Below are 46256 nucleotides of genomic sequence, written 5' to 3' on the forward strand. Positions count from 1 at the left end.
CGGCGGCCCCCCCCCCCCGCCGCGCCCCGCCCCCCCCCCGCCCCCCCCCCCCGGGGGGGGCCCTCCCCCCCCCCCCCCCCCCCCCCCCCCCCCCCGCCCCGGGTACTCCTCCGGCCTCCTCGCACGCCCCGAATCCCTTGCGGATCCGGGGCGTTCGCGCATATCGGTCCCGGAGGGCCCCGGAGGGTCCGGGAGGGTGAACCTTCGAACGCGCTGCCGTGCCGAATCGTTTCGTCACGCCGTTCCGCTCCTACGCTGCCCGCGGATGCCGACCGGACCTGGCATCCGAGGAAACCCGAGGAACGGACTTCCCATGCGTCTTCGCACCACCGCCATCGCGCTCACGGGCGCCCTTGCGCTCGTCCTGCCGACCGCCGGCCTGTCGTACGCCAACGACCACGACGACCGCGAGCGCCTCGGAACCTTGTACTACCGGTACACGGACGACGACGGCGACCGCCGCCACGGGCAGATCCGCCCGGCGGACAACGACACCTGCTACCGGCTGACGCACACCACCGCGAACCGGCCGGCCTTCGAGGTGACGAACGAGACGGATTCCCTCGCGGTGGTCTACAGCAACCGCAGCTGCGGCGGGGTCCCGGAGGCGGAGCTGGAGCCGGGCGAGCGGCTGCGCGACACGGCCGTCGCCTCGGTGTACTTCAAGCCGGTCGACGAGGACCACCACCACGGCGGCCGCCACGACTGGCGCGACGAGGACGGCCGCGAGGGCCGCGACGACGGCCGCGACGACGGCCGCGGCGACGGCCGCGACGACTGGCGCGACGACGAGGACCGCAGCATCGGCGGGCGTGCCGCCGGAGCGGACGCCTCGACCCCCGCCATCCTCGACCGGATCTTCCGCTCCATCGGCTGATCCGCTCCCCCCGGCCGGTCCACGGCCGCCGAGCCGGAAGGGCCCGGCATCCCGCTCGGGGATGCCGGGCCCTTCTCGCGCCGTGTTCCTCAGCCGTCGGCAGGCCGGTCCGCGCCCGCCGCGAGCCAGTGCACCACGTCCGCGGCCGTGTAGGGCTCGGCGTTCGGGGCGAGCTCCGGGAGGAAGGACAGGTCCTTGCCGATCGTCACCAGCGGGGGCTCCACCCGGCCGTGCGGCCGCCGCTGGGCCAGCCCGATCGTGGCCAGCAGGCCGTTGCACAGGCACTGGCGGCCCTTGGTGTCGGAGGCCTCGCCGCCCTTGCGGACGTAGGCGGCCACCGGTTCGGCCGCGCACCGGTAGACCAGACCGCGCGGACCCCGTACGGGGGTGCGCAGGAACCCGAGGTCGCAGACCCGGCGCCGGGCTTCGGACACCTCCGGCTCGGAGACCGTCCCCGGCAGGTCCGCCACCTTGAACGGGAAGGAAGTCGGCGAGGCCTCGGGGTCGTTGCGGACCGAGAGGGTGCCGTTGTGGGCCCGCTCCAGCAGCTCCTCGCGCAGGTGGCGGGCCATGCCCGATTCCTCGCACAGGGCGAACGCGCTGCCGATCTGGACCCCGGCCGCGCCCCGGGCGAGCGCCTCGGCCACGGCCCCGGGGCCGGCCTGGCCGCCGGCGAGCCAGAACGGCAGCCCGAGCGCCGCCATCTTGGCGAGGTCGGGGCTGTCGCGCGGGCCGTAGACCGGCTCGCCGTCCTCGTCGAGCTTCATCGGCCCGCGGGGCGGGGCGCTGTGGCCGCCGGCCTGGCTGGTCTCGATCACGAAGCCGTCGGGGCGGGTGATCTCGTCCCGGGCCAGGTAGGCGGCCAGGACCGGGAGCGAGACGATGGCCAGCACGTGGGGGCGGCGCAGCGGGCCGGGCAGGTGCCCGGCGAGCAGGGCCGCGGGGTCGAAGAGGTGCTCCAGGGGCTCCTCGTCGCCTTCCACGTGGATCTTGCTCACGCAGCGTTCGTAGCGCGCCAGCCTTGAGGCGAGGGCCGGGATGTGACCGGGGACTCCCGCGCCCACGAGCACGTAGTCGACGCCTGCCAGGATCGCGCCGAACATCGCGGGGGCCGTGGCGAGCTGGATCTTCTCCAGGTAGTTGATGCCGATGACACCGTCATGTCCCTCCTTGGCGAGCCAGACCTCGGCGAAGTTGCCGAGGACGGTGAGGATCTCGGCCTGCGATCCGCCCGTCGCCCGCAGTCGCGGGGTGGTGCGCATCGCCGCGCCGTCCGCGAGGCCCTCCTCGCGGAAGTAGAGGTCGAGGGCGGACTGGGCGAGCTCCGGCAGAGGGAAGGCCGCCAGGGCCCGGCGGGCATGGCCGCCGGGGTCTCCGGTCTGCAGTACGCGGGCCAGTACGACGTCCAGGGCCGTACCGGATACCACGCCGAGCTGGCCCTCGCCGGAGACGGCCCTGGCCAGCCGCCAGCCGGAGACGCCGACGCCCATGCCGCCCTGGATCAGCCAGGGGTGCTGCACGGCGGGGGCGGTCGTGGGGGTCTGCGGCATGGGTCACGTCCTCGGAATCACCCGAACCTACGGTTCCGTAGGTTCGCTGAAATCCACTATGACCCGGGAGCCGCCCGCCGGATGGCGCCGAAGGTCCCGGCCCTCAGGGGCGCTGGACCCGGTCCGGCGGGGCTTATGGAACGGGGGGCCGCGGGGGCGGGGCGGGTGGGAGGAGGGAGTGGGGGATGGGAGTGGGGGATTGGAACAGGGCCGCCCGGGGAGGTCTTCTCCCGGGCGGCCCCGTGGTCTAGCGGTTCAGCTCTGGTTCACGGACGGCCCCGGTGGGGGTCAGAAGGTGAGCTTCCAGCTGTCGATCTTTCCGGTGTCGAGGTTCGCGTTGTCGTTGACCCGGAGCTTCCACACGCCCTGGGCGACCTCGGAGGAGGCGTTGACCGTGACGGACTTGATGATGTTGTCCGCGCTGCCACCGGTGCGGTTGTGCAGGTTGTACAGGGTGCCGTCGGGGGCGACGAGGTCGACCTTCAGGTCACCGATGTACGTGTGGAGGATGTTCACGTCCACCTTGAGCGTGCTCGGGGCGTTGCCCGTACGGTTCACGGTGAGCGGGGAGTCGACCGTCGCGTTGTCGGCGATGGCGTAGTCGGTCGTGTTCTCGAAGACCGTCTGCTGCGAGGTCCCGACGGTCCAGGCGAAGGACGCCGTACCGGTCTGGCTCGCGGAGTCCGTCACCGTGACCGTCGTGTTGTACGTACCGGCGGTGGAGGCGGTGCCGGTGATCAGACCGGTGGAGGAGTTGATCGACAGGCCGGTCGGCAGACCGGTCGCCGCGTAGCTCAGGGCACCGGCGTTGGTGCTGGTGGCCTGGATCTGGAGGCTGACGGCGCTGCCCGTGATGGTGTTCTGGCTACCGGGGTTGGTGACCGAGACGCCGGCGACGATGCGCGGGCCGACGTTGATGGCCGCCCAGGCGTTGGCCGCGTTGTTGTAGGTGGTCGAGCCCAGGCCGTAGAGGTCCGCGGCGGCCTTGAGCGTCTGGACGCGGGCGTCGGCGTAGTTGGTGGTCGACTTGAAGTAGCCGACCGTCAGCGCGCGGAACCAGATCTTCGAGGCGGCGTCGCGGCCGATCGCGGTGACCGGGAGCCCGTCGGAGGTCGGCGAGTCGTAGCTCACGCCGTTGACGACCTTGGCACCGGAGCCCTCGGAGGCCAGGTAGTACCAGTGGTTGGCCGGGCCCGAGGAGTAGTGGACGTCGATGGAGCCGATGCCCGAGTACCACGCGTCCTTGGACGAGCCGTCCTTGCTCGGCTTGTCCATGTAGCGCAGCGGGGTGCCGTTGCCGCGGATGTCGATCTTCTCGCCGACCAGGTAGTCGCCGACGTCCTGCGGGTTGTTGGCGTTGAACTCGACGGCCGCCGCCATGATGTCGGAGGTCGCCTCGTTCAGGCCGCCGGACTCGCCCGAGTAGGTCATGTTGCCCGTGACCGAGGTCAGACCGTGGGTCATCTCGTGCGCGGCCACGTCGATCGAGGTCAGCGGCTTGGTGTTGCCCGTGCCGTCGCCGTAGGTCATGCAGAAGCAGGAGTCGCTCCAGAACGCGTTGACGTACGCGTTGCCGTAGTGGACCCGGCTGTACGGGGCCACGCCGTCGTTGCGCAGGCCGTTGCGGCCGTGCACGTTCTTGTAGTAGTCCCACGTCAGCTGGGCGCCGTAGTGCGCGTCCGCGCCCGCGGTCTCCCGGCTGGAGGCGGCGCCGGTGCCCCAGATGTCGTCCGGGCCGGAGAAGAGGGTGCCCGTACCGCTGCCGGTGCCACCATTGAGGTCGTAGGTCTTGTGGCTGCCGCGCCCGGCGTCGGTCAGCGTGAAGTTGCTGCCCGAGGGGGAGGTGCCCAGGGTGACCTGACCGCTGTACATGGTGTTGCCGGTGCCGGTCTCGATGGCCTGCCACTGGCTGATCTTCGCGCCGGTCTTGGCGTTGGTGATCACGTGCAGTTCGCTCGGCGTGCCGTCGTGCTGGACTCCGCCGACGACCGTCTCGAAGGCGAGGACCGGGGTGCCGTTGGCGGCCCAGATCACCTTGCGGGCGCCCTTGGAGGCCTTGGCGTCCTTGGAGCCCGCCGACTTGGCGGAGGAGACCGCCGCGGCGTCGGCCGAGGCCGGGGTGACGGTGGCGGTGGTGTCCGCGACCTTGATGTCGGCGTTGGTGGCCTTGGTGACGCTCTTGGTGACCCCGCCCTTGGCGTGGACGGTCAGGTCACCGCCGAGCACCGGTATGCCGTTGTAGGTGCGCTCGTACGTGGTGTGCGTGGTGCCGTCCGCGTCCTTGACCACGTCGCGGACGATGAGCTTCTCCGTGCCGGCGAGGCCGAGGGCCTTGGCCGCCTGCACGGTGGTGGAGTTGGCCTCGGCCAGGAGCGTCGCACGCTCCGAAGCGCTGAGTGCGCGGTTCTCCGCGCCGGGGTTGACCTGGGCGACCGAAGAAGCCCGCGACGCGGTGGCGTCGGCGCTGGCGGATCCGGTCTGGATGCCTACGGCGAGGAGAGCGGCCGCGGCAACAAGCGCGCCGGCCGTGGTGGCACGCCGCTGGGGGGTGGGACTCAACGCAGACTCCTTCTGCAAGGGGGGTTCCGGATGGCTGGGTGGGCCTCCGGGCAGATCGGGCTGGTGCGAAGAACGGTCGAAGAGTGCCATCTGAGCGCTGTGATGTCAGGGCCGCGTCAAAAGGTTGGCCGGAAATCGTTCGTTGTCCGAAGAGACGTATCCGGTATGCGGAACATTCACTTTGGAATGAGAAAGAGGGGTCCCGTAGCCGGAACGAGGGCCACCGGCCGCTAACGCTTGGGCAACAAGACGCCCGGATCCCGGAAACGGCATTTACCGTACGGGTGTTTGTCGTACTGTTTCCCGGTGCGTCTGATGTCCACTGCCCGGGGAAGCCGCGGACTGGCGCAACCGTCATAGACCACGTGCCAGGGGGGCCCATGAGGCATGTCCATATACCTGTGCAAAGAGTGGCCGAAGCGGCCCGGGCGTCGGCCATGCCGACCCGGGGCCTCGGCGACAAAGCCCGTTGGTACCTGCCCGCCGCGGTCTCCGCGGACCTGATCGGCGCGGGAGTCCCCGTCGGCCTGGTCTTCGAGGCCGCCCAGCAGGCTCGGCCGCTCTACTGCGCCCTCGGCGCGGCCCTGGCCTGGACCGGCGTGCAGCTGATGCGCCGGCGCTATGCCGGCCGCGCGCTCGGGGAATCCCGGGGAGTTCTGCCGGTCGTACACGACTGGCTGATTCTGATCGGCGTACTCGCCGTGGCCCGCGTGATCACCGGGGAGAACACCCCCCGGCTGGCCGCCCTCGGCGCCCTCGTGCCCGCTCTGCTCGTCACCGTCGCCTGCCACAAGCTGACCTACCGCCACCTCTCCGCCGCCCGGCGCGAGGCCCAGGCCGTGAGCCGGGTGCTGGTCGTCGGCGAGCCCGACTCCGCCGAGTCCGTCATAGGGCACCTCGCCGCGCGCACCGACCACCCGTACGTCGTGGTCGGCGTGGTCCCGGTGGGCCCCGGCACGATGGACAACGGCGTGCCCGTGGCCGCACGGCTCGGCTCCGCGGCGGCGCAGTCCCCGGACGGGGACTCCACCGCCGTGCTCGGCGCCGTCGCCGCCCACCGCGCCGACCTGGTGCTCGTCGCACCGGGGGCCCGGCTCGCCGGGGAGCGGCTGCGCCGGATCTCCTGGGCCCTGCACGACGCCGGGCTCGAACTGGCGGTCTTCCCCGGCCTGGTGGAAGTTTCCGTCAAGCGGCTCGAAACCCTGTCCGCGGGCGGCCTGGCCATGCTGCGGGTGGCGCCGCCGGTGAGCCGGGGCGTGCAGCCGCTGCTGAAGTCGGTACTGGACCGGGCGGGCGCGGCGATCGGACTGGTCCTGCTGTCGCCGGCCTTCCTCGCGATGGTCCTGGCGATCCGCTTCGGCTCGCGCGGTCCCGCCTTCTACCGGCAGCGGCGCATCGGCCGCGACGGCGTCCCCTTCGTCATGTGGAAGTTCCGCACGATGGTCGTGGACGCCGACGCGCGCAAGGCCGAGCTGTCGGGGGCCAACGAGAACGACGGCCTGATGTTCAAGATGCGCCGCGACCCCCGGGTGACCCGCGTGGGCCGGCTGCTGCGCCGCACGTCCATGGACGAACTGCCCCAGCTGATCAACGTGGTGGCGGGCAACATGTCACTGGTCGGCCCGCGCCCGCCGCTGCCGGAGGAGGTGGCGGAGTACGACGAGGTCGAACTGCGCCGGCTCGCCGTGCGGCCCGGGATGACCGGGCTGTGGCAGATCAGCGGGCGGTCCGACCTCTCGTGGGACGAAACCATCCAGCTCGACCTGCAGTACGTGGACAACTGGTCGTTCACCAGTGACGTCGACGTGATGGGCCGCACGCTCCGCGCCGTCGTCGACGGTCGCGGAGCGTACTGAGGCACCGGGGGACCCGCGCCAGGGGTCAGCTCTGCCCGCGGGTCTGCCCGTGTCCGGGCGCGCCGCCCTGCTCGCGCCACCAGGCGTACGTGGCGGCGATGCCCTCGCGCAGCGGGACCGCGGGCTTCCACCCGAGGGCGCGCAGCCGGGTCACGTCCAGCAGCTTGCGCGGCGTGCCGTCGGGCTTGGAGGTGTCCCAGGCGAGCCTGCCGCGGAAGCCGGTCACCTCGGCGACGGTCTCCGCGAGGGTCCGGATGGTCAGGTCCTCCCCGCAGCCGATGTTCACCGGCTCGGCGCCGTCGTACTCGCGCAGCAGCACGGCGCAGGCCGCGGCCAGGTCGTCCACGTGCAGGAACTCCCGGCGGGGCGTCCCCGATCCCCACAGCGTGACCTCCTCGCGCCCCTCGGCCGCGGCCTCGTGGAAGCGGCGGATGAGGGCGGGCAGGACGTGCGAGGACTCCAGGTCGAAGTTGTCGCCCGGGCCGTAGAGGTTCGTGGGCATGGCGGAGATGTACGAGGCCCCGTACTGCTTGCGGTACGACTGGACCTGGACGATGCCGGCGATCTTCGCGAGGGCGTACGCCTCGTTCGTCGGCTCCAGCGGGCCGGTCAGCAGGGCGTCCTCGCTGATGGGCTGCGGGGCCAGCTTGGGGTAGATGCAGGAGGAGCCGAGGAACAGCAGCCGGCCGACCTCCGCGGCGTGCGCCCCGGCGACGACGCTCAGCTGGATCTTGAGGTTGTCCTCGAGGAACTGCACCGGGAACGTGCTGTTGGCCATGATCCCGCCGACCTTGGCGGCGGCCAGGACGACGGCGTCGGGCCGGACGTCCCGCAGGTACGCCGCGGTCGCGGCGGCATCGCGCAGATCGAGGTCGGCGCGGCCGCGGGTGAGCACCTCGTACCCGTCGGCGGTGAGCCGGCGGACGACCGCGGACCCCACGAGGCCGCGGTGGCCGGCGACGAAGACGCGGGCGCTCGGGGGCAGGAACGGCGAACTTGTCATACCGCCGATGATGCCAGTCCGCTGGCCGCGGTCTTACGGGGGAGCCCCGCCCCCGACCCGAAGCCGAACGCCCCGGGGTCCCACCCCGTGCCCGCTCCCGGGCCCCGCCCTGGGTCGCACCCCGTGCCCGGTCCTGGGCCCCGCCCCGTGCCCGCTCCCGGGCCCCGCCCGGGGTCGCACCCCGTGCCCGGTCCCGGGCCTCGCCCCGTGCCCGGTCCCGGGCCACGCCCCGGGGCCAACCAAGGGTCCCGCCCCGAGCCGCGTTCGGGACTGTCTCCTTCGGGGACCTGTCCGGGCCCCGGCCCGGACAGCCCTTCCGGGGCCGGGTCGCCCTCCGGGGCCCGGCGCGGAAGGCTTGGTGGGCAGGCCGATTTCGGGTGGCGCGGGCCAGTCCGGTACATACCGACCCGCAAGGGGGCGAGGGGGCCCGATCCGGCGGGAGCGGCTTCGGGCGGAACGTGTACGGTACCCATCCGGTACCGTCTCCAGCCCCCTGGCGGCGGACCGCGCAGCATCCCGGGCCCGGCCCCACTCCGCATCCGGCGGCCGGCCCGAAACACCGGGGGCGCGGCCCCGGACCCGCACTCCGGTGCCGGGTTCCGACCCGCACTCCGGGCCGGGTCCCGATCCGGCGCCGCACCCGGTGCCAAGCACCGACCCGCACCCGGTGCCCGGCACCGACCCGCACGACGAGGCGTGACCCCGAGCCACACACGGGGCCGCGTCCCGAGCCACACCCGGGGCTCCGCCCCGAACCGAACAGCTCCGGCCCGTACCCCGGGGCGCAGCCACGACCGCACCGCAACGATCCCCAGGGGGACCCAATGGGCAAGACCGCGCTGATCACCGGCGTCACCGGGCAGGACGGCTCGTACCTCGCAGAGCTCCTGCTCTCCAAGGGCTACACGGTGCACGGGCTCGTGCGGCGGTCCTCCAGCTTCAACACGGAGCGGATCGACCACATCTACCAGGACCCGCAGACGGCGAACCGTTCCTTCGTGCTGCATCACGCCGACCTCTCCGACGGCGTCGCCCTGGTGAACCTGCTCCGCGAGATACGCCCCGACGAGGTCTACAACCTCGGCGCCCAGTCGCACGTCCGCGTCTCCTTCGACGCCCCGCTCTACACCGGCGACGTGACCGGCCTCGGCGCCCTGCGCCTGCTGGAGGCGATCCGGGCCAGCGGCGTGGACACCCGCATCTACCAGGCCTCCTCCTCGGAGATGTTCGGCGCCACCCCGCCCCCGCAGAACGAGGCCACCCCGTTCCACCCGCGCAGCCCGTACGGCGCCGCGAAGGTGTTCGCGTACTGGACGACGGTGAACTACCGCGAGGCCTACGGGATGTTCGCCGTCAACGGCATCCTCTTCAACCACGAGTCCCCGCGCCGCGGCGAGACCTTCGTGACCCGCAAGATCACCCGCGCGGTCGCCCGGATCAAGGCGGGCCTCCAGGAGAAGCTCTACCTCGGCAACCTCGACGCCGTTCGTGACTGGGGCTACGCCCCGGAGTACGTGGACGCCATGTGGCGGATGCTCCAGCAGGACGAGCCCACCGACTACGTCGTGGCCACCGGCGTCGCCGCCACCGTCCGCGAGTTCGTCGAGGCCTCCTTCACGCACGCCGGTCTCGACTGGAACGAGCACGTGCGCTACGACCCCAAGTACGAGCGCCCCAGCGAGGTCGACGCCCTGATCGGCGACGCCTCCAAGGCCCATGACCTGCTCGGCTGGAAGCCGACGGTCCTGGTGGCCGAACTGGCCAGGATCATGGTGGATGCCGATATCCGGCAGGTCGAGGACCAACTGGCGGGCGCCGGCGTCCGTATCGACCGCTGAGGCCATATATTTCGCCTACGATTTGCCCTGCCCCGGTCGTTCGCGCAGCTGTCGGCGGGCTCGGCCGGGTCAAATCTGCCGTATGTCCGAAGTGCTCCATCCGTGCCGGACTCTTTGATTCCAAGTTGGTAGCAATGGGTCGGGCGTGGTGACCGGGCCCTCGCGCAAGCCCTAGTCTGCGCCAGTACATATGGCTGTTCTGATACTTGCCGAACCAGCCATCAAGCCGGGCGATTGCCCTGGGGGGCTCATGCGTAGATCCAGAGGGCTGACTGCTGCCCTCGCCCTGTCACTGGCCGGCGCCGGCACCGCGATAGGCCTGGTGCTGATACCCGAGGCGTCGGCCATCACGCAGCCGGTGGCCTTCACCGCCGACAACCTGCCGACGTGGCAGCCCAACGGGATCGTCTGGGCGATGGCCGAGGCCAACGGCACCGTCTTCGCGGGCGGTACCTTCTCCTCCGTCCGTCCGCCCACCGGCACCGCCGGCAGCGAGCAGGAAGCCGTGAACTTCGTCGCGCTCGACGCGGCGACCGGTGCCCCCACCTCCTGCAAGCTGTCCTTCACCGTCGGCGAGGGCAGCGCGACCGTGCGCGCGCTCACCGTGTCGAAGGACAAGAAGACCCTGTACGCGGGCGGCTACTTCGGTGCCGTCAACGGAACCCCGGTCTCCAGCGTCGCCGCCATCGACATCGCGACCTGTGCCCCCAAGGCCTCGTTCGTCCCGAAGTTCCCGTCCACGGTGCGCGCGCTCGCCGCCACCGACGGCACCCTGTACGCGGCAGGAGACTTCACCACCGTCGAGGGTGCGGCCCGCGAGCGGTTCGCCGCGGTCGACGCCACCTCCGGTGCGCTCAAGCCCTTCGTCGCCAACGTCGACGAGCCCGGCCGCGCGCTCCAGCTCAGCAACGACGGCAAGAGCATCCTGCTGGGCGGTGACTTCTTCACCGTCAACGGCGCCCAGAGCCACGCGCTCGCCGTCGTGAACGCCACCACCGGCGCCGTCGCCAAGACGTACGGCACCATCCCCTCGACGTCGGTCATCAAGTCCATCACTGCCGACGCCACGGGCTACTACACCGGCGCCGAGGGCACCGGCGGCTTCGACGGCCGCGTCGCCCTCGCCACCGACTTCAGCGAGAAGTGGCGCGACCAGTGCCTGGGCGCCACCCAGGCCGTGCTGCCGTACGACGGAGTCCTCTACAGCTCCTCGCACGCGCACAACTGCAGCTCCGAGGGCCAGTACCCCGACGGCAAGCGCCACTTCCTGCTGGCGCAGCTGACCGACTGGGGCAACGGCGGCCTCGACGCCCCCGCAGCCGTGAACGGTTTCGTGCGCAGCCCGGCGAAGCTCGGCTGGCACCCCACCGCCAACGACGGCCTCGGCGAGGGCATCGGCCCGCGCGTGATGGCCGTCGCGGAGAAGAACGCCACCAAGTACATGTGGGTCGGCGGTGAGTTCACGCTCATCAACGGCAAGGAGCAGCAGGCCCTGACCCGCTTCGCCTCCACCGGCGACGTCGGCGCCCCGACCACCCCGGTCTCCAGCGTCTCCAGCGTCAAGCCCGGCGAGGTCCAGGTCCGCTGGCGCACCAGCTACGACGCGGACGACGAGAAGCTGACCTACCGCATCTACCGCAACGGCTCCGCGACCCCGATCGCCACCGTCAGCGCGAACTCCCTGGAGTGGCTGCGCAAGCAGGCCTCCTGGACGGACACCACGGTCAAGGCCGGCGCGTCCTACAGCTACCGGGTCTCCGCCACCGACGGCGCGGGCAACACCAGCGCCCTGTCGGCCACCACCTCGGTCGCGGTCCCGACCGCGGTCCTCGCGTACCCCAACCAGGTCCGCGAGGACGGCGCCTACCTGTACTGGCGCTACGACGACGTCGTCAGCCCGTACGTGGCCGACTCCTCGGTCTCCGGCAACACCAGCGGCATCCAGCTCAACGCTCCGGCGCTGCGCCAGACCCCGGGTGCGATCAGCGGTGCCAGCACGGCCATGGGCTTCAACGGCACCAGCCAGCAGGTGTACAGCGCCCACCGCCAGACGGTCGGCAGCAGCTACACGCTGGAGACCTGGTTCAAGACGAACACCACCCGCGGCGGCAAGCTGATCGGTTTCGGTGACAACCAGGACCGCACCAGCAAGCAGTACGACAAGAACATCTACATGACCAACACCGGCCGGATCTTCTTCGGAGTCAACCCGGGCTCGACGAAGACCCTCTCCACCGGCCTGTTCGACACGTTCAACGACAACAAGTGGCACCACGTCGCCGTGACCCAGGGTCCCTCCGGGATGACGCTGTACGTGGACGGCAAGGCCAAGGACTCCCTCAACGTCACCGGTTCCCAGGCGATCGAGGGCTACTGGCACGTCGGAGGCGACAACCTCGCGGGCTGGGCTTCCCGGCCGACCAGCAACTTCTTCGCCGGCCAGATCGACGAGACGGCCGTCTACCCGAAGGTGCTGACCGAGGCCCAGGTCAAGAACCACTTCAACCTGGCCAAGGCCGCCACCGACACGGTCTCCAAGGTCACCGCGACCGAGGACACCTACATCAACCAGGGTGCCCCCAGCACCGCCTACGGCGCGTCCACCTCGCTGGCCGTCCGCGGCACCTCGGCCTACGAGACGTACCTGCGCTTCGACATCCCGGCCGCTCCGGCCGGCATGGTGCTGAAGTCCGCGTCCCTCCAGGTCAAGACCACCACGGCGGCGAGTGCCGGCACCGTCGACACCGTCTCCGTGGTCCCGGTCACCGGTACCTGGAGCGGTGCGGGTACGACCTTCAAGAGCAAGCCCACCCTGGGCACCACCCCGCTCGGCTCCTTCGCGGGCGTGCCGGACGGTTCCGCGGTCCAGAGCACGCCGCTGGACACGGCCGCGCTCTCCGCGGTGCTGGGCAGCAGCTACAGCCTGGGCCTGACGAGCACGGGCACCGACCCGCTGTGGATCTGGTCCGCGGAGTCCACGGCCGTGGACGCCAAGCCGCAGCTGACCCTCACCTTCGGCGCGAAGTAACCGCTTGACGGAGTGCGGGGCCCGGCCGTTTCGACGGCCGGGCCCCGCACACCCATCTCATACGTACGGGAGCCACCTGATGTACCGACGCTCCGCAGCGGCTGCTGTCCTGCTGGCCGCCGCCCTGACGCTGACCGCCTGCAGCTCGGGCGGCGACGGCAAGGCCGAAGCCTCGGCCGCTTCGCCCAAGCCGCCGGCCGCCTCGTCGGCCCCCGACCCGGCCGACGCCACGGCCACCCCGGTGCCGCCCCCGGCGGGCGCGAAGCCGACGGGTCCCGTCCTGCCGGACACCAAGCTCGTCCCGAAGACGGGCAGCTTCACCGCGCCGCAGAAGCAGTACCTGAGCGGCAGGGTCCCGGAGAAGATGGACCCGGCGGCCGTCCTGCAGAGCGGCGAGGAGGCCTGCCAGCGGATCGAGCGCACGGCGAAGCGGGACAAGGACGCGGCGGTCGGCGCCCTCGTGGCCGGGGAGATCCCGGGTGCGAAGGATGCGATCACCTTCCTGTGTCCGGAGCAGAAGCCGCTCCTCGCCGCGGCGGCGAAGGGCTTCCCGGACGGTACGAAGGCGTCCCCGGCGGCTGGCACCTACCGCGCGCTGACCCAGAGCACGACGTGCACCTGGGAGGCCAAGGGCAAGGACGGCACCCCCCTGGCCTCGAGCCCGGCGACCCCGCCGAAGCCGGGCGACAAGATCACCGCCAAGATCCCGGCGGGCACGGCCCAGTTCGTCTCGAACGGCTGCTACGCCTGGATCCCGGCGTAGCCCGACCGCTACGGCGACCGCGAACGCCCCCGCAGCCCGGACCCGGGCCGTGGGGGCGTTTCCGTTCCCGCATCGGGGGCATCCGAGCCTTCACACGGCGGGGCCGTACCCCGTCCACGAAGCTGGAGGCGAATCCGATGAGGGGCATCAGCGGTTGCATAGGCCTGATCGTGGTGGGGGCCATCCTCACCTTCGCGAGTGACTGGCAGCTGCAGAGCGTCGACCTCGACCTGGTTGGCGTGATCATGATGGTGGCCGGCGCCCTGGGCCTCGCGGTCTACGCGAACGTCGCCAAGCGCCGCCGCACCGGCGCCCTCCCGGTCGTCGACGAAACCCGCCGCGGGCTCTGAGCCCGACGCCGGGGCCGCGGCGCACCTCACCTGCGCCGGAGGGCACCCTCGTACACGGGCAGCAGCGTGTCCAGGACGGCGTCCATGGAGAAGGACTCGGCGGCGAGCTTGCGGGCCGCGCCGGAGGCCGCCGCGTTCTCGGCCGGGTCCAGGAGGGACAGGACCGCCTCCGCGACGCCCGCCGGGCCGGGGTCGACCGCTCGGCCCGCGCCCGCGCGGGCGATGTCGCGGGCCAGGCCGTTGGAGTGGGTGACCACCGACGGGACGCCCACCGCCAGGGCTTCCAGGACCGACATCGGGAACGGTTCGTCCACCGAGGGGAGTACGTAGACGTGGGCGCGGCGGAGCTCCGTGAGGACCTCCGCGCCGGACAGGGCGCCCGGGACGGTGAAGCGGGAAGAGAGGCCGAGGGCGTGCACGCGGGCGCGGACCGCGGCGAGTTCGCCCTCGTCCGGGCCGGCCACCACGAACTCCGCGTCCGGGTGCGCCGCCAGGACGGCCGGCGCGGCGTCCACGAAGTCCACCGGGCGTTTGCGGGCCTGCAGGCGGGCCGAGTAGAGGATGCGCGCGGGCCCGGACAGGGCGGGGCGCTCCTCCTGGGCCGGGGTGCCGTTGACGAGCCGGACGGTGTTCGGCAGCGGCGTCCCCACCACCGCGTCGAGGCCCTCCCGCTCGTGCGGGGTGAGGTACAGCAGCGCGTCGGCCCCGCGCAGCAGGCGGCGTACCGCCAGCGCGTCCAGCACCTTGGCCAGCAGTTTCCCGCTCGGGTCGACCATGCCGTGGGTTTGCAGGACCAGCGGTGTGCCGGCCCGCAGCGCCGCCAGGGCGACGGGCAGGGTGACCAGGTCCCGCGCCAGGTGGACGTGGACCAGGTCCGCGCCCCGCACGAGGCGGCCCGCGGACGCGAGCAGGGCCGGCGAGGTCATCCCGCTGAAGCCGAGGGGGAGCAGGCGCCGGGCCGGGAACAGCTTCGCCGGGACCCCTTCCACCGCGGTCGGCCAGGGATCCGGGAACCCCTCGCCCAGCGCCAGCAGGTTCGCCTCGTGCCCGCGGGCCCGCAGCCCCTTGGCCAGGTTCAGCGCGACCCGCACCGGCCCGCCGAAGGCGTGCGTGGGGGAGTGCAGGGTGACGGCGTGCAGGACTCTCATTTGGGCTCCTCGACCGGGCGGCGGTGCCCGTCCTGGGTCTGCAGGGTCAGCGCGGGAAGGTCCTTGTGGACCACGGCCCCCGCGCCCGCCACCGCGCACCGGCCGATGGTCACGCCGGCCAGCACGGTGGCCCGTACGGCCACCCACGCGCCGTCCTCGACGGTGATCGGGGCGTTGCGGTAGCGGAAGTCGGCGGCCCGGTGGTCGTGGGAGCCGGTGCACAGCAGCGCCTCCTGCGAGACGCAGGCGTGCGCGCCGATCGTCACCGGCTCCAGGTTCAGCACCCAGGCACCCTCGCCGATCCACGCGTGGTCGCCCACGGTCAGCTTCCACGGCCACAGCACCCGCACCCTGTGGCGGATCAGCACCCCTTCGCCGATCCGCGCCCCGAAGGCGCGCAGCAGCGCGACCCGTAGCCGGGCGGGACACAGCCAGCTCATGAAGAGCGTGTTCATCACGGCGAACCAGAGCGCCTGCGTCAGCCGCCCGCGCCCCTTGTCGTATCCGGCCAGCGTGAAGGCAGGAAGATCACGCACGGGCACCCCCTCGTACCGCGGCCCCGGACGGCGCCTTCGAAGGCGCCTCCCCGGGCGCCGAGCGCTCAGACTAGACTGCGCCGGATCAGGCACAGGGGGTGGGGGCAAGCGTGGCGACCGACATACGTGAGACCGCCGCCAGGCCGGCGCCACCGCGCCCCGGTGAAGACAAGAGCTGGGGCCGGGTCACCACCCCGCGGACCCTGCTCTCCCGGGCGCTCTCCGTCCCGCTGGCCCTCGGATTCACCGTCTTCCTGCCCCTGTTCGTCGCCGTCCAGCCCGGCGGGGGCAAGCACGACGCCGCCTTCTGGCTCCAGCTGCTGCTCACCATGTACGCGGGCGCCCGGCTCTCGGCGATGGTCCTGACCAGCCGCCGCAAGCTGCTGCAGGGCTCCTTCTGGCTCTTCGTCTACATGGCCATGGGCGTGGCCCCCCTCGCCCAGGCCGTCCTCGGCCAGGTCCCGACCCCCGTCGTCGGCCCGCGCTCCGACCTCACGGCCGCCATCGGCCTGGTCCTGCTCGGCTGCGCCGCCTTCGACGTGGGCGTGCTGCTGGCCCGGCACCGGCCGGCCGGCCGTGCGGGCGGTTCGCAGAAGGAGCCGCGCCCGGTCATGGCGCACCGCCGGCGCCTCCACCTGCTGACCGGCGTGGCGTTCCTGGGCAGCGCGGCCCTGATCGTGAAGCTCGGCGGCCCGGCGGTGTTCTTCTCCAGCCGCCAGGAGATCATCGCGGGCATCGAGGAAGCGGGCGTCTCCCAGGACGGCCAGGCGGGGCAGGCGCTGCTGCGCGGCTTCGGCACGGTCCCCGCGCTGCTGGCCCTGCTGCTGTACACGCGCTGGCTGATCACCTCGAAGTTCGCCCGCCGCAAGGTGTCGATCATCGTCACCTGGTCGGCGCTCATGGTCCTCAACCTGATCGTCAACAACCCGATCTCGAACCCGCGCTACTGGTTCCTCACGGTCATGTTCGCGATGCTCTTCACCGTCTTCCCGGTGAGCGCCGCGATGTACCGGGTGGCGCTGTCCATGGCCGTGGTGATCGCCCTGCTCATCTTCCCGTTCGCGGACCGATTCCGCTACGACGAGAAGAACTACAAGCCCGTCGAGACGACCTCGTTCCTGGAGCCGATGGCGCTCAAGGACTACGACCAGATCGGCATGTTCGCGAACACCATCACCTTCTCGGAGTCCGGTCCCGGGCACTCCTACGGGCGCCAGCTCGCGGGATCCGTCTTCTTCGCGGTGCCGCGCTCGGTGTGGCCGGGCAAGCCGCGCGACACCGGCGTGATGGTCGGCCAGTGGATGGGCACGGTCAACACCAACCTCTCCTCCCCGATCTGGGCCGAGCTGTGGATCGACTTCGGGCCGCTGGGCATGGGCGCGGGGCTCCTGGGGATGGGGTACGCCTCCGCCCGCGTCGACCGGCGCTACGCGAAGCGGGCCCGGCGCAGCTCGCCGCCGGGCAGCCTGATCTCCACGGTGGTCCCGCTCGTCGCCGGGTACTCCTTCATCCTGCTGCGCGGGCCGCTGCTCCAGGCCTCGGGCCGGATCGCCATCGCGGGGATCTGCCTCGCGCTCGTGGCCACGTACCGGCAGGACAGGGCCACGACCCTGCGCTGACCAGGAGACGACGCCTTCTCGTAGCTGCTCCACAAGTGCACTCGCTCAACTTGTGCACCGGATAAGTACCGCCGCTACAGTGGTCCCATGACCGAGACCGTGGGGCGCCGCGAGCGCAAGAAGGCCCAGACCCGCAAGGCCCTGGCGGATGCCGCGCTGCGCCTGTTCCTGGAGCGCGGGTACGACAAGGTCGGCGTCCGCGACGTGGCGGAGGAGGCCGACGTCTCGGTGACCACCCTGTTCAAGCACTTTCCGAGCAAGGAAGCCCTGGTCTTCGACGAGGACGAGGACATCGAGGCCGCGCTCGTCTCGGCCGTACGGGACCGTGCGCCCGGGCAGTCGGTCCTGCACGCCCTGCGCGAGCACTTCGTGGAGACCCGGGCGACCCGCCGGATCGACGACCCGGCGGTGATCGCCCACATCACGCTGGTCCGCGAGACGCCGGAACTGGTGGAGTACTGGGACCGCATGTGGCGGCGCCACGAGTTCGCGCTCGCCGCCGCCATCGCGGCCGAGGCCGGAGCCCCCGAGGGCGACCTGAAGTCCGCGGCGCTGGCCCGGTTCGTGATGGACACCGCGAGCCTGATCCGCGGCCAGGAGGACCAGCGGCAGGCCATGCGGGACCTGTTCGACCTGATCGAAGCGGGCTTCGGCGACACCCCGGCCTGACCGGGACCCTGGTCCGACCGGCACCCGGCCTGACCGAGAGCCCTGCCTGACCGGGATCCCTGCCTCAGGCCGCCCGGACCTCGTCGGAGGGGGTGGCCGCGGCCGCTTCGGGGGCCGGCAGCCGGGCCACGCGCAGCCAGCCCGCCGCGGCCTTCGAGGCGGAGCCGAGGGCCAGCCCCCAGGCGGCCCCGGCCACGCCCCAGACGGCGTACCCGCCCAGCAGCAGCCCGACCGACAGCAGCGAGAAGACCACCTGGAGCGAGAGGGTGGCCTTCGGGTTCAGCACGCGCAGGGTGAGCAGCGCACAGGTGCCGAGCCCCATGACGGCGTACTGCGCGCCCGTCGCGGGCAGCAGCGCGGCCGCCGCCCGCCAGGTGTCGCCGAGCAGTTCGCGGCCGACCCGCTCCGGCAGCGCGTACAGCACGGCTCCCCAGGCGGCGCCGGTCACCGCGAGCGCGCCGCCCATCAGGGCGGTGAGCCGGACCACGCCCCGCTTCCCGGAGGCCCGGCGGACGACCGGCGGCCCGAAGGCGTTCGCGGAGTTGAACAGCACGTTCAGCGGCCCGAAGAGGGTGGTGGCACCGCGCAGCGCGCCGACGGCCAGCGGGGTCGCGAAGACGCCGAGCCCCAGAACGGCGAGCTGGCTGGAGCCGTTGCCCACGGCGAACTCGACCACGAACCGCTGTCCCAGGTACCCGCGCCGCAGGTACGGCCGCAGGTCGATCGCGCCGACCGCGCCACCCCGCACCGAGAGCCGCAGCAGCCACAGGCCCAGCGCGAGCGCGGGCAGTGCGGAGACCCCCCACACCAGCACCAGCCGCCCCGCCGGGGCGCCCTCGGGCTGGAGGAGCAGCGCGGGCACCACGCAGGCGAGACGCAGCGCGTCGGCGGCCAGGGCCCGGCCGGGAGCCCGCAGGGCGGAGAAGCAGTAGCGCAGCCCGTCCTGCAGCAGCACCAGGGGCAGTACGAGTCCCAGCGCGAGGAACGCCGAGCCGGTGGCCCCGGGCAGCAGCAGGCCCAGGAGGGCCAGGACGGCTCCCACCGCCGCCGAGGCGGCCCCGGTGAAGGCCAGGCCCGAGCGGCAGGCCGTGGCGAGGCGGGCGGTGCCGGGGTCGTCCTTCTCCAGCACCAGGGTCTGGCCGACGTAGGCCATGTTCAGGCCGAGCAGCACGGTGAAGGTCACGTAGACCATCGAGAAGTCGGCGAAGCCGGCCGTTGAGGAGAGCCGGGCGGCCAGCACCAGGACCAGGATGTTCGTGGCGCTGGACGCGGCCTGGTCCAGTACCGAGGCGACCGCCGCGAGGCCGCGGCGGCTCACCGCCGGCCCGTGCGGACCGTACGCAGGGCGACCGTGTCGGTGCCGTCGCCCGGGATGTGCTGCGAGGCGTCGGCGGCGGCCACCTCGTACGGGATCGGCTGCGGCTCCCGCGAGCGGGGCGAGGGTCCGGAAGGGGGCGCGGGCCGGGGGTCCTCTGCGGCGGGGCCGCCGCCCCGGGGGCTCCTGCCGAGGCCGCGCTTCTTCTCGCCCGGCAGCGGCGCGTGCAGGACGGCGCCGAGCACCGTGCCGCCGGCCCCGCTGATCAGCTCGCGGATGCGGGAGAGGTCGGTGCGGCGCACCGCGCCGGGGTTGCAGACCACCAGGACCCCGTCGACGCGGTCGACGAGCGCGAGGGCGTCGGCGTACGAGAGCACGGGCGGGGCGAGCACCACGACGGTGGAGTTGGGGGAGTCGGCCTCGGAGATCAGCCGGGTGGCCCGCTGCGAGGTGAGGGCGCGGGGCACGTTGCGGACCCGCTCGCCCGGGATCAGGTCGAAGCTGCCCGACTCCCCGGCGTCCACCAGGAGCTGGCGGCCGTCGGGCCACTCGGTGTCCGCGGGCTGCGCGCCCGCGCCCTTGGACTTGCTCCAGTTGGGCCGGCCGGAGGCGTCGGTGGGCAGCTGGCTGGCCAGCACCGGGGTGCGCAGGTCGGCCTCGATGAGGAGCACGTCCTTGCCGGTCTCCGCGAAGGAGGCGGCCAGGTTCACCGCCACGGCGGCGGCGATCTCGCTGCTGCCGCGCGGGGCGACCACGAGGAGGCGGCGCCGGTCCGCGAAGCGGGCGTCGTAGGCGAGCCGGAAGGCCACCGAGCGGAACTCCTCCGCCAGCCGCGGGTCTTCCTCGCCCGCCGCGAGCAGCGGCCCGCCGTCGGCCTTGCCCCGCGGCAGGGAGCCCAGTACGGGCGCGCGCAGGGCCCGGGCGACATCGCCCTCGGAGCGCGGAGCCGGGTCGAAGACGAGGCGCACCCAGGCGCCGAGCAGGCCGAGGGCCAGGCCCACGGCCGCGCCGAGCGCGAGCGACATGGGCAGGCCGGGGCCGTCGGCCCCGTGCGGCGGGACGGCGGTGCTGGTGACCCGGCCCGGGGTCATGTCCAGGGCCTTGAGCTTGGCGATGTTGCCGTTGAGCGTGTTGATCTTGCTCTGCTGGTCGGTCTTGGCGGCGTACGCGGCGTCCCGCGCCGGACCGGCCGGCATGCCGGTGGTCTGCTTGGTCAGCTCTTCGAGCTGCTTGGCCACCGGATCGCGCTGCTCCTGATAGCCCTTGACCATCTTGTCGCGGGTGACGTCGAGGGCCTCCTGCCGCTTGAGCAGGTAGGCCTCGGTCATCGCGTTGGCGCGCTTGGCGGCCTCGGCGGGGGAGGCCGCGGTGTAGGTGAAGCGCAGCACCATCGTCTGCGGGGGGTTGGTCACCTGCAGACCGGCGCGCAGGGCCGCGAAGTCGGTGGCCGAGACCCCGAGCTTCTTCGCGGCCTCGTTGGCTATGGAGCTGGAGAGCGCGACCTGGCGCTCCGAGCCGATGTTGATCGCCTTGTCGGGGGCGAGGCTCGGGTTGAACGGGTCGTCGGTGGGTGCACGCAGCACGATGTCGGCGGTGGCCACGTAGGTGTCCGCCGTGGAGACGCCGAGGTAGACCCCGCCGAGCAGGCCGATGCCCACGCCCACGCCGATGAGCCGGCGGTAGCGCAGGAGCTGGCGGAACTGGTCCCGGAGCAGGTCCGGTTCGTCCTCGGCCGGAGCCGCTGCCGGGCGGTTGGTCTCGATCACGGCCGGGGACCCCCAAGTGCTTCGTCCATCAGTGCGTCGATGCGGGCCAGGCCCGCCTCACGGCTCAGGTGCGCCGCGACGTGGCGCGGTCCTGCCGCCCCCAGCGCGTCCGCGCCCGCGGGGTCCTCGGCCAGCGCCCGTACGGCCTTCAGCAGGGCCTCCGGGTTCTCCGGCGGTACGAGCACCCCGGCGCCCGAACGTTCCACTTCCTGGGCGGTCCCGCCCAGCGCGGCGACGGAGGCCACGACGGGACGGCCGGCCTGGAAGTACGAGGTCAGCTTGGACGGCACGCTCATGTCCATCACGGCGGCGTGCTGCGTGACCGCGAGCACGTCCGCCGCGGCGAGGATATCCGGGAACTCGCCGTCGGCGGCGGGCGGGATGATGTCGAGATTGGGAACATCGGCCGCCAGGTCGGCGAGGGCGGAGCGCTGGCTGCCGTCGCCCATCAGGACGAAGCGGACGCTCGGGTCCAGCCGGGCGGCCCCGACGAGGACCTCCAGTCCCTGCTTGAGCCCCATGTTCCCGGAGTGCAGGACGACGGTCTGGTCGGGGGCCCAGCCGAGGTGGTGGCGGGTCCGGCCGCGCGGCTTGGTGGGCAACGCCACATGGGACCAGTTGGGGACGAGCCGGATCCGCTTGGGGTCCACGCCCATGCCGACGACCCGGTCGACGAATGTCTCGTGGATCACACCGACGAGGGCGGCCCGCTTCAGGGCGTGGGCCTCGGCCCGTCCGGCGAACGCCGCCGCCTTGTCCCCGCCGCTGATCCCGCTCTGCGCGGCGGCGGCGCCCATCAGGTCCTGGACGACCGGAACGAAGGGGACCTTCCAGCGCGCCGCGAGGCGCGCGGCCAGCAGGCCGCCGGCCAGGCTCGGCATCTGGGCCAGGACCGCGTCCGGCTTCGGCATCCGGGGCGGGGCCGCGGAGCCGTGCAGCAGAATCGATCCTTCAAAAAGGGCCCGGCGCAGGGCGGTCTGGCGCGGGGGCACGGTGTGCGCACGCCGGTGCACGGTCACGCCCGCGCGCTGTTCCGTGCGCCGTAGCGCCCCCTTGTACTCCGGCTCGACCGACCAGGCCGGGTAGTGGGGCATGCCCGCCAGGACGTGGGTGTCGTGACCGAGACGTGCCCAGTGCTCCGCGATCTGGGTGGCGTACGGGCCGATGCCCGTGTGCTCGGGGGCGTAATTCGTGGAAACCAGCAGTAGGCGTCGCTGACCGGATTTCGACACTCGACGTCCCCCTCTCACCTGGATGATGCGCACGTCACCCTATTCGTTCACCGGCACCAGGGGGAACGTGCACGCTATTGTCTGCTAATCCGCCACACCGGGGTGTGCGGCTTCTGGGGGATAACACGTGACGGAGCAGGACATGTCGGAATTTGCCGCGCCTGGGCGTAGACCTCACCGGGTCGGCTACGCGCCGGGTGCCTACGACCTCTTCCACATCGGACATCTCAACATCCTTAGGCACGCCCGGAGTCAGTGCGACTACCTGGTGGCCGGGGTCGTATCCGACGAGATGGCGGAACTCGCCAAGGGGCGCCGTCCGGTGATACCGCTCGTCGAGCGGCTGGAGATCGTCCGCAGCGTCCAGTACGTGGATGCCGCTTTTGTCGAGACCGTCCCGGACAAGGTCGAAACGTGGAAGCAAGTCCGTTTCGATGTCATATTCAAGGGCGACGACTGGCGCGGAACCCCCAAGGGCGACCAGCTGGAAAGGGACTTCGCCGTGCACGGGGTCGAGGTCGTCTACTTCCCGTACACGGTCCACACCTCCAGCACCCAGCTGCGCCGGGCCCTGGACGTGCTGTCGCAACCGCTCGCCACGGAACAGCGGGGCTGAGCGGCCTGTCGGCGGGCGCCGGCCCCGGTCACCGGGGTACGGCGCTGAGCTCCCGGAACCACTTCGCGAGGAACGCCACCAGGAACAGCGCGGCCATCACGCCCGCCCCGGCGTACACCCAGCGGAACAGCCCGCTGCCGCCGAGGAACAGGAACACCAGGCAGAACACCCCGTAGTCCACGGGCAGCAGCGCCACCGCACGCAGGGTCGAGGGCGCGGCGGCCGCACTTCCCGGTGCCGGCTTCGGCTTGAGCTTCTCCGTCAGCAGCCCCCCGAAGAAGGTCACGACCGCGGCGAGCTGGAAGCCCAGGGGCACCAGCAGCCAGCCGGCCGCCGCGCCGCCGTCCGCGCCGCCGCCGACCCCGTAGGCCTCGGGGAAGCGGTAGAAGGCGATCAGCACGCAGGTGTGCAGTGCGGTGAGCTTCGCGCAGTCCACGACGTGGTCCAGCCACTCGCCGGCCGCGCTGCCGCCCCCGCGCAGCCGGGCGAGCTGCCCGTCGGCGGAATCGAAGGCGAAGCCGACCGCGAGCAGGGCCCACACCGCGATGCCCAGCCCCCAGGAGGGCGAGGTCAGGGTGATGACGGCCGCGCCCGCGAAACTCAGGGCGGCGCTGATCAGCGTCACCTGGTTCGGGGTGAGCCCCAGCGCGTACGACCCGGCGGCCAGGTACCGCCCGACGGGCCGGTTGACGAACCGGGAGTAGAGCGAGACCCCCTTCGCCGACTTCTGCGCCCCGCGCAGCTCCCGCAGCGCGGTCCCGACACTCGCCATCGACACAACCCCTCGAACATCCATATATGCGTGCGTGCGTACGAAGGGCACATCATCGCAGGGTGTCCGGGGGCTCCCGCTCCGGGTCCGCCGGATGCGCGGACGCGAAGCACCGGCTTGCGGACCGGCTAGCCCTGCCCGCCCACCACCTTCAGCAGCAGCACCGCCCGCGCCGGAACGGTCACGCTCGCGCCCCCGCGGTGCACGGTGGCGGGCGCCGCCGCCTGGTCCTCGCGGGAGGTGTCCAGGACCAGTTCGTACGCCCGGCCCCACGGCGCCCCCGGCAGCACCCACGCCACCGGCCGGTCCCCGGCGTGCAGCAGCGCCAGGAAGCTGTCGTCCGTGACCTGCCGCCCGCGCTCGTCGCGGCCCGGGATGTCCTGCCCCGACAGGTAAAGGCCCACCGACCCGGCCGGGGCGTACCAGTCCCGCTCGGTCATCTCCACCCCCGCCGGGGTGAACCAGGCCAGGTCCCGCAGCCCGTCCGCCCCCTGCGAGCGCCCGGAGAAGAACGCGCGGCGCCGCAGCACCGGATGGGCCCGGCGCAGCGCCAGCAGCCGCCGGGTCAGCGCCAGCAGCGCCTGCCAGGACGGGTCCTCCAGCAGCGACCAGTCCACCCAGCTCGTCTCGTTGTCCTGGCAGTACGCGTTGTTGTTGCCGCCCTGCGTCCGGCCGAACTCGTCGCCCGCCACCAGCATCGGCACCCCGGTCGACAGCAGCAGCGTGGTCAGCAGGTTGCGCAGCTGCCGCCGGCGCAGGGCCGCGATCCGCGGCTCCGTGCCCTCCTCCGGCTCGCCCTCCACCCCGCAGTTCCAGGACCGGTTGTCGTTGGTGCCGTCCCGGCCCGCCTCGCCGTTCTCCTCGTTGTGCTTGGACTCGTACGACACCAGGTCGCGCAGGGTGAAACCGTCGTGCGCGGTGATGAAGTTGACCGAGGCGTACGGCCGCCGCCCGCCCCACGCGTACAGGTCGCTCGACCCCGACAGCCGGTACCCGAGGTCCCGTACGTCGGGCAGCGCGCCGCGCCAGAAGTCCCGTACGGCGTCCCGGTAGCGGTCGTTCCACTCCGTCCACAACGGCGGGAACGCGCCCACCTGGTACCCGCCCGAGCCCACGTCCCACGGCTCGGCGATCAGCTTGACCCGCCGCAGCACCGGGTCCTGGGCGATCACCGCGAGGAACGGCGAGAGCATGTCCACGTCGTGCATCGAGCGGGCCAGCGCCGCCGCCAGATCGAAGCGGAAGCCGTCCACCCCCATCTCCGTCACCCAGTACCGCAGCGAGTCGGTGATCAGGCGCAGCACGTGCGGCCGCCCGGCGTGCAGGGTGTTCCCGCAGCCGGTGTAGTCCGCGTACCGGCGCTGGTCCGACTGGAGCCGGTAGTACGCCCGGTTGTCGATCCCGCGCAGCGACAGCGTCGGCCCCAGCTCGCCGGCCTCCGCCGTGTGGTTGTAGACCACGTCGAGGATGACCTCGATCCCGGCGGCGTGCAGCGCCTTGACCATCCGCTTGAACTCGCCGACCTGCTGGCCGGCCGTACCGCTCGAGGAGTACGCGGCGTGCGGGGCGAAGTAGCCGACGGAGTTGTAGCCCCAGTAGTTGCGCAGGCCCCGCCGCAGCAGGTGGTCCTCGTGCGCGAACTGATGGACCGGCAGCAGCTCCACCGCCGTCACCCCGAGCCCGGTCAGGTGCTCGATCGCCGCCGGGTGCGCCAGCCCCGCGTACGTGCCCCGCAGGTGCTCGGGGATGCCCGGATGGCGCATCGTGAAGCCGCGCACGTGCAGTTCGTAGATGACCGAATCGGCCCACGGGGTCTTGGGCCGGACGTCGTCCGCCCAGTCGTCGTCATCGTGGACCACGACCCCCTTCGGGACGTGCGGGGCCGAGTCGCGGTCGTCGCGCACGGTGTCCGCGATGTACTGCTGCGGCCAGTCGCGGACGTGCCCGTACACCTCCGGCGGCAGCAGGAAGTCCCCGTCCACGGCCCGGGCGTACGGGTCCAGGAGCAGCTTCGCCGGATTGTGGCGGGCCCCGGTCCACGGGTCCCAGCGCCCGTGCACCCGGAATCCGTACCGCTGCCCGGGGCGCACGCCCGGCAGGAAGCCGTGCCAGATCTCGTGGGTCAGCTCCGTCAGCACGCACCGGCTCTCGGACCCGTCCTCCGCGAAGAGGCAGACCTCCACCGCCTCCGCGCCCTGGGCCCACAGCGCGAAGTTGGTCCCGGCCGTCCCGTCCGGTCCCTGGTGGAACCGGGCCCCCAGCGGGTGCGAGGAGCCCGGCCACACGGGCGGTCCGGGCACCCCCCGGCTCACTGCGGCGTGGCCCCTGACCTGCGGTTCCATCAGCCCCAGGGACTGGCCGGCCGGGTGCCCGCTCCCGTTGCCGGCTCCCGGCCCGCTTCCGTTCCCGTTCCCCGTCCCGTGGTCGGCCACGGCCCCGGTCCCGCCCTGAAGACCGACCCGGGTCCCGGGTCCGGTTTCGGCCCCGGGCTCGGCCCCGGCCCCGGATCCGGTCTCAACCCCGGCCAGGGGCTCCGCCTCTTGCTCGGCTGCGCTCGACACTGCCCGCCTCCACGGCTCTCGGTACCTGCGGGGGTGGGGGAACTGCGGCCCCGGCGTCCCTGCCGCGGCCCGCCCCCGTCTGGTCCTTCCCACTGTTCTGCCCGGACTGTCCTGCCTGGAACGTGGGCCGCGCCCACGTTTCCCCCGGAGGGGCCCGGTCGTTGGAGGAACGTGACTCTTCTGACGAGGCGGGCAGGGGCGGGCTTGGCCGCCGTGGCGGTATGGGCGGGCCTCCTTGGAGGCCTGGCCGGATGCACCGAGAACGGCGGCTCCCCGATCGAGATCCAGCTGCCCGGCAAACCCCGGTCACCGGACGAGGCGATCAGGATCACCCCCGACGACAACGCGAAGGGGGTGCCGGCCGAGGGTCCGCTCAGGGTCAGCGTGCCCGAGGGCCGACTGGAGCGGGTCGTGGTCACCAAGGTGGAGGACGCCCAGCAGGAGCAGGTGGCCGGCTCCATCGCCGTGGACGGGCTCAGCTGGAGCCCCGACCCGGCGTCGGGCCGGCTCGCGCTCGCGGCCAAGTACACCGTGGACGCGGTCGCGCTCGACGGGCACAACCGCCGCCAGGCCCGGCACACCACCTTCACCACCTACGTTCCCGAGGAGCGGTTCATCGGCTACTTCAAGCCCGAGAACCGCTCGACCGTCGGCACCGGCATGATCATCTCCTTCGGGTTCAGCCGGTCCATCGAACGCCGCGCCGACGTGGAGCGGGCCATCACGATCACCTCCGACCCGGCCGTGGAAGTGGTGGGCCACTGGTTCGGCGACGAGCGCCTCGACTTCCGGCCCAAGACGTACTGGAAGCCCGGCACCGAGGTCACGGTCAAACTGAACCTGCGGGACGTCGAGGGCGCCGCCGGCTCCTACGGCATCCAGGACAAGACCCTGCGCTTCACCGTCGGCCGCTCCCAGGTCTCCACCGTCGACGCCGCCGCGCACACCATGGAGGTCCGGCGCGACGGCGAGCTGGTGTCCACCGTGCCGATCACCGCCGGGGCGCCGAAGAACATGACCTACAACGGCAAGATGGTGGTGATGGAGCTCTTCGACGTCACCCGGATGAACGGGCAGACCGTCGGCTTCGGCGGCGAGTACGACATCCCCGACGTCCCGCACGCCATGCGCCTCACCCGCTCCGGGACCTTCCTGCACGGCAACTACTGGGCCAGCCCCGACACCTTCGGCTCCACCAACGTCAGCCACGGCTGCATCGGCCTGCGCGACGACAAGGGCGGCGGCTCGGACACCCCGGCCGGCTGGTTCTTCGACCGGACCCTGGTCGGCGACGTGGTGGAGGTCGTGAACTCGCAGGACAAGACGGTCGCCCCGGACAACGGGCTGGGCGGCTGGAACATGTCCTGGCCCGCCTGGGTGGCGGGCTCCGCGATCGGCTGACCCGGCCCGCCACCTGCGGTTCCCCGCGCCCCGCCACGCCAGTCGAGTGATTGTCGTACCGGAATGCCGTAGCGGGGGAGTGTCGGTCCGCCCGGCTCGCCGGAGCCCGACGCCAGCCTGTACGGGGCCCGGCACGCACGCGGCGGCGGGCAACGGACGGAGCGTCATGTCAGCAAGGAAGTGGACCCTCGGCCCCCTGGGGCTCGCCCTCGGGGCCGTACTGGCCGCCGGCGCCCCGGCGGCCCTGGCGGCGCCGGCCGCGCCGGGCCCCGGCGGACAGCAGCCGGCGCCGGCCCGGCAGACCGCCGCGGCCCTGCGGGCCCCGCTTCCGGGCGGACTGGGTCCCTGCCTCGGGGCCGGGTGCCCGCCCGTGTTCCCGCCGATCGAGGTCGGCAACGACCCCAACGGCTACGACGAGGGCATCAACATCTTCGTCGGCGCCGACTTCCTCGTCCGCGAGCGCGCCGCCGAGGCCGAGGGCAAGGTCGTCGTCCTCGGCAGCTTCGACCAGAACAAGAACCTGGCGTCGACCGGCGGCGGGTACAACATCGGAATCGTCGGCGCGGGCTCCCTCGTACGGCCCCCGGCGGGTTCGGACTTCCTCACCACCGGCCGCAACGTCACCATCGCCGCCCAGCAGCAGCTGATCTCGGACGGCGGCGTCGTCCGGCACGCGGGCACCGCCCCCGGACCCGGCACCGTCACCGGCCCGCTGATGGCCGACCCGGCCGCGATCACCCCCTACGCCGGCCTGCGCGACCAGCTCACCGCGGCCAGCCGCTGCTACGCCCGGGTCGACGGCAGCCCGCGCCCGGCGACGGGCACCGCCGTCAACCAGGACGGCACCACCGTCTTCACCGGGGACAACACCTCCAAGCTCCAGGTCTTCAACGTGGACTTCGACTTGGTCAGCACGCGCGACGGCGCCGTCGGCATCCGCTTCGACCGGATCCCGGCCGACGCCACCGTCCTGGTCAACGTCCTGGGCGCCAGCCGTACGGTCAACACCTACGCCGGCACCATCAACGACACCGGGCCGGGCGCGGACCCCTGGAACGGCTACCGCACCCGGCTCCTGTGGAACTTCCCCGACGCCACCACCGTCCAGCTGGTCGGCACCGGACAGTTCCAGGGCAGCGTGCTCGTCGGCGAGCAGGCCTCGCGCACCACCGTGACCCTGCCCGGGACCAACGGCCGCTTCTTCACCACCGGCGAGCTCGTCCACACCAGCACCGGGGGCGGCGGCCAGGAGTTCCACGCGTACCCGTTCAACGGTGACCTGCCCGACTGCGGGAACACCGCCCCGGTCACGGGCACCGTCTCCGTCACCAAGCAGGACACCGCGGACAACCCGCTGGCCGGAGCCACGTACGAGCTGTGGCGGGAGACCAACGGCACCCCCGGAGCCCAGTTCACGAGCCCCGGCGGCGACACCAAGGTCACCGACTGCGTGACCCCGGCGAGCGGCATCTGCTCCAGCACCGTCCCGCTCGGCACGTACTACTGGCGCGAGACCCAGGCACCGGACGGCTACGAGCTCGCGGAGAACCCCGTCGTCGAGCTGACGCTGACCGCGCAGAGCGCCGCGGGGGGCGTCAGCGGCAGCATGAGCAACGCGAAGGTGCCGGGCAGCGCCCAGGTGGTGCTGCGCAAGTCCGACGCGGACGGCGGGGCCCTGCTGCCCGGCGCCCGCTTCGAGCTCTGGCGCGAGGCCAACGACCGTACGGGCCTGCAGACCGACGGCACGGAACCCGACGAGCAGCTGGCCGGGTCCTGCACCACCGACGCGCAGGGAACCTGCACGGTCCAGCTCCCGGTCGGCGAGCGGTACTACTGGCGGGAGACGCAGGCACCGGCCGGCTACGACCTGCCGGCGGACCCGGTCACCCCGTTCGACCTCGACGAGAGCCACGTGACGGCGGGCCTCGTCGTCGGCGTCACCGACGAGCGGACCGAGCAGCCCGGATACGAGGGCTCGATCAACGTGCTGAAGAAGGACGCGAAGACGAAGCACCCGCTGCGCGGGGCGGTCTTCGAGGTGTGGAAGGAGACCAACAGCACCACCGGCCTCCAGACGCGCGGCATCAACCCCGACCGCAAGGTGGCGGCGGGCTGCGCCACCGACCGGGCCGGGGCGTGCTCGTTCCCGGGCCTGGAAGAGGGCTGGTACTACGTGGTCGAAACGGCCGTCCCGGAGGGCTACGTCCTTCCGCGCAACCCGGTCACCGGTCCGCTCCACCTGGACGAGAGGACCCCGGACCAGCGCCTGGTGGTCATCCTGGAGAACAAGCGGGACGACCACGGCAAGGGCGGCAAGGGCGGCAAGGACGGCAAGGACAAGGGGAAGGGCAAGGGCGGCAAGGGCAAGGGCCCGAAGCCGCGGCCGGGTGAGTAGGTAGGCCGCCCGGGTGGGCCGGTGACCCTGCCGGCCCACCCGGCGCGCCGGGGCCGGGCGGATCCGGTTGGCTCGGATCCGGTGGCCCGGCCGGCGGGCGCGAGGAGGCCCGCATGAGCCGTACGACCCCCGGGGACACGACGGGCACGATAGGCAGGGCGGCCGTCACGGCCGCGGTCCTCGCGGCGGCGGCCCTCGCCCCGCCGCTGCCGGCAGCCGGGGCGGCCCCGTCCCCGGCTCCGGCCCTGTCTTCCCCGGCCGCGTCGCCGTCCCCGGCCGTGGAGGCGTGCACCGCCGGCACCGGGCCCTACCAGCGCGAGCTGGAAGGCCACTTGCGGCGGAGGGCCGACGGGACACAGGACACCGGGGACTGCGAGGCGATCCGCGCCTTCCAGCGGGGCAACGGGATCCGGCCGGCCGACGGCTACGCCGGGCTGGTCACCTTCCGCACCATGGTCGCGGTCACCGCCCGGGCGAACCCCAACGCCGCCGGCGACTGCCCGGTCCGCCCGCACCGGGTGACCTGCGTGGACATGGAGCGCCAGCTCGTGTGGGTGCAGCGCGACCGCACGGTGGTCTTCCCGCCGGTGCCCGTCCGTACCGGTCGCGACGACGAGGAGACCCGACCCGGCTGGCACGAGGTCTACTGGCGCAGCGAGGACCACCGGTCCACGCTCTACGACGACGCCCCGATGCCCTACGCCCAGTTCTTCGACGAGGGCCAGGCCCTGCACGGCCGCCCGGGCGACCTGTACGCCCACGGCGGCTCGGCCGGCTGCGTCAACCTCTCCGTCCCCGACGCGCGGCGGCTGTGGGACCTGCTGACCGAGGGCGACGCCGTCTACGTCTGGGGCACCAAGCCCGGCACGGAGGGCTGACTCCCGGCACGCAGGGCCGACTCCCGGAGCGGCGACCACTCTTGGGACGGAACGGTGACATGACCGTACTGTCTCGTGATCCCCCATGTGATTTCCTGGCGATAAGCGCGCGACTGTCCGTGCGCGGGGGACATGGGGAGAACGATCGTGAACCTGCAGCCGATACGCGGGCGCGCCCGCACCGGCCTGCCGGCCCTCCTGTTGGGCGCGGCCTTGCTGTTCACCAGCGCGTGCAGCGGTGGCGGAAGTGGTGGCGGCGCCGGCGGGAGCGGTGGCGGCGACGGGGGTACCGCCACGACCGGTACCGAGGCGTCGAAGGCCGTCGTCAGCGTCAAGCCGGACGACGGGGCCAAGGAGGTCGCGACCAGCGGCATCCTGAAGATAACCAGCACCGGCGGCAAGCTCACCACGGTGACGGTCGCCGACACCAAGGGCAACGCGGTGGAGGGCAAGCTCGCCGCCGACGGCGCGAGCTGGGAGCCCGCCCGCAACCTCGCCTCCGCCACCGAGTACAAGGTGCACGCGGTCGCCAAGGACGAGGCCGGCCGCGAGTCCGCGAAGGACACCACCTTCACGACCCTCACGCCCGCCAACACCTTCATCGGTCAGTACACCCCCGAAGACGGATCGACGGTCGGCGTGGGCATGCCGGTCTCGATCAACTTCTCCCGGGGCATCACCAACCCCGAGGCCGTCGAGAAGGCCATCACGGTCACGGCCGATCCGGCCGTCCCGGTCGAGGGCCACTGGTTCGGCAACGACCGCCTGGACTTCCGCCCCGAGAAGTACTGGGCCGCGGGCACCAAGGTCACCCTGAAGCTCGAGCTCGACGGGGTCGAGGGCCGCCCGGGGGTCTACGGCAAGCAGACCCGTACGGTCAGCTTCAAGATCGGCCGCTCCCAGGTCACCACGGTCGACGCAGGCAGCAAGCAGATGCAGGTGGTCCGGGACGGCCAGGTGCTCAAGAACGTTCCGATCACCGCGGGCGCCCCGTCGACGACCACGTACAACGGCCAGATGGTCATCAGCGAGAAGTACAAGGTGACCCGGATGAACGGCGCCACCGTCGGCTTCGGCGGGGAGTACGACATCTCCGACGTCCCGCACGCGATGCGGCTGACCACCTCCGGCACCTTCGTCCACGGCAACTACTGGGCCTCGTCCGGCACGTTCGGCTCCGAGAACGTCAGCCACGGCTGCGTGGGCCTGAAGGACGTCCGCGGCGCCGGCGACGGCAGTCAGCCCGCCGCCTGGTTCTTCAACGAGTCGCTGATCGGCGACGTGGTCATCGTGAAGAACTCCAAGGACAAGATCGTCGCCCCCGACAACGGCCTCAACGGCTGGAACATGGACTGGGCGGACTGGATCAAGTAACGCCCTCCCGCGCGTCGTCCGGTGGCCCGGTGCTGTGACCCACAGCACCGGGCCACCCGGCGTTAACCGGCGCTAACCTTCCCGTATGACCATCTCTCTCGAAGTCTCCGAAGGCGTCGGCGTCATCCGTCTGGACCGGCCGCCCATGAACGCCCTGGACATCGCCACCCAGGACCGGCTGCGCGAGCTCGCGGTGGAAGCGACCGACCGGGCGGACGTCCGCACCGTCGTCATCTACGGCGGCGAGAAGGTGTTCGCGGCGGGCGCGGACATCAAGGAGATGCAGACGATGGACCACGCGGCCATGGTCGCCCGGTCCCGCGGACTGCAGGACGCCTTCACCGCGGTGGCCCGGATCCCCAAGCCGGTGGTCGCGGCCGTCACCGGTTACGCCCTGGGCGGCGGCTGCGAGCTGGCCCTGTGCGCCGACTACCGGATCGCCGCCGACAACGCGAAGCTCGGCCAGCCCGAGATCCTGCTCGGCCTGATCCCCGGCGCGGGCGGCACCCAGCGGCTGTCCCGCCTGATCGGCCCCTCCAAGGCCAAGGACCTCATCTTCACCGGCCGCATGGTCAAGGCCGACGAGGCGCTGACCCTGGGCCTCGTGGACCGCGTCGTCCCGGCCGCCGAGGTCTACGAGCAGGCGTACGCGTGGGCCGCGAAGCTGGCGCAGGGCCCGGCCCTCGCCCTGCGCGCCGCGAAGGAGTGCGTGGACGCCGGCCTGGAGGCCGACATCGACACCGGGCTGACCATCGAACGGGGCTGGTTCGCGGGGCTGTTCGCCACCGAGGACCGCGAGCGCGGGATGCGCAGCTTCGTCGAGGAGGGTCCCGGCAAGGCCAAGTTCCTCTAGGGGGAGCCCTGTCGGGAACCCGCCCGGATCCTTGCCGGGGTCATTCCTGTGGGTGGATTAGCCAGGCCTTAAGGCACCCTTAAGGCGAGACGGTGATCCACTCTGGGTGATCACCGCCTCGCGGTACGTCACCGCAGGTCAACGGGGCGTGGTAGCCCACGGGTTGCCGATTGCATATGCCAGGAAGACCCCTCGGAATCGGAGATCCCGGGGGGTCTTTTCCTGCGGAACGGCCCGAACGGCCTGACCGGCCCTCCATGATGGGTGCATGGCGGGTCTGGAGGGTGTGGAACAGCCGCGGCAGCGCAGTAGCGCTTCCGCCGTACGGCTCACGGCGGCCCTGGAGGACGAACTCGGCCTCAAAGCACTGGAGTTGTACGGGAACCCGGCTGAGGCGGAAGTGACGTTGCCGTCGATGCCCGAGTCGGCGAGCACCGCCCGCCGGCTCACGCAGTGCGTGGTCGTCCGCCTGTGGGGGCTCTCGCCGCAGATCGCCGAGCACGCGGTCCTGCTCGTCTCGGAGCTGGTGGGCAATGCCGTCCGCCACACGGGGGCCCGGTCCTTCGGTTTGCGGATGCTCAGGCGGCGCGGCTGGATCCGCGTGGAGGTGCGCGATCCCTCGCGCGGGCTGCCCTGCCTCATGCCGGTCCACGAGATGGACACCACCGGCCGGGGGCTGTTCCTCGTCGACAAGCTCTCGGACCGCTGGGGCGCGGACCTGCTGCCGCGCGGAAAGATCACCTGGTTCGAGATGCGGGTCGCCGACCGCTGAGGGCCACCCGACCGCTGAGGGCCACCCGACCGCTGAGCACCGCCGCCCCGCCGAGTACCCCCCCGGAACGCCAGAAACCCCCTGTCGCCGTTGTGGGGCGCTGCGGGGGTTTCATGGGTGTGCCGAGGATCGAAGGGGGTGTGATCCTCGGCAGGGACTTCGCTCGGGTCAACGGGAAGCCGTGATTCCGACTATGGCAGAAGAGGGACCAAATGCCAAAAGTCCCAAGTTGGACATAAGTGTGCATATCCTAAGACTTTCTACCTAAATCTTAGGTGAGGTGGGCCACTGGCCTCGTAATCAGTGAGTAAAGATCGGCCGCTCTGCGTGAATCGTTGATCACATAGCGGACAGGGGGTGGGTGATCCCGGTCCGGCCGAAGGTCCTGAATTGGGTCAATCAATACCTACACGGGCATCCACCCCTTAAATGGGCGGGTGCTCTGCTACCCGGACCGCCGATCCGCTCTCCGTGCCGGCGCGGCGGTCGCCGCCGGCGCCCTCGCCTCCGCCTGTGGCACGGACGCCCCCACCACCCCGGGGCCGTCCGTTTCCGGGACGGCCCCCGCAGGCCCCGCCGCCCCGGCGAAGGCCGCCCCGGACAAAGCGGCGACCCGGGCGAAGGCGGCCCCCGCCCCGCGCCGGTTCGCCGGTCAGCCCGTGGAGATCGGGCACGGTCCCCGCGGCCGGCCCGGCGTCGCGCTCACCTTCCACGGCAACGGCGACCCCGCCATCGCCAAGGCGGTGCTCGCCGAGGCGGAAAGGGCGGGCGCGCGGGTCACCGTACTGGCCATCGGCGCCTGGCTCGACGCCCACCCGGAGATGGCCCGCCGGATCCTGGACGGCGGCCACGAGCTCGGCAACCACACCCAGCGCCACCTCGCGATCAACACCATGCCCGAGGAGCAGGCGTACGCCGAGATCACCGGCTGCGCCGACCGGCTCAAACGGCTGACCGGATCCATCGGCACGTGGTTCCGCCCGTCCCAGACCCAGTACGCCACCCCCCTGGTGCGAAAGCTGGCCCAGCGGGCGGGCTACCCGCACGTCCTCTCGTACGACGTGGACTCCCTCGACTTCACCTCGCCCGGTGCCGCGGCCGTCATCCGCACCGTCATCGGCCCGATCCAAGGCGGATCGGTGGTGAGCCTGCACTTCGGCTACGCGGACACGGTCGACGCGATGCCACCCCTCCTCGAAGAACTCGCACGCCGCAAACTGCGCGCGGTGACCACCACGGAGCTGCTGACCCCATGACGACCACCCGCCTTCCCCTGAAGGCCACCGCGTTGCTGGCCGGCCTGGTCCTCGCCGCCCTGACCGGCTGCGGAGCGGCCGACAAGGGACCCGCCGAGGCCCTCGGCACGAAGGGGCCCGCCGCGCCGGTCAAGGCCGTACCGGCCGCGCCGCCGGGCCTGGCCGGAATGCCGCCGCTCCTCGATCCGAACGACGTGTACGCGGCAGACCGGCCGAACAAACTCTCCCCGGTGGTCAAGGACTTCCCGTCCCGCGTCTACGTGCCGAACACGTCCTCCAACACGGTGTCCGTCATCGACCCGGTCACGTACAAGGTCATCGACACCATCCCCGTCGGCATCCAGCCCCAGCACGTGGTCCCGTCCTGGGACATGAAGACCCTCTGGGTCAACAACAACCGGGGCCACACGCTCACCCCGATCAACCCGGCCACCGGAGAGGCCGGCAAGCCCGTCGAGGTGCACGACCCGTACAACCTGTACTTCACGCCCAACGGCAAGTACGCGGTGGTCATGGCCTCGATGGACAAGGAGCTGGTCTTCCGCGATCCGCACACGATGGACCGCGTGAAAACCGTCCCCGTGACCTGCTTCGGCGTCAATCACGCGGACTTCTCCGCGGACGGCCGCTACTTCATCGTGAGCTGCGAGTTCTCCGGTGAACTGCTCAAGGTCGACACCGAGAAGATGGAGGTCGTCGGCCAGCAGAAACTGCCCTTCGAGGGCGCGATGCCGCAGGACGTCAAGGTCTCGCCGGACGGAAAGACCTTCTACGTCGCGGACATGATGGCGCACGGCATGTGGGTGCTCGGCGGCGACAAGTTCGAGACCCCCAAGCTGCTGCCCACCGGAAAGGGCTGCCACGGCCTCTACGTCGGCCGCGACTCCAAGGAGATGTACGTCTCCAACCGGGGCGAAGGGTCCGTCTCCGTCTTCGACTTCACCCAGAACAAGCTGACCAAGAAGTGGGAACTGCCCGACGGCGGCAGCCCCGACATGGGCGGGGTCTCCGCCGACGGCAAGGTGCTGTGGCTCTCGGGCCGTTACAACTCCGAGGTCTACGCCATCGACACCACCACCGGCAAGCAGCTCGCCAGGATCCCCGTGGGCAGTGGACCGCACGGCCTCGCCGTCTACCCGCAGCCCGGCCGCTACTCCCTCGGCCACACCGGCATCTTCCGGTAGGACGCGCGCACGCAGGAAACGGGCGTGCCCCGGGAGCTCGCACAGCTCCCGGGGCACTCCTGATCGCTCACCGCCGCCTCCTCACCAGGCGACGGGGAGCCGCTCGGGAAGGCGCTTGATGAAGCCGGTCCGCCACACGAGGTTCTCCGCCGGCACCGCGAGACGCAGCTCGGGCAGCCGCTCGACCAGCACCTCCAGCGCGATCTCGGCGTGCGCCCGGCCCAGCGCGGAGGCCGGGCAGAAGTGCCGGCCGGCGCCGAAGGCGAGGTTGGCGTTGGAGCTCTCGCGCTCCAGGTCCAGCTCGTCCGGGTTCTCGAAGGCCTCCGGGTCGAAGTTGGCCCCCTCCAGCAGGACGAGGACCAGCTCGCCCTCCTTGACCAGCACGTCCCCGACCTGGATGTCCGCCATCGCGATGCGCGGCAGGCCGTCGCCCACGGACAGGTTCCAGCGCAGCAGCTCGTCCACGGCCTTGCCCATGCGCTCCGGGTGCTTGCGCAGGTAGCCGATGAGCTCGGGCTTCTGCAGCAGTGCCAGGACCGCCAGGGTCAGGAACGCGGACGTGGAGACGGCGCCGGCCCCGAAGAGCGAAACGGCGACGGTGGCGAACATGTCGTCGGTCAGGTGCGCCGACTCCGGGTCCGCCTCCTTCAGCTCGGCGAACTTGCCGAGGAGCCCCGTACGCTCCTCGGCAGGCAGCGCCAGCTGCGCCTTCAGCCGGTCCTCGAAGTAGCCGACGTCCTTGTACCAGTTGAGCGCCGAGTCGGCGAACGGCTCGCGAGCGGTCATGAACGCGACGTCCAGCCCCGACATCAGCCGCCGCCAGTCCTCGAACGGCACACCCAGCACCTGGCAGTGCATGGCCGCGGAGAAGGGATCGGCGAAGGCGGCCCGCAGATCGGCGGGCCCCCCTTCGGCGAGGAGCTGGTCGATGAGCTCCCCGGCCTTCGCGCGCAGCCAGTCCTGCAGGCCCTTCTGGCGCGGGTTGAGCGCCTTCATGACCGCGTTGCGCAGTCCGGCGCTGTTGATGTTGCCCATGTTGTTGACGACCTCGGGCGGGATCGTCAGCGCGTACTGGCGCGGGACACCGGCATTGGCCGTGTCCTTGAGGCTGAAGCGCTCGTCCTCCAGCACCTGCTTGGCCAGCGCGTAGCTGCTCACCAGCCAGGCCGGGTCCCCGGTGAGGGTGCGGACCTTCGCGACCGGCGCCTTCTCGCGGAGCCAGGTGCACTCCTCGGGGAGCACGTCACCACGCCGGGAGAGGGGGAAGTCGATGAGGGGCTCGGCGGTCGGCCCGGTGCCCTCAAGCTGCTCGACGCTCATCGACGGTCCCTTCGGTTGGTGCGGTGTGCGCGTGCGTGTTCGCGTTCAGGTGGTTCGGGTTGCCCGGGTTGCTCTGTGCCTTTTCGGCCGCTTCGGGCCGCACCACGGCGTATGCCTGGTTCCTCGTTGCGCGCAGGCCCCCACCGCGCGCGAAGAGGACGTCGGTCATCGGCATCTTGACGTGGTACGCCGCCACGGAGGACGGCACGTCGAGAATGCTCGGGGTGTCGATGAAGAACGGCAGCTCGGCCGCCATGTAATCGAAACACACCTGCAACTGTGCGTCGGTGATTGATTCACCTTCCGGCAACTTGGATCCGACAAAGTGCAGGGCCATTTCCTCGCAGCCCTTGCGGAATTCGTCGTCGGACTCCAGGAAATGGAGTACGCGTCTGTGCAGAAGTTGGTAGACGGGGTTCGTCTGGAACTCCGACAGTGCCCTCACTCGGATCTCGGCATGCAGAGGGCCTGATTCCTCGACGCCCTTGAGAATCCTTCGCCGGACTGCCTTGATTTCCTTCGTCGCACGCTTCTCGGCGTGTTCCCGGGTGTAGCCGAACGCGGCGAACATCCGGTCCACGTGGAGGTCTGCGTAGACGAAGTCGACCTGTGCGAAGCGGGTCGTGGCCCATCGGGTGAGGCTGGATATGCGCTCGGAGCTGAAGTAGCTGTTCCCAGGACTCACTCCGATGAGCACATGGTCGCCGTCTTCCCAGATGTGGTGGCAAGTGCGGGTGAAGGGCAGAACTTCGAATGATGCGTCAGCTGTGATCGTCACCTGTGTGATCGCCCTTGTTGCCGCTTGTCCCTGGGAGCCCTGCGCTCCCGGTGTGGCGGCAATGTCGCTACGTTATGCGGTGGTCCCGGAGCGTGACAAGTGGGGGCTTGAATTGTTGGCTGGAATTATCGCTTCCGCACTACGGAAGAGTAATTGAATTTCTATCTGCCGCTCGAACGGGACCCGGGGCGTGAGGGGGCCGGGCATGCCGCTACCCTGAGCCGGTCAACAAGCACCAAGAAGGGGTGGACCCAGTGGCGGACATCGAGAGCGCACGGACGACGTTCGGCAAGTTCGACGTGAACGGTGACGGCTTCGTCACGGCCGACGAGTTCCGTTCGGCGATGGCGGAGATGGGCGACCCGTTCGTCACCGGCCCGGTCGCGGAGGCCGTGATCGCCGCCAAGGACTCGAACGACGACGGCCTGCTGAGCTTCGACGAGTTCTGGGCCTCCCTGAACAAGTAAGCCCCCGCGCCGCCCCCGCCCCTGCCGGGCCGGGGGCGCGCGTCAGGCCCGCCGCGGCTCGGCGGCCATGCCCTCCACCTCGGCGAGGGCCTCCTCCAGCCAGCGCAGCCAGAACGTCTCCAGCCCGGTTCCCGCGTGCAGCACGACACGCCGCAACCGGTCCTCGTCGGAATCCCGGCCGGCCGGGAAATCCTTCTCCTCGATGCCCTCGTACACGGCCAGCTGGGCACGGTGCAGCTCCAGATGCCGCCGCAGCTCCGCGGCCAGCCCCTGCGGCCCCACCACCGCGGCCGCCCGGATCCGCAGCAGCAGGGGATCCCGCACCGGCTTGGGATCCTGGCGCTCCCCGACCCACCGCGCCAGCTCCCCGCTCCCGGCGGGCAGCACCTCGTACTCCTTCTTCTGCCCCCGCACGGGCCCCTCGCTGGGCAGCGCCCGGATCAGCCCGGCCTCCTCCAGCCGGCCGAGCTCGCGGTAGATCTGCTGGTGCGTCGCGGACCAGAAGTACCCGATCGACTTGTCGAACCGCCGGGTCAGCTCCAGCCCCGACGAGGGCTTCTCGAGCAGGGCGGTGAGGATGGCGTGCGGGAGCGACATGCGGCCATCCTAGATTTGCCCCCAGGCGGCCAGTGCCTGCGGATCGCGCGGGCCGGGGGCGCCCGCCGCCAGGTGGCCGTGGGTGCGCAGGAAGGCCGTCACCGCCGGGGACCAGGCCGGGCGCAGGCCCGCCGAGGTGAGGAGGGGCGGGTCCGAGAGCAGGGGCTCGGCGGGGCCGAAGCGGATGCCCGCCGGGGTCAGGACCGCCGCGTCGTCGGCCCAGCGCACCGCCAGGTCCACGTCGTGGGTGGCCATGACCACCGTCGTACCGGAGGCCCGCAGTCCCGCGAGGACGTCGAGGAGCCGCTCCTGGCCGTCCGGGTCCAGGCCGGCCGTCGGCTCGTCGAGGATCAGCACCCGCGGAGCCATCGCCACCGCCCCCGCGATCGCCGCGCGCTTGCGCTGCCCGTAGGAGAGCAGGTGGGTGGGGCGGTCCCGGAGGTGCGTGATGTCCAGCGCGGCGAGGGCCGAGTCCACGCGGGCGCGGACCTCCGGAGCGGGGAGCCCCTGGTTCATGGGGCCGAAGGACACGTCCTGTTCCACCGAAGCCGCGAACAGCTGGTCGTCGGGGTCCTGCACCACCAGCTGGACGGACGTGCGCAGCCGGGTCAGGCCCGCCCGGTCGTACGAGACCTCCGTGCCGTCCAGCCGCAGCGATCCCGCGCCGGGCCGCAGGCCGCCGCTCAGCAGCCGCATCAGCGTGGTCTTGCCGCTGCCGTTGCGGCCCAGCAGGGCCAGCGCCCGGCCCGGCGCGATGACGAAGTCGACGCCGGTCAGGACCGCCGGGCCGTCCTCGTAGGCGTAGCCGGCGCCGGACAGTTCCACCACCGGGCGGGGGGAGGGGGGCAGCGACGGGTTCACGGGCGGAGCCCCTTCAGGGTGAGGGTCAGGGTGATCAGGGCCGCCAGCAGGCCGGCGGTGGCCGTCAGGAAGCGCCACGACAGGGCCGCCTCCGGTACGAGGACCCGCAGCGCCCCGTCGTAGCCGCGTCCGGCCAGCCCCGCCTGGAGCTTGGCCGCGCGGTCGAAGGCCCGTACGAAGGAGGTGGCGGCGAGCCCGGCCAGGGAGCGCCACACCGCCGCCCGGCCGGTGTGCCCGAGTCGGGCCGCCTGGGCCCGGCGGACCTGGGTCATGGAATCCAGCAGCAGGAAGCCGATCCGGTACATGACCAGGGCCACGTCCACCACCGGGGCCGGCACACCGGCCCGGACCAGCCGGGGCAGTACGTCGGAGACCGGGGTGGTGAAGGCGAACAGCAGCAGTCCGAGCGAGGCCGCCGAGGTGCGCAGCAGCAGTTCGGCGGCGAGCCGGGGACCGTCGGGGGCCAGGGAGACCGGCCCCGCCGGGCCGCCGACGGCGAACAGCAGCGGCAGCGCCCCGGTGAAGCAGAAGCCGAGCGGGAGCCGGAAGGCCCGCCAGAGCTGCCGGCCGGCCACTCCGGCCGGGCCGAGCAGCACGGCGAGGGTGGCGGCGGCCACCAGCGGCCCGCCCGGCCAGGGCGGCAGGCACACGGCGGTGACCGTCAGCCCGATCCCGAGCAGGGCCTTCTCCAGCGGGTGCCGGCCGCGCCAGCGACTGCCGTGCGCGGCCACGTCGATCGGCAGCACCGCCTACGCCTCCGGGGCGGTGGCGGCAGCGGCGGCGGCCGCTCCCTGGCGGCGGCCCTTGCGGACACCGAAGTAGTAGGCGAGCACGCCCGCGCCCAGCGCCGCCTGCAAGGCGAACAGCGCGGACTCGATCTCGCCCGAGGGGGGTTCGTACAGAGGGGAGAACCAGGGCTCGTAATCCGGCTTCAGCTCGGTGATCGCCACCTCGGCCTGCGCGTCGGCGCCGGTGAAGGGCTCCTCCTTGCCCTCGCCCAGCCCCAGGGCGAGCGGCAGGACGGCCAGCGCCGCCACCAGGAGCAGCAGCAGGGTGTTGATCTTCGCGTTCTTGGACATCCCGCTCATCAGGCCGCCGCCTTCTCTTCGGTACGGGCGGAGGTCAGCTTCGCGACGCCCAGCCGGACCAGGTCCGACTTGCTCGACGCCATCAGCAGCCGCATCACCAGGACGGTCAGCAGGCCCTCGCTCACGGCCAGCGGTATCTGGGTGACCGCGAAGATCCCCCCGAACTTCGCTAGCGAGCCCGGGAAACCGGAGGCCGGGTCCGGGAAGGCCATGGCGAGCTGCACGCTGGTGACGCAGTAGGTGACCAGGTCGGCGAAGAAGGCGCCGAAGAACACGGTGACCATCAGCGGGAGGCCCGACCTCCGCATCAGCCGGTAGACGGCGTAGCCCGCCCACGGGCCGGCGATGGCCATCGAGAAGACGTTGGCGCCGAGGGTCGTGAGCCCGCCGTGCGCCAGCAGCAGGGCCTGGAACAGCAGGGTGATCGTGCCGAGCACCGCCATGATCGGCGGCCGGAACAGGATCGCCCCGAGCCCGGTGCCCGTGGGGTGCGAGCAACTGCCCGTCACCGAAGGGATCTTCAGGGCGGAAAGGACGAAAGTGAACGCTCCGGAAGCGCCGAGCAGCAGCGTGCTCTCCGGGTTGGCCTTCACCTCGCGGGTGAGCGAGCGGACGCCGTGGACGACGAAGGGGGCGGACGCGGCGCCCCAGGCGACCGCGTGCAAAGGGGGCAGGAACCCCTCGGCTATATGCATGAGTGGGGAGACCTCTCCAGCACCTCGTGGATGGACAACGCGCCCCGGCCGGTCTCCTGGCTCACGGGTTGACGTCCATGCTCCGCCTTCCCGGGCAGCGCGGAACCTCCCGCGCAGCCCAGTGGCTTTCCCGCAGGAGTGGAGCCGGACTTCCCGATCACAGTGGCGAGGGCCGCACCGGTTTCCCACCGGTTTCCCGAACACCAAGGCCCGCTGACCCTAGTCGGCCGCACGGACCGGTAACAACCCGCCCCAATCGCGCCGGGCGGTGGCCGGATTCCGCTTGTGCGTCACGCCGCGTGTCCGCCGCGCCGGCGTTTGCCTCAATGGCCCCACGTGGAAACGGAGTTCCATGGATCCGCGGCCGCCGGAGCCGGGAAGGGGCGCCCCGGCCGCGAGCTCCTCATCGCCTGCGCCGGTCGCCCGGACGGGCGCGGCCCGGTGGCGGCCGCGCCGGGCTCCGGAGAGGCTGGACGGGTGGCTACCGACACCGCGCACCCCTTCGACTACTCCGACCTCACCGCCGTCTACGTCAACTGCACGCTCAAGCGATCGCCCGAGCCCAGCAACACCGAGGGCCTGATCGGCAAGAGCCGCGCGGTGATGGAGGCGGCCGGGGTCCGGACCTCGCTCATCCGGGCCGTCGACCACGACATCGCCACCGGTGTCTGGCCCGATATGACCGACCACGGCTGGGAGAGCGATCAGTGGCCGGTGCTCTACAGCCAGATCATGGACGCCGACATCCTCGTGCTGTGCGGCCCGATCTGGCTCGGCGACAACAGCTCGGTGATGAAGCAGGTCATCGAGCGGCTCTACGCCTGCTCCTCGATCCTGAACGAGCAGGGCCAGTACGCCTATTACGGGCGCGTGGGCGGCGCGCTGATCACCGGGAACGAGGACGGCGTCAAGCACTGCGCCATGAACATCCTCTACAGCCTCCAGCACCTCGGCTACGCGATCCCCCCGCAGGCCGACGCCGGATGGATCGGCGAAGCCGGACCCGGGCCCTCGTACCTGGACCCCGGATCCGGCGGGCCCGAGAACGACTTCACCAACCGGAACACGGCCTTCATGAGCTGGAACCTCATGCACCTGGCCGCTCTGCTCAAGCGGTCCGGCGGGATGCCGGCGCACGGCAACCAGCGCTCCCTGTGGGACGCGGGCTGCCGCTTCGACTTCCCGAACCCCGAGCACCGGTAGGTCCCCGCCCCCCCGGCCCCCGCCTCCCGCCTCGCGCCGGCGTGCTCAGCAGACGTTCGGGTGCGCGACGTCCAGGACGAAGCGCTCCGGGGCGTGCAGCTTGGACGTGGTGTAGGCGGGCTTGGTGTCGAAGGCGGCGCCGAAGGTGACGTACCCCTCGTAGTCGCCGGTCAGGGCGATGCCCTTCAGCTTGGGCAGGTAGATCTTGAGGAGCTTGGGCCCGCGGTAGACGTTGCGGCCCGCGTCGTCGTGTCCGGCGGCGGGGTGCAGGCGGATCTCCAGGAAGTACCGCCCGGCCAGCGGGACGGGCTTGCCGGATCCGTCGTAGATCAGCGACGGGACGCGGGTGACGGTGACCTCGGGTACGTATCCCTGCAGGTCGATGACCACGCGGTCGTACGTGCAGTGCCCGCCCCAGCGGGCATTGACGACGAGCGGAGTGATCGTGGTGGCGGTAGTGGTGGCGGCGGTCGTGGCTGCGGCGGAGGCCGGTGCGGCGAAGGCGAGCATGGCGCAGAGCAGTGCGCCCAACCCCAGTGCGGTGGCCTGCCGGCGGCGTGGACGGTTCATTGCGTCCCCTCGATTCCGAGAGACGGGGAACGGTGTCACCCGTGAAGACGCGCCCGCTGCGGTCGTGGTTGCACCGGGTTCGGCGCGTTCGCCGGACTCACCCGGTTGATCGCGTTCACCCGGTTCAGCTGGGCAGGAGGGCGTTCAGCTCGGCGTCGAGGTCGTAGTACCGGTGCTCCTGGCCGCGCGGCACCAGCTCGGTCATCCGGCGGCACAGCTCCCGTACGTCCTTGGCCCGCGCGGACACCACGCACGACTGCTCGCCGTTGCTGAAGGCGAGGAAGACCCGCGGCTCGGTGCCCTTCCAGCGCGGCCACACCTGTATGTCGCCCTCGCCGGTGGCGCAGACCTGGCCGTCGAGCAGCAGTTCCCGGGAGAAGACCCAGCGCGCGAGGTGCATCCCGGCACCCTCGAAGTCGAGGGAGATCTCGTACGGCCGTTCGGTGCGGTACGCGAAGACGCCCCGCACCGGGACGGGCGCGGGCGCGGCCTCGAGCCGGAGCGGCAGGACGCGGTGTTCGGTGCCGGTCATGCGGGCGCCTCTCTCTCGGGTGGGGTCTCGCCGACGCACGCGCGACATGCCCACTCGGGCAAGCTAGCCCACCCCCGGACCGGTTTTCCGCTGCCGAAGGTCCCGTACGGCAGGGTCGCTCGACCCGACTTCGCCCGATGCGCCGAGCCCCGCCCTCCGGGGGGAGGGCGGGGCTCGGCGGACGTGTGTGACCGGGGCGGGGGCCCCGGCCGGCACTACGGAAGCGGGTTGTAGATGAAGGACTCGTGCGAGTTGGACTGGCCGATCGCGGTGAAACCGGAACCGTTGGCCTGGGCGCCGTTGTTCTGGTTGGAGGCGCCGAAGCCCGAGGCGACCTGCTGGGCGGTGGAGGAGTTCCCGAGGTTGCTGCCGCCGACCCCGCTCCCGAGGACGCCGGCGAGGGCCGCGTTCGACGCGGTCCCTGCCGCACCGGCCCCGTTGTCGGCCTGGGCGACGCCCGAGAGGAGCGCGAAGGCGAGGGGGAGCGATGCGGCGGCCGCCATCACGCGGATGCTGCGGGTGCTTGCCATGATTCAAGTCCTCCAGATAAGCAAAACGGCTGTGGTCCAAGACGGTTGGCCGAACCGCCGGGGGTGTGGACGCGACGTCGTGTGCCCACCTTGGCGCAGATGATCATCAAGAAACCAGTCCAGACCGCCTTGTTCCCCCTCAAGCGTGATCAACTCACCGCCAAACCTCACATCCCACCCAATCTCGAACGAAGTTACTGGCGTAACCCGCTCATACGGAGGCGGCCGCCCCTCCCGGATGGGAGGGGCGGCCGCCGTCGTGCCGGTGGTGCCGGGTGGTCGTGCTGCCGGGTCAGGCTGCCGCGTCGTAACTCGGCACGGGCAGCGGCGCGGTGGCCAGGGCGGTGACGGACCAGCGCTGCGGATCCGTCTGGTTGCAGTCCCAGAGCTGGAGCTGGATCCCGTTGGTCGTGTCACCGCCGTTCAGGTCGAGACAGCGACCGGAGACCGTGTTGTAGAGGCTGCCGTCGGCGCGGGGCAGGAACTGCTGCGCCGGGTGGTTGTGGCAGTCGACGGCCTGGATCGGCGTGCCGTTGCCGGTACCGGCGTCCTTGGCGTCCATGCACTTGCCCTGGATGCGCACGGTGCCGTCGGCCCGGACCTCGAACTGCTGGGCGAGGCCCCCGCTGATCTCGTTGCAGTCCCAGATCTGCACCGTGGTGCCGTCGGACGCCAGGTCCGCGCACTTGGCGCCCCGCGCGGTCATCGAGATCTTGGTGGTCGCGCCGGTGGCGGTGGGGGCGGCCGCGTAGGGGTAGGCGGCGAAGTTGCTGATGCCGCCGACGAAGGTGCCGAAGTAGTCCGGCTGCCCGTTGACCTTGTACCGGCCCAGGACCAGCGGTCCGGTCGGCGCCGGGCTGGCGGCTGCCGCGTGGTTGCCGCTCGCGGCGAGGACGCCGTTGACGTACAGGCTCATCAGGCCGGTCTCGGCGTTGTAGACGGCGGTCAGCCGGGTCCAGGTGTTCGCCTGGAACCGAGCCGCGTCGTTGACCTTGTCGGACCAGTCGTACGCCCAGCCGTCCACGTCGCCCTTGGCCATGGCGAACCTCCAGGAGGAGGTGGCCGCGTCGGCGTAGAGGGTGAAGGCACTGTTACGGGTGTTGTCCTGGCTCGCGATCAGGCCGCCGTTCGGGCCGGCCTTGGCCCAGGTGCTGAGGGTGAAGCTCTTGCGGGTGTCGATGGAGGCACCGGTGGCGGTGATCGCCGCCTGGGCACCGTTGAACGCCGCGTAGGAGGTGCTACGGCCATCGATGGTCTCGGCGGTGGGGAAGGTGACGGCGCCGGCGATGGTGCCGGGGGTCTTGTTGCCGCCGGCGCTGGGGGTCTTGCCCGCGGTCGCGCTCGTTAGCTTCCACTGGTGGGTGGGGGTGTTGAGGTTGCCCTGGAGGGTGAAGGTGGTGGTGACTCCGGTGACGGCGGGGTGGCCGCTGGTGGTGTTGCCGAT

At 71.8% G+C, this 46256-nt stretch carries 40 protein-coding genes and 1 riboswitch; of the genes, 19 read left to right on the forward strand and 21 right to left on the reverse strand.

Annotated features, from left to right (window positions below):
• The first annotated feature begins 313 nt into the window (after positions 1-313).
• Positions 314-877, forward strand: a complete 564-nt coding sequence (locus tag ACFYM0_RS30960) for a hypothetical protein (RefSeq protein WP_388507041.1) — start codon at positions 314-316, stop codon at positions 875-877.
• Positions 878-966: 89 nt separating this feature from the next.
• On the opposite strand, the gene ACFYM0_RS30965 is transcribed toward ACFYM0_RS30960, so the two are convergent.
• On the reverse strand, positions 967-2427 hold the full coding sequence (locus tag ACFYM0_RS30965) for a nitronate monooxygenase (RefSeq protein ID WP_388507043.1): 1461 nt from the start codon (positions 2425-2427) through the stop codon (positions 967-969).
• 288 nt (positions 2428-2715) lie between these two features.
• Positions 2716-4986, reverse strand: coding sequence for a M4 family metallopeptidase (locus ACFYM0_RS30970; RefSeq protein WP_388507045.1), 2271 nt, complete (start codon positions 4984-4986; stop codon positions 2716-2718).
• A gap of 380 nt (positions 4987-5366) precedes the next feature.
• Between ACFYM0_RS30970 and ACFYM0_RS30975 the strand changes: the two genes are divergently transcribed.
• The gene (locus ACFYM0_RS30975) at positions 5367-6842 is read left to right on the forward strand and encodes a sugar transferase (RefSeq protein WP_388507047.1); all 1476 of its coding nucleotides are present in this window, start codon (positions 5367-5369) and stop codon (positions 6840-6842) included.
• A 25-nt stretch (positions 6843-6867) separates the two neighbouring features.
• Here ACFYM0_RS30975 and ACFYM0_RS30980 read toward each other — a convergent pair whose 3' ends face one another.
• The gene (locus ACFYM0_RS30980) at positions 6868-7845 is read right to left on the reverse strand and encodes a GDP-L-fucose synthase family protein (RefSeq protein WP_388507049.1); all 978 of its coding nucleotides are present in this window, start codon (positions 7843-7845) and stop codon (positions 6868-6870) included.
• 824 nt (positions 7846-8669) lie between these two features.
• On the opposite strand from ACFYM0_RS30980, the gene gmd reads away from it, so the two are divergent.
• The 4 genes from gmd to ACFYM0_RS31000 all read left to right on the forward strand — a co-directional run bounded on the left by gmd (position 8670) and on the right by ACFYM0_RS31000 (position 13824).
• Positions 8670-9683, forward strand: a complete 1014-nt coding sequence (gmd, locus tag ACFYM0_RS30985) for a GDP-mannose 4,6-dehydratase (RefSeq protein WP_388507051.1) — start codon at positions 8670-8672, stop codon at positions 9681-9683.
• A gap of 250 nt (positions 9684-9933) precedes the next feature.
• Positions 9934-12711: a LamG-like jellyroll fold domain-containing protein gene (locus ACFYM0_RS30990; RefSeq protein WP_388507053.1), complete on the forward strand. Its 2778-nt coding sequence runs from the start codon at positions 9934-9936 to the stop codon at positions 12709-12711.
• Positions 12712-12790: 79 nt separating this feature from the next.
• Positions 12791-13474, forward strand: coding sequence for a hypothetical protein (locus ACFYM0_RS30995; RefSeq protein WP_388507055.1), 684 nt, complete (start codon positions 12791-12793; stop codon positions 13472-13474).
• A gap of 137 nt (positions 13475-13611) precedes the next feature.
• A complete protein-coding gene (locus tag ACFYM0_RS31000) occupies positions 13612-13824 on the forward strand; it encodes a hypothetical protein (RefSeq protein ID WP_388507056.1) in 213 nt (70 codons plus the stop codon).
• Positions 13825-13850: 26 nt separating this feature from the next.
• On the opposite strand, the gene ACFYM0_RS31005 is transcribed toward ACFYM0_RS31000, so the two are convergent.
• Complete coding sequence (locus ACFYM0_RS31005) at positions 13851-14972, reverse strand: glycosyltransferase (RefSeq protein ID WP_388507058.1); 1122 nt, start codon at positions 14970-14972, stop codon at positions 13851-13853.
• Positions 14969-15508 carry a WcaF family extracellular polysaccharide biosynthesis acetyltransferase gene (locus ACFYM0_RS31010; RefSeq protein WP_388507060.1) on the reverse strand — a complete coding sequence of 180 codons (540 nt, stop codon included), beginning with the start codon at positions 15506-15508 and terminating at the stop codon, positions 14969-14971. The genes ACFYM0_RS31005 and ACFYM0_RS31010 overlap by 4 nt, the downstream gene beginning before the upstream one ends.
• 110 nt (positions 15509-15618) lie before the next feature.
• Here ACFYM0_RS31010 and ACFYM0_RS31015 point away from each other — a divergent pair, with 110 nt between their 5' ends.
• Both ACFYM0_RS31015 and ACFYM0_RS31020 read left to right on the forward strand, forming a co-directional pair.
• Positions 15619-17127, forward strand: a complete 1509-nt coding sequence (locus ACFYM0_RS31015) for a hypothetical protein (protein ID WP_388507062.1) — start codon at positions 15619-15621, stop codon at positions 17125-17127.
• Positions 17128-17214: 87 nt separating this feature from the next.
• The gene (locus ACFYM0_RS31020) at positions 17215-17796 is read left to right on the forward strand and encodes a TetR/AcrR family transcriptional regulator (RefSeq protein ID WP_388507064.1); all 582 of its coding nucleotides are present in this window, start codon (positions 17215-17217) and stop codon (positions 17794-17796) included.
• A 64-nt stretch (positions 17797-17860) separates the two neighbouring features.
• Here ACFYM0_RS31020 and ACFYM0_RS31025 read toward each other — a convergent pair whose 3' ends face one another.
• From ACFYM0_RS31025 to ACFYM0_RS31035, 3 genes are read right to left on the reverse strand one after another with little or no spacing between them, the layout of a single operon-like run.
• The gene (locus ACFYM0_RS31025) at positions 17861-19114 is read right to left on the reverse strand and encodes a hypothetical protein (RefSeq protein WP_388507066.1); all 1254 of its coding nucleotides are present in this window, start codon (positions 19112-19114) and stop codon (positions 17861-17863) included.
• The gene (locus ACFYM0_RS31030) at positions 19111-20877 is read right to left on the reverse strand and encodes a lipopolysaccharide biosynthesis protein (protein WP_388507068.1); all 1767 of its coding nucleotides are present in this window, start codon (positions 20875-20877) and stop codon (positions 19111-19113) included. Before ACFYM0_RS31030 ends, ACFYM0_RS31025 begins: the two co-directional genes overlap by 4 nt.
• The gene (locus ACFYM0_RS31035; RefSeq protein ID WP_388507128.1) at positions 20874-22079 is read right to left on the reverse strand and encodes a glycosyltransferase; all 1206 of its coding nucleotides are present in this window, start codon (positions 22077-22079) and stop codon (positions 20874-20876) included. The genes ACFYM0_RS31030 and ACFYM0_RS31035 overlap by 4 nt, the downstream gene beginning before the upstream one ends.
• 172 nt (positions 22080-22251) lie before the next feature.
• On the opposite strand from ACFYM0_RS31035, the gene ACFYM0_RS31040 reads away from it, so the two are divergent.
• Entirely contained in the window at positions 22252-22725 is a 474-nt protein-coding gene (locus ACFYM0_RS31040; RefSeq protein WP_388507070.1) for an adenylyltransferase/cytidyltransferase family protein, read from the forward strand.
• Positions 22726-22753: 28 nt separating this feature from the next.
• Here the strand turns inward: ACFYM0_RS31040 and ACFYM0_RS31045 are convergent, their stop codons facing one another.
• Positions 22754-23497 carry a CDP-alcohol phosphatidyltransferase family protein gene (locus tag ACFYM0_RS31045; RefSeq protein WP_388507072.1) on the reverse strand — a complete coding sequence of 248 codons (744 nt, stop codon included), beginning with the start codon at positions 23495-23497 and terminating at the stop codon, positions 22754-22756.
• A 128-nt stretch (positions 23498-23625) separates the two neighbouring features.
• Positions 23626-25839, reverse strand: a complete 2214-nt coding sequence (gene glgX / locus ACFYM0_RS31050) for a glycogen debranching protein GlgX (RefSeq protein ID WP_388507074.1) — start codon at positions 25837-25839, stop codon at positions 23626-23628.
• 423 nt (positions 25840-26262) lie between these two features.
• On the opposite strand from glgX, the gene ACFYM0_RS31055 reads away from it, so the two are divergent.
• From ACFYM0_RS31055 to ACFYM0_RS31090, 8 genes are all read left to right on the forward strand, one after another.
• Positions 26263-27459 (forward strand): Ig-like domain-containing protein, encoded by a 1197-nt coding sequence (locus tag ACFYM0_RS31055; protein ID WP_388507076.1) that lies wholly within the window; start codon positions 26263-26265, stop codon positions 27457-27459.
• A gap of 166 nt (positions 27460-27625) precedes the next feature.
• Complete coding sequence (locus ACFYM0_RS31060; protein WP_388507078.1) at positions 27626-29854, forward strand: choice-of-anchor A family protein; 2229 nt, start codon at positions 27626-27628, stop codon at positions 29852-29854.
• 113 nt (positions 29855-29967) lie between these two features.
• Positions 29968-30732, forward strand: coding sequence for a L,D-transpeptidase family protein (locus ACFYM0_RS31065; RefSeq protein WP_388507080.1), 765 nt, complete (start codon positions 29968-29970; stop codon positions 30730-30732).
• Between the two features lie 132 nt (positions 30733-30864).
• Complete coding sequence (locus tag ACFYM0_RS31070) at positions 30865-32106, forward strand: Ig-like domain-containing protein (protein ID WP_388507082.1); 1242 nt, start codon at positions 30865-30867, stop codon at positions 32104-32106.
• Between the two features lie 85 nt (positions 32107-32191).
• A complete protein-coding gene (locus tag ACFYM0_RS31075) occupies positions 32192-32959 on the forward strand; it encodes an enoyl-CoA hydratase/isomerase family protein (protein ID WP_254384317.1) in 768 nt (255 codons plus the stop codon).
• Positions 32960-33227: 268 nt separating this feature from the next.
• The gene (locus ACFYM0_RS31080; protein WP_388507084.1) at positions 33228-33731 is read left to right on the forward strand and encodes an ATP-binding protein; all 504 of its coding nucleotides are present in this window, start codon (positions 33228-33230) and stop codon (positions 33729-33731) included.
• 437 nt (positions 33732-34168) lie between these two features.
• Complete coding sequence (locus ACFYM0_RS31085) at positions 34169-34987, forward strand: polysaccharide deacetylase family protein (RefSeq protein WP_388507086.1); 819 nt, start codon at positions 34169-34171, stop codon at positions 34985-34987.
• The gene (locus ACFYM0_RS31090; protein ID WP_388507088.1) at positions 34984-36171 is read left to right on the forward strand and encodes a YncE family protein; all 1188 of its coding nucleotides are present in this window, start codon (positions 34984-34986) and stop codon (positions 36169-36171) included. Before ACFYM0_RS31085 ends, ACFYM0_RS31090 begins: the two co-directional genes overlap by 4 nt.
• Positions 36172-36252: 81 nt before the next feature.
• On the opposite strand, the gene ACFYM0_RS31095 is transcribed toward ACFYM0_RS31090, so the two are convergent.
• Complete coding sequence (locus ACFYM0_RS31095) at positions 36253-37491, reverse strand: cytochrome P450 (protein WP_388507090.1); 1239 nt, start codon at positions 37489-37491, stop codon at positions 36253-36255.
• A complete protein-coding gene (locus tag ACFYM0_RS31100) occupies positions 37472-38269 on the reverse strand; it encodes a tRNA-dependent cyclodipeptide synthase (RefSeq protein ID WP_388507092.1) in 798 nt (265 codons plus the stop codon). The genes ACFYM0_RS31095 and ACFYM0_RS31100 overlap by 20 nt, the downstream gene beginning before the upstream one ends.
• A gap of 254 nt (positions 38270-38523) precedes the next feature.
• On the opposite strand from ACFYM0_RS31100, the gene ACFYM0_RS31105 reads away from it, so the two are divergent.
• Positions 38524-38736: an EF-hand domain-containing protein gene (locus ACFYM0_RS31105; protein WP_243336380.1), complete on the forward strand. Its 213-nt coding sequence runs from the start codon at positions 38524-38526 to the stop codon at positions 38734-38736.
• 42 nt (positions 38737-38778) lie between these two features.
• Here the strand turns inward: ACFYM0_RS31105 and ACFYM0_RS31110 are convergent, their stop codons facing one another.
• Genes ACFYM0_RS31110 through ACFYM0_RS31130 form a run of 5 tightly spaced genes read right to left on the reverse strand, consistent with a single transcriptional unit; the run spans position 38779 to position 41977 of the window.
• Positions 38779-39333: a PadR family transcriptional regulator gene (locus ACFYM0_RS31110; RefSeq protein WP_388507094.1), complete on the reverse strand. Its 555-nt coding sequence runs from the start codon at positions 39331-39333 to the stop codon at positions 38779-38781.
• A 9-nt stretch (positions 39334-39342) separates the two neighbouring features.
• A complete protein-coding gene (locus ACFYM0_RS31115) occupies positions 39343-40194 on the reverse strand; it encodes an energy-coupling factor ABC transporter ATP-binding protein (protein ID WP_388507096.1) in 852 nt (283 codons plus the stop codon).
• Positions 40191-40940, reverse strand: coding sequence for a cobalt ECF transporter T component CbiQ (gene cbiQ, locus ACFYM0_RS31120; RefSeq protein WP_388507098.1), 750 nt, complete (start codon positions 40938-40940; stop codon positions 40191-40193). The genes ACFYM0_RS31115 and cbiQ overlap by 4 nt, the downstream gene beginning before the upstream one ends.
• Before the next feature lie 3 nt (positions 40941-40943).
• Positions 40944-41282, reverse strand: coding sequence for an energy-coupling factor ABC transporter substrate-binding protein (locus ACFYM0_RS31125; RefSeq protein WP_388507100.1), 339 nt, complete (start codon positions 41280-41282; stop codon positions 40944-40946).
• Positions 41282-41977 carry an energy-coupling factor ABC transporter permease gene (locus ACFYM0_RS31130; RefSeq protein ID WP_388507102.1) on the reverse strand — a complete coding sequence of 232 codons (696 nt, stop codon included), beginning with the start codon at positions 41975-41977 and terminating at the stop codon, positions 41282-41284. The genes ACFYM0_RS31125 and ACFYM0_RS31130 overlap by 1 nt, the downstream gene beginning before the upstream one ends.
• A gap of 28 nt (positions 41978-42005) precedes the next feature.
• Positions 42006-42200, reverse strand: a riboswitch (cobalamin riboswitch).
• Positions 42201-42454: 254 nt separating this feature from the next.
• Between ACFYM0_RS31130 and ACFYM0_RS31135 the strand changes: the two genes are divergently transcribed.
• Entirely contained in the window at positions 42455-43180 is a 726-nt protein-coding gene (locus ACFYM0_RS31135; protein WP_388507105.1) for a flavodoxin family protein, read from the forward strand.
• Between the two features lie 45 nt (positions 43181-43225).
• On the opposite strand, the gene ACFYM0_RS31140 is transcribed toward ACFYM0_RS31135, so the two are convergent.
• The 4 genes from ACFYM0_RS31140 to ACFYM0_RS31155 all read right to left on the reverse strand — a co-directional run.
• Positions 43226-43750: a hypothetical protein gene (locus tag ACFYM0_RS31140; RefSeq protein WP_388507107.1), complete on the reverse strand. Its 525-nt coding sequence runs from the start codon at positions 43748-43750 to the stop codon at positions 43226-43228.
• 124 nt (positions 43751-43874) lie between these two features.
• Complete coding sequence (locus ACFYM0_RS31145) at positions 43875-44282, reverse strand: SsgA family sporulation/cell division regulator (protein ID WP_388507109.1); 408 nt, start codon at positions 44280-44282, stop codon at positions 43875-43877.
• 215 nt (positions 44283-44497) lie between these two features.
• Complete coding sequence (locus ACFYM0_RS31150; protein WP_388507110.1) at positions 44498-44812, reverse strand: hypothetical protein; 315 nt, start codon at positions 44810-44812, stop codon at positions 44498-44500.
• Between the two features lie 292 nt (positions 44813-45104).
• A partial coding sequence (locus tag ACFYM0_RS31155; RefSeq protein ID WP_388507112.1) for a ricin-type beta-trefoil lectin domain protein occupies positions 45105-46256 on the reverse strand: 1152 nt, incomplete at its 5' end.

Source organism: Streptomyces sp. NPDC006487, assembly GCF_042870555.1.
Taxonomy (GTDB): Bacteria; Actinomycetota; Actinomycetes; order Streptomycetales; family Streptomycetaceae; genus Streptomyces.

Excerpts from the sequence above, each read along its gene's own strand:
- ACFYM0_RS30960 (WP_388507041.1), top strand. The coding sequence starts at position 314 with ATGCGTCTTCGCACCACCGCCATCGCGCTCACGGGCGCCCTTGCGCTC.
- ACFYM0_RS30965 (WP_388507043.1), bottom strand. The coding sequence starts at position 2,427 with ATGCCGCAGACCCCCACGACCGCCCCCGCCGTGCAGCACCCCTGGCTG.
- ACFYM0_RS30975 (WP_388507047.1), top strand. The coding sequence starts at position 5,367 with ATGAGGCATGTCCATATACCTGTGCAAAGAGTGGCCGAAGCGGCCCGG.
- ACFYM0_RS30980 (WP_388507049.1), bottom strand. The coding sequence starts at position 7,845 with ATGACAAGTTCGCCGTTCCTGCCCCCGAGCGCCCGCGTCTTCGTCGCC.
- gmd (WP_388507051.1), top strand. The coding sequence starts at position 8,670 with ATGGGCAAGACCGCGCTGATCACCGGCGTCACCGGGCAGGACGGCTCG.
- ACFYM0_RS30990 (WP_388507053.1), top strand. The coding sequence starts at position 9,934 with ATGCGTAGATCCAGAGGGCTGACTGCTGCCCTCGCCCTGTCACTGGCC.
- ACFYM0_RS30995 (WP_388507055.1), top strand. The coding sequence starts at position 12,791 with ATGTACCGACGCTCCGCAGCGGCTGCTGTCCTGCTGGCCGCCGCCCTG.
- ACFYM0_RS31000 (WP_388507056.1), top strand. The coding sequence starts at position 13,612 with ATGAGGGGCATCAGCGGTTGCATAGGCCTGATCGTGGTGGGGGCCATC.
- ACFYM0_RS31005 (WP_388507058.1), bottom strand. The coding sequence starts at position 14,972 with ATGAGAGTCCTGCACGCCGTCACCCTGCACTCCCCCACGCACGCCTTC.
- ACFYM0_RS31020 (WP_388507064.1), top strand. The coding sequence starts at position 17,215 with ATGACCGAGACCGTGGGGCGCCGCGAGCGCAAGAAGGCCCAGACCCGC.
- ACFYM0_RS31040 (WP_388507070.1), top strand. The coding sequence starts at position 22,252 with ATGTCGGAATTTGCCGCGCCTGGGCGTAGACCTCACCGGGTCGGCTAC.
- ACFYM0_RS31045 (WP_388507072.1), bottom strand. The coding sequence starts at position 23,497 with ATGGCGAGTGTCGGGACCGCGCTGCGGGAGCTGCGCGGGGCGCAGAAG.
- glgX (WP_388507074.1), bottom strand. The coding sequence starts at position 25,839 with ATGGAACCGCAGGTCAGGGGCCACGCCGCAGTGAGCCGGGGGGTGCCC.
- ACFYM0_RS31060 (WP_388507078.1), top strand. The coding sequence starts at position 27,626 with ATGTCAGCAAGGAAGTGGACCCTCGGCCCCCTGGGGCTCGCCCTCGGG.
- ACFYM0_RS31065 (WP_388507080.1), top strand. The coding sequence starts at position 29,968 with ATGAGCCGTACGACCCCCGGGGACACGACGGGCACGATAGGCAGGGCG.
- ACFYM0_RS31070 (WP_388507082.1), top strand. The coding sequence starts at position 30,865 with ATGGGGAGAACGATCGTGAACCTGCAGCCGATACGCGGGCGCGCCCGC.
- ACFYM0_RS31075 (WP_254384317.1), top strand. The coding sequence starts at position 32,192 with ATGACCATCTCTCTCGAAGTCTCCGAAGGCGTCGGCGTCATCCGTCTG.
- ACFYM0_RS31080 (WP_388507084.1), top strand. The coding sequence starts at position 33,228 with ATGGCGGGTCTGGAGGGTGTGGAACAGCCGCGGCAGCGCAGTAGCGCT.
- ACFYM0_RS31090 (WP_388507088.1), top strand. The coding sequence starts at position 34,984 with ATGACGACCACCCGCCTTCCCCTGAAGGCCACCGCGTTGCTGGCCGGC.
- ACFYM0_RS31095 (WP_388507090.1), bottom strand. The coding sequence starts at position 37,491 with ATGAGCGTCGAGCAGCTTGAGGGCACCGGGCCGACCGCCGAGCCCCTC.
- ACFYM0_RS31110 (WP_388507094.1), bottom strand. The coding sequence starts at position 39,333 with ATGTCGCTCCCGCACGCCATCCTCACCGCCCTGCTCGAGAAGCCCTCG.
- ACFYM0_RS31125 (WP_388507100.1), bottom strand. The coding sequence starts at position 41,282 with ATGAGCGGGATGTCCAAGAACGCGAAGATCAACACCCTGCTGCTGCTC.
- ACFYM0_RS31130 (WP_388507102.1), bottom strand. The coding sequence starts at position 41,977 with ATGCATATAGCCGAGGGGTTCCTGCCCCCTTTGCACGCGGTCGCCTGG.
- ACFYM0_RS31140 (WP_388507107.1), bottom strand. The coding sequence starts at position 43,750 with ATGAACCGTCCACGCCGCCGGCAGGCCACCGCACTGGGGTTGGGCGCA.
- ACFYM0_RS31145 (WP_388507109.1), bottom strand. The coding sequence starts at position 44,282 with ATGACCGGCACCGAACACCGCGTCCTGCCGCTCCGGCTCGAGGCCGCG.
- ACFYM0_RS31150 (WP_388507110.1), bottom strand. The coding sequence starts at position 44,812 with ATGGCAAGCACCCGCAGCATCCGCGTGATGGCGGCCGCCGCATCGCTC.